We start from the raw sequence: 57,671 nt of genomic DNA, 5'->3' as shown, positions 1-57,671 counted from the left end.
AGTACAGCCGATTGAGCCAGCGGCCGTCCGGCAACTGTGTCTGGATCAGGTTGCCCAGTTCGTCGTAATGATGCTGCAGGCTGCCTGCCGCGCTCTGCTCCTCCAGCAACTGGCCAAGGGCGTCGTAGGCGAACCCCAGTTTCTGCTCGTTGCCTTCGTTGTCGGTAAAAGCGACCGCCGTCAGTTGATCCAGCGCGTCGTAGCTGTACTCGGTACGACCGTCGTCAGTGATTTTCGCCGTCAGGCGTCCAGCGGCGTCACGTTCGAGGTGATGGACAATCGGTGCGACCGGCGTTACCGGGACCTGCGCCAAGCCACTGCCATGAGGAGCGGGCAGGGTGTCGATGCGGGTGACGTCGTTCCTGGCGTTGTAGGTGTAACGGCGGGCGCTGCCATCCAGGTCCTGCTGCTCGACCAGGCGGTCGCCGGCATCCCAGGCGAAGCGATAGCTTTCGCCGTTCTCATTGGTCAGCGCCTGCAAGCGGCCATAGGCGTCGTAGCTGAACCGCACCTGCCGCCCGCTGGTATCGATGCGCTGGCGCACCTGGCCGCGCCGGTCGTAGTGGTAGGCGGTGGTCTGTCCGGCGGGGTCGGTGTAACCGATCAACTGGCCGTCGGCATTGCGCTGGTACTGGTGTGTACGGCCGTCCGGCAAATGGCTGTTCAGCAGGCGGCCCTGGACGTCGTAGTCGTACTGCGTGCGTTCACCCAGGGCGTCGGTGACCGTTTGCAACAGGCCACGCTCGTCATAGCTCAGGCGTGTCGGAGAGCCGGAGCAGTCGACGTGTTCGAGTAACTGGCCCAGTGGGCTCCAGCGCAGGGTTTTGCTTTTGCCGCTGGCGTCGATGATCTCGACGGTCTGGCCCTGGGCATCGACGCGATAACGAGTGACATGGCCCTGCGGGTTGGTTTCCTGGATGCAGTTGCCGCGGCTATCGTAGCGGAACTGCCAGCTGTTGCCCGCCGCGTCGGTTTCCACCAGCGGCAAGGCCCAGTGTTCCAGCCACAGGGTCGATTCGCTGCGGCCCAGCGGGTCCTGGGTACCGCACAGGTTGCCGGACTCGTCGTAGCTGAACTGGTATTGACCGCCCTGGGGATCGATGGCGCCGAGCAACTGGCGCTCGTCGTTCCACTGGAACTGCCAGGTCTGACCGAGGTTGTCGGTATACGCGGTGATCTGCTGTTGCGGATTCCAACAACGCAGACTGCTGCGCTTGAGGTTGTCGGTGACGCGGGTGGTCCCGGCATCCAGGTCATAGTCGAAGGCATATTCATCGCCCTCGTCGGTCCAGTGCCGCACCACCCGCCATTCGCGACCCTCGACCCGTGCCCACTGGTAGAAGCAGCGCAGGCCGACGGACAATTGGTGCTCCACCAGCCGTTGGCCGTCGTCATAGGCGAAGCGCCGTTGCACATGGCCGGTGGCGTCCATTACCTGGGCCAGATTGCCACGCGGGTCGTAGGCGTAGCTGACCAGCAGTTCGTTCGGACGATCCGGGTACAGGCGCTCGATCCGGCTGACCCGATTCGGCCATGGGTCGCTGTAGCTCAGTTGGGCCTGGACGAGGTCGAAGGTGTCGCGTAGTCGTGCCAGACGCCCTGACGCGTCGTAGTCGAGATAGATTCGGTTGTCGTTACGGTCGCCCAGTTGCGTCAGACGCAAGTGGTTGGGCTCGCCTGAAAGGGCTTCGAAGAGGCGATAGAGGCCGTCGTCGCTTTCGATCAATAATTGACCATTGCCATGCCGACGCACACTCAAGCCTTCACCGGCACTGAACACCGCGCCGCCCAAGGGTATCGAACCCATGTCGATGCTTCGGGCCTGTTCGTCGATATAGATCAGCCGTTCGCCGCCGTCCGGGTGCGCTTCGATCCGCACGCTGACTTCGTAAGGCACGCTCCAACCCGCGCCGAACATCCCTTTGCGGCGCTCGTCACGGCTGTTGTAGAAGCGTTGCCAGTCCAGGCGCAGCAGCCCCGGCAGGGCGAAATCCAGCTCATCCAGGCCGCCGAGTACCTTGGCGCCGGTGGCGGCGTGCACCGGGTTCGGCGAGCCGGCGATGGCATTGGTCAGCGCGCCGATGGCCTGGCTGGTGACAAAGGAGTTGACCCCGGCCATCAGCATGCACGGCAGGTTGCTGAGGAACTTGCCCTTGCTGCCCTTGAGCATCATCAGCGCGCTGATGGCCAAGCCGACGCCCGGAGTCTTGCCGCTGCGGATCTCGCGTACCACCACCGAGCCGCCGCCGATGGTGACATTGGGTGAGATCAGCCCGGAGGAAACGACGGTGGCATCGCAGGTGCTGCGATCGCCGCTGCGCACGGCGGGTTGGCCGTTGATGCTGACCTTTTTCGAACCTTCGGCGAGAAACTGCGGCGGCATCGGTGGATGCTTGGTGCAGCTCACCAGGTCCAGCGGTTTGGGCACGGCGCCGGGGGCGGGCGTGGCTACCGTGGGGCGCCACATCTGGGCAAAGAAGCCCTTGGCGATATCCAGGTAGCTGGCTTCCTGGGGCGGCTCGCTGTCCGGCGTGCCGGCGGCTTCGACATGGGATGGCACGGCGCCGGCGGCGCGGGCGGCGGGAATCGAGTTGATCAGGGTATTGCTGGAGCCGGTGAGGATATTGGCCTGCACCGTGGGCGGAAAGAGTGCGTTGCCGAGGCCTTCGCACATCTTGCTCAGGCCCTTGTCGGCGCCGGTCTTGCTCATCGCAACGCCGACGACCACGCCGATCACCGCGCCCAGTACGCAGGCCCCGAGCCCGCCCGTGGCGACCGTGATGCCGGTGGCGGCGACCACGGCGGCGGTGGCCAGTGCGGTGATTGCCACGTTGGCCGCGACCTCGAGTACGCCGCCGAGAATATCGGCCATCATCGAGGTATGGGACAACGCGTCGCCCAGGCGGGCAGCCCAGAGCGGGTCAGACATGGAGAGTCAGCAAGACAGGTGGTCCATCATCAGGTCAAGAGCGGTGCGGAGTATGAATGATCTGATGTTGGCGGGGAATTATTCCCACTGCGATTGCGGAGGTGGATCACAGTTGTCGAGCAAATAGCGGGCGCGCGCGCTTAAACACGACATCGAACCCTGTAGGAACCAGCTTGCTGGCGATGAGGCCTGGGAGTCTTGCATCGTCTATTCGGCCGCCATCGCCAGCAAGCTGGCTCCTACAAGGAGTTGTATTTCAGCTCGCGATCATCTGAGGCAGTTGCAACGGTGCGTGCCTTTCGCCGGCCTCCTTGAGCAGCCCGTCGGCCTTCTTCAGCGCCGTCAGCAAGCTCCCCACGCTGCGGGCATTGAGCCGCACGCCATCGGTGAAAGCCTTGTTGATCGACACCATGACACTGGAAACGCTCTCGTCCGCCTGAGCCTCCAGCAAATTGTCCCGCAGGTGGGTAATCAGCTCCTTGAAATGTGGATCGTCCAGGGAAAGGGGGGCTCCCAGATCGTGTTTCTTCAGGGTGCTGATCAGCAACCCCAAAGCCACGCTGGCCCGCATCAACGCTCTTTCTCGTGCATCCATTCGCTGTCTCCTGTGTCGAGGTCCGGCTCTAGTGACGCCTGAAGGATAGACCACGGTGGGGATGGTGCTTTTGACGGGGGATGGTGAGCGACGACTGGCTCGCTAGTAGCACTCTGGGCCAGAGCGTTTCATTGTTTTTCCGATGGGGTCGGACGAGGTGTTGATCACTTAGGATAGCGGCTTGGATTTTGAAAAGTATCTGATGCTCATAAAGGACGTTTCCCCCATGTTTGAAAAGCTGAACGCTAAAGTAGCGACCTCGACTCGGCTATTATCCGCATGCCATGAAAAAATCAAGGATGAGAGCGATTTCAAAGATCGAATGGTGTTGATTGATGAACTTTACTCACATGCCGACAGTGAGGGTCATGAAGCTGCACGTTGTGCCGAGTTAGTGGTTGATCGTGTGTATGAGTATGAGGCTGAGACGGTTTTGATTCCTTACTCTTCGCAATCTCAAGCGTTGGCATTTTTGATGGAAGAACGAGGGGTCAAGCAAGCGGAACTCTCTGCTATTGCGAATCAAACTGTAGCGCCTGAAATTTTGAATGGCAAAAGAAAAATGACCGTTGCACAGATGAAAAAGTTTTCCGATTTTTTCAGAGTTCCTGTCGGATTTTTTATGCTTATGGGTGGGAAAGAAAAGTCCGATGATGAGTAAAGTTTTCTGACCGCAGGCCCCGTTCTAATGCGGCAATATGCAGGTCCAGATCAACTGTCAGTATCAGCCCTGAGTCTGCTGGGAGTTCGAGTATGCCTGCGTCAGTCAAGCCGAGCTTGAGAAAATGGGGGGATTTGGCTGTCGTGACTGACTCAGGTCGGTGCTCAGTCGCTGAGGCTATGAAAGTTGCCAGCAGGTGGCGAATATTATGCTTATGAGGTTCAGATGTGTACCACAGCAGGTTGCTGGCTTCGGTTAACACGCTTGTAGTGACAACGACCTCGTGGTCATCAATAAACAACATGAGGATTTCAAAATCCTCTGGGCTGTAGTCGCCAAGCCTTCTATGGTTTGGAATGTATTGTGGGTCGTAGAGCCCAACGATTAGCAAGACCAAAAGATTGGTGTCTATGATTATCTTTTGCTTCATTTTTTCTCTAGCATTCGATCTTTTATCCACAAGGCATCACCGCTTTCCTTGTCGATACAAACGACTTTATAGGCGCGCTGAGTCGCCATCAGTGCTGCAATACCCGCCCCCAAAGCTGCTCTGCCTTTGTTGAGGTTGGGGCGTTCAAATCCGACCGTAATCAAATAGTTTTCATTTGAATCACGGGCAACCTCTTCAAGTAGAACATTAGAGATGTCTTGAACTGAAAAAAGTTCGATGACGTTGTCAATCGCTATTTGGACGGCTTCTTTAATTTTGATACTCATTTCATCAGCTCCAATGCACTCAGCCAAAATGATGCATTACTAACCAGCATAAAGCTACTCGGAGCCGTGATCCCGGTAACGGTCTGAAAAAAAAGCAGCTTGATCGTTACCGGAGTTTTCAGGGGATGCGGATCAGGTTCTGATTACCCGAGCCTCCTCATGTCCAGGCGCTACAAGGGCGATGCAGGATGAGGCCCGGACGACCCTTCCAGCAACGCATCCACCACCGCCCGAGCCACTTCCACCGAATGCAGCATGCCCCAGAACAGCGCCCGTTCGACCGGATTGGTATGCAGGCTGATTTCGTCGCCATTGAGTTCAGCCGTTTCGAGCAGTCGCGACACGTAGGTCAGCGCATCCTGGGCATTGATGCCTGGTTGGATGGCAAACAGCGTGGGCTTGCAGGGATCTTCGGGGATGACGGGTTTGGAGGCGGTGAGCGCGAGGGTATCGAGCAGCCGAGGTGTACCTGAAAGTGCCGATTCGGCCTTGTCTAAAGGACCATTCGGAATTTTGCACAGGTACGTCTCTTTATCAGCGGTGCTAGGGGCCTTGCGAGTGGTCGGCGGATCGGGGGTGATCTTCTTACTAGTCATGGAGACTCTCCTATTCAAGATAAGGGATTCATCCACTCTCGCTGCGACACAAGGGTGGCGAACTGCACGCAGGTTCGCAGACCGGTGAATAGGAACCGGCAGGGCTAGGCCTCCTGCGCACAGCTCGCCATAACGCGAGTACAAAAATACCGCTTTCGCGGCGCTGTGCGCCTATTCACTAGCGGGCTGCGAAACCCGTATCGCTGAATTTGCAGCGATAACCAAACTCTAGCCCTCACTGCGGGCGCACACAATATTCTCCCACGTCTGAAGTGCGTAGGAAATACGAGATTTTTTGGCGGGATATTTCTTTTGTTGGTGGTTGGAGGCGTGAGCTGAGTGTCGGATTAATAAAACCGCACTGTAATTTCTGCTTATTTTATTCAAAAAATGAAGTGTTATACGATTCGCAGGGCGAGCCACCGCCTGTCCCGCGGAGGCGCTGTGGTCATTTGGCTTTATTGAGGAAATGGCACCATGGTACGTAGGATAAGTGTGCTGAGGATGTGGAGCAGAAAATAGAAAGACTTTGCATGAAGATCGATGGATTGACGGGTTATGTGGTGGGTGAGAATATGCAGCGGTGAATAGGATGAGTGATTATGGCGCTTCACAAAGCTCTGGGTATAGCAAATTGGTTTATAGCGAAGTGTGCTGAATCGGGCGATCTCATTACTCATTTAAAAGTTCAGAAGCTACTTTATTATGCGGAAGCCTGGACTCAGACGCTGATTGGTAAAGAGCTTTTCCCTGAGCAGATTCAGGCTTGGGCTCATGGACCGGTTGTTCCTGAGGTGTTTCAGGAGTTTAAGAAGTATGGGTGGAACCCACTGCCAGCTCCCGAAGATGAAAAAATTCCAGCCGTTTGCGCTGAGGCCGAAGACATATTGATTCAGGTTTTTGAGGCTTACGCTGACCTGCCTGCAAAAACACTTGAGAACATGACTCACAAAGATGCGCCATGGGTTAAAGCTCGAGGTAGTTTGAGTCCGGAGGAGCGCTGCGAGGTCATTATGCCAAAATCTGAAATTTGCGAATTTTTCAGAACGAAGTATGCGGCGTAAATTTATGGCTAGCAGGTTGCCAAAAATACAGTGAGTGATGGAGTAGAAATTGGGAAAAAGGCGTTTCTTGAGGAACGTAGAAATGAGCGGCGCCCTTTGGCAGGACATTGGCGTGCTGAATGTTAGTTGATGTAGTGGCCTATTCTTCGTCTAGATCTTCTTCGTGGATCAGCCCTTGAATGAAACGAGTAAAATTTGAGCAGACCTGCTTTTCAGCGCTGGCCTGATTTTCGTCGGGGTTAAGATCACTATCAAAGCTATCGGTCATGAAGTAGCTGATCGCTCCTGAGTCAAGATTCAGGCAAAAGAAGTTGCCACCCCAATCGTTCGCAAAAGGAAGCAGATGCGCGGGAATAACCTGCTTCTTCAGCATGGATTGATAAGTGGAGAGCAGGGTAGCGGGCGCATTGGCAAGAGGTTTGAAGGCGGCAACCTCCAAGGGCTCGTCAAAGGCTTCACTGAGCCAATAGGTCCGCTCCGGAACGCCGCCGTTGTACCTGAGATAGTGGGTTCGAAAGGAGGCAGGCAGCTTCTTCCCGACTACGGATTCCAGATTGTCGAGATCTGTCGCGCTAATGGCCATTTCATCGTTCGAGAATGTGTTTTCAAGCATCGTCAATCTCAGGTCAAGTGCGGAGGGCGCCTGAAGCAAGGCCTCAGCTTTATTTCCTGCTGTTCATCACCGGATCGGCGAGGTTTTCATCACCATCATTCATCCGCTGCAAGAGCTTCACTGCTCGGGAGAATCCTTGAGCTGCTGAGCGTTCCAGCCACTGCCTGGCTTGTTCAAGATCCTGCTCGACTATCCACCCATCAATGTACATTTTCGCCAAGTCGTATTGACCGTGGGCTTCACCGGATTCGGCTCGGGGAAAGTGAAATTTCACCGTTTGGGAGGCTGTATCAATCTCCCAGTAATCGCGTTTGTTTACCTGGAATAGCCGAACGGTTTGATCGTTTACCCACTCAACAGGACCTAGCAGCGACTCAAAAAGACCCAGCGAGATGCCGATGCGCGTGGCTGGAAAAAATGCTTCAGGCATGTTTTTGGAGCCCTGCACCAAGATGCCGATGTTGATGTATTGATCCGTGCGCCAGGCAGCCGTTGCGGTGAGCGTTTTGGATGGGTTTTTTTGTGAGCGCCCCGCAGTGCCTGCGAACCGATAGTCACGCTTGATGATTTCAGCATGGAGCTTATCTATCGGGTCTGTTTCCCAGCCTTTGAGCGCAGCCAGCGACAAAAGCGCTTCGTTAATGTCCTCGATCAGCGACTGGCGAATGGCGCTATCCGCAGCATCCTCAGGTAGGTTATCGAGGTGGGTGAATGGATGAGAGTAAGTGCAAACATCCATGAGCGTTTGCTCTGCTTCGACTGGCGCTTGCTGAAGAATTATCTTGGCAATACCGCCGGCAGGCAGCTTGCACTTGGTAGCAAGGAGATAAACATAGAGTACGGCAGCCTCTCGAATGCTGTGAGCTTGGAGGCGCTCCGTAGGGGAGGCGATTTCGAGTGTCAATAAATATTTGCTCATCAGAATTCTATCTCGTTGCGTTTGGCAATACGTTACCGACAGGATTAATCCAACCTTGACCCGGCAAATGCTGTAGTGCTCCCCAGTCTTCCGGTCCAGGTTCTGACCCTGGAACCGCAGGGTCTATTCCGCGATATAGTACGGTTCGCGTATCTCCTCAAGGGTATTGCCTCAGACTCGATAGCGGGCCTGTTACACCGTGGCACCGTCCGCTTCCGTCAGTTGCTCGGGCAGGCCGCTCAGGTCGTTGTGGTAGTAATGGACCTTCTGCGACTCACCGCTGCCATCGACACATGTCAGCGACGCAAGCAATATATAATTTTTTGTAGGCATTTTCGTATTTGGCACACGGAGTATTTTTTCGAATCTTGTGCGTTGAATGATTATTTCGGGTCTGTCAAAAGGGAGATAAGCAGCTTTGAATATTCCGGCCCCTCGATGGTCTCAAGATTTTTAGTGTTGAAAATAGCTCCCCGTTGAGTTGAAAAATTTTTCAGGCGCCGTTTTAATAGTGTATTGATTGAGCTGTCAGGCTGTGTCTCCATATAGGAAAGTGCTTTTTTTGCCCGTTCCGACAAATCTCTGAAGTAAATGTGTTGAGTGTCAGTCGGTGGAACGACTTCTTCAAGGTTACAGTTTTTAAAAGTTACATATTCTAGCTTGCATTCCCCAAAGTCGACCTTCAGCAGGGTGTTCGGTTGTTCTGAGATAAAATTTACTTCTTGTAGCTTTCCAACTAATTTGCAGTTTTGGATTTTTTTTGCATTGAATGTATTATCAATGATTTTGCAATTATTAAATGTGCAATTATTAAATGTGCAATCGTTGAAAGCTGTTTGACGGAAGTCACATTTTATGAAAGTACAGCCATTGAATACGCTGTCATTCAGCCCCGTGCTGCGAAAGTCGACGTTTTTGAAGTCGCACAGGTTCAACATGGTCATATTGAAGAAGCGAGAGTTGGAAAAATTACTGCTCTCGAATACGCAGTTTTCCAGAAGGCAGCCATCGAAAATTGGATAGGAAAGTTTGGAGTTTTTCAGTTTACATGCCTGAATTGACTCGCTTTTGAAAAGCGTCTTCTCAGAGAGAACCAAACCATCCTGTTCAAGACCCGATAATGTTTTAGACTCAATACGGTTACTCACCATGTCACTCCTTCATAACCATTTCCCCAGTCGCCATAGCGCCGCTGATGTGTGCCTCTGGCCCAGTCTGCCTTGGTTGTCAGATCCCACCAGGCTTTGCTTTTTGGATCATACACATCCGGTAGACGTTGACCTGATTTCGATACATTCAAGTGCGCAAGTGATGGATCAGCCAGCACTCTGCGTTTGAACTCGGCATCGATCCGCTGGCCGACATAGCGACGGTAGCGGGAGTGTGCCTGACCTAAGTCACCTCTATCGTAGGCTCGCTTTACCGCCGCCCTTTGTTTCATCGTCAATGAGCGCTGCGGGTTGCGGTACACGGCTTTTTTAGCTGCATTAGCATGAGCCTGAAGTTTTTTGGTTGTAGTACTGCATGGGGCCCATCCCCATGGATCCAGCCACCCAAACGGGTTCGGCGCATATTGGTAGAGGTTTAACCCTCCCGCCAATCCAATCGGATCCGGCGTCGTAAACCGCCCCACATCCGGATCATAAAACCGGAACGTGTTGTAGTGCAGCCCAGTCTCCCGGTCCAGGTACTGGCCCTGGAAGCGCAGGTTCTGTTCCTCGATGTAATAGGGTTCGCGTATCTCTTCAAGGGTGTTGCCCCAGACCCGATAGCGGGCCTGCCACACTGTGGCACCATCGGCTTCGGTCAGTTGCTCGGGCAGGCCGCTCAGGTCGTTATGGTAATAACGGACTTTCTGCAACGCACCACTGCCATCTACCCGAGCCAGCGGTTCATAGCCGTCATCGGCATACAGATACAGGCTGGTCTGGCTATTGCGATGCTCCTGCAACAAGCGCAGTCCATCCCAGGTAAAGCGCGTTTCGCCCAACCGATAGCCATGGTTGTCGTGCTCGGTCTTGCCGATACGTCGCCCCAACGGATCGTAGCTCATGCGCACAATCGTTTCCCGCGCACCGTCCTGGTTGCGCACCTCGATCAACCGGTGCTCGGCGTCATAGGCAAAGCGCTGCAGCCGATGACTGCCGCTGCGTTTCTCGACCATCCGCCCAAAGGCATCGTAGCGATAACGCTTGTCCTGATAGGTCAGCAGCTTGTTGTGCACCACCAGCCCGGCACTGGCTGACGGGCCGTCCAGCAGGTTGGCGGCGGCGTCGTAGGCGAAGGTTTCGCTTTGGCCCTGGACGCTGTCCTGGCTGGCGATAATCCGTCCCGTGGCGTCGTAATGCAGCAACTGACGTTGGTCGCGGCGTGGCTGGCGGTCGAGGCGGCCGATCAGGTTGTCGCTGGGGTCGTAGTCGAAATACTTTTGCGCGGGTGCCGGCAGTGCCGGCGGTTGGCTGGAGGGGCGGCGCAAACGCGAGCGCAGACGTCCAACACGGTCGTACTCACTGCGGGTGCTGAGCTGACCCTGGGTGCGCGATACCTCACGGTGCAGGCGGTCGCGCTCGAAGTCGCTGATGACCCGGCCATCCAGGTTGATCTGGTGCAGATGCCCGCTGCCGTAGTACAGCCGGTTGAGCCAACGCCCGTCCGGCAACTGCGTCTGGAGCAGATTGCCCAGCTCATCGTAGTGATGCCGCAGGCTGCCCGCCGCGCTCTGTTCTTCCAGCAACTGACCCAGGGCGTCATAGGCAAAGCCGAGCTTTTGTTCGTTACCGTCGTTGTCGGTAAAGGTGATGGTGGTGAGTTGGTCCAGCGCGTCGTAGGCGTACTCGGTACGCCCATCGTCGGTGACCTTGGCAATCAGCCGACCCGCCTTGTCGCGTTCCAACTGATGAACGATGGGCGCTACCGGTTGAGCCGGCACCAGCGCCAGCCCATTGCCAAACGGTGCTGGAACGTATTCCACGCGGATTGCGTTATCCAGCACGTCATAGCCATAACACCGGGCGCTGCCGTCGAGATCGCGTTGTTCGGTAAGGCGGTCGCCGGCATCCCAGGCAAAGCGATAGCTCTCGCCATTCTCGTTGGTCAGCGTCTGTAAACGCCCATAGGCGTCGTAGCCGAATTGCACCTGCCGGCCATGGGCATCGATGCGCTGGCGCACCTGGCCGCGCCGGTCGTACTGATAGCCGGTGCTGTGCCCGGCCGGGTCGACATAGCCGGTGAGTTGGCCGCTGCCGTCACGCAGGTACTGTTCGACGCGACCATCCGGTAACTGGCTCTGCAACAGGCGACCCTGGGCATCGTGCTGATAGGTCACGCGTTCGCCGAGGGCATCGGTGACCACCTGCAGATGACCGCGCCGGTCGTAGCTGAAGGTAGTCGGCGAGCCCGAGCAGTCGATATGACGAATCAACTGCCCGAGGTCGTTCCACTGCAAGGTTTTGCTTTTACCGGTGGCGTCGATGATCTCGACCACCTGGCCCTGGGCATCGAAACGGTATTGAGTGACCTGTCCCAGCGGATCGGTCTCGTGGGTGCAGTTGCCGCGCGGGTCATAGCGGTACTGCCAACTGCTGCCCGCCGCGTCGGTTTCCACCAATGGCAAAGACCAATGTTCCAGCCACAAGGTCGACTCACTGCGCCCCAGCGGGTCGACGCTGGCACTGAGGTTGCCCGCTTCGTCGTAGCTGAACTGGTGCCGCCCGCCCTGGGGATCGGTGGCACCAAGCAGTTGGCGCTCGTCGTTCCACTCGAATTTCCAGGTCTGACCGAGATTGTCGGTATATTCGGTAATCTGCTGCTGCCGGCTCCAACGGCGGTGACTCATGCGCTTCAATCCGTCGGTGATACGGGTGGTGCCGCTGCTCAGGTCGTAGTCGAATAGATACTCATCGCCATCATCGGTCCAGTGCCGTACTACCCGCCACTCAAGGTTCTCGATCAGCGCCCACTGATAGAAACAGCGCAGCCCGGTGGGCAGTTGGTGCTCGACCATCCGCCGCCCGTTATCGTAGGCGAAGCGTCGTTGCACCTGTCCCAGGCTGTCGCGAACTTCGGCCAGGTCGCCGCTGCGGTCGTAGGCGTAGCTGACCAGTACCTCACGCTGTTGATCGGGGTACAACCGCTCGATCTGGCTGACCCGCCGGGGCCACTGGGCGCTGTAGATCAGCTCCACCTGCAGCAGATCGAAGGTGTCGCGCAGCCGAACCAAGCGCCCCGACTCGTCGTAGTCGAGGTGGATCCGGTTGTCATTGCGGTCGCCTAACTGGCTCAGGCGCAAGGCCGAAGGATCGGCGAGGGTCGGCTCGAACAAGCGATATACGCCGTCATCGCTCTCGATCAACAGTTGTCCGTTGCCATTGCGCCGCACGGCCAGACCTTCCCCCGGACTGAACACCGCGCCGCCCAACGGGATCGAGCCCATATCGATACGCCGCGCCTGTTCATCGGTATAGATCAGCCGCTCGCCGCCTTCGGGATGCGCCTCGATGCGCACACCGATTTCATAGGGCAGGCTCCAACCCGTGCCGAGCAACGTGTCGCGACGCTCATCGCGACTGTTGTAGAAACGCTGCCAGTCGATGGGCAGGATGCCGGGCAGGACAAAATCCAGCTCGTCTTCACCGCCCAGCACCTTGGCACCCGTGGCGGCATGTACCGGGTTCGGCGAGCCGGCGATGGCGTTGGTCAGTGCGCCGATGGCCTGGCTGGTGACGAAGGAGTTGACCCCCGCCAGCAGCATGCACGGCAGGTTGCTGAGGAACTTGCCCTTGCTGCCCTTGAGCATCAGCAGCGCGGTGATCGCCAGACCAACGCCCGGAGTCTTGCCGCTGCGGATCTCGCGCACCACCACCGAACCGCCGCCAATGGTCACGTTGGGTGAGATCAGTCCGGCCGAAACCACGCTGGCATCACAGGTACTGCGGTCGCCACTGCGCACGGCGGGCTGACCGTTGATACTGACTTTTTCCGAGCCCTCGGCAAGAAACTGCGGTGGCATCGGCGGATGCTTCATGCAGGTCACCAGGTCCAGCGGCTTGGGCACCGCGCCGGGTGCCGGAGTCGCCACCGTGGGCCGCCACATCTGCGAGAAAAAGCCCTTGGCCATGTCGAGGAAGCCCGGCTCCTCGGCCTTGTCGCCCTCGGCGGGAGCGGCCTCTTCGCTCTCGGGCGTACCCGCCGGGGCGACATGGGACGGCACCGCACCGGCAGCGCGGGCAGCGGGAATCGAGTTGATCAGGGTATTGGTGGAGCCGCTGAGGATATTGGCCTGCACCGTGGGCGGAAAAAGGCTGTTGCCGATGTCCTCGCACATCTTGCTCAGGCCCTTGTCGGCACCGGTCTTGCTCATCGCCACGCCGACAATGACCCCGACCACCGCGCCCAGCACACAGGCGCCCAGCCCGCCGGTGGCGACCGTGATCCCGGTGGCGGCAACCACGGCGGCGGTGGCCAGGGCGGTAATCGCCACATTGGCCGCCACCTCCAGTACGCCGCCGAGGATATCGGCCATCATCGAGGTATGGGACAGTCCATCGCCCAGCCGGGCGGCCCACAGTGCGTCAGACATGCATGGCGCTCGTTACGATACCCGGTCGAATTGCAGGGACTGCTTGATGGTTGCCCAATGCGCGGCTTCGGCATCTCCCAGCTTGTCGGCCTTGACGTAGCTCAGGGCGAGCATCTTGCGGGTGCCCGGCAGCACCAGCGCGAGCTGGTACTGAAAGACCTTCTCCGCGCCCTTGCTGAACTGGCTGCGCAGTTCGATGCCGTCCACCGACTGATCGGCGCCCAGGCGCACGGCCTGGCCCGGCTGGTAGCGCAGTTCCTGGACCTGTTGCTCCAGGCGCTTGAGCTGGGCGTCGAAGTTGCTCTGCAGGGTCTCGCCCTCGGCCAGCTGGCTGCGGCTGACGATCAGCGAGGTGCCCAGCTCCGGGAACTTGAGGATATTGATCGAGGCGTCCAGCAGCTCGCTCTCGGGCAGGGTGAACTGGAATTCATTGAGGCGGTAGGTCATGGCTCGCGGGTCTCGTTATTTGGGCTTGGGGAACATTGCCTCGACGCTGGCGTCGATGCTGCCTTTGACGCCCTGGCCTTCGGGCGCTGCGCCGGGGCCGCCGCCGTTGTTCAGGTGCAGGGTGCCGCCGGTGTTGAATTCGGCATCGCCCGAGGCATGGAAGCTGATCTGCACGCCGCTGAGGTTGATCTGGCCGCTGGCATTCAACTCCAGCACGCTTTCACCGCAGACCAGGCGCAGGTTTTCGCCGACCTCGATGACGTAGCTCTGGCTGATGCTGTCGGTCTTCTTGCGGCCGACCACCAGGATGTCGTCATCCTTGACCGCGCGCAGGCGCACCGAACCGATGGTCACCGTCTCGTCGTGGCCGACGCTTTTGTTGCGGTCGTGGCCCACCGAATGGCTCTCGTCGACCTCGACCACGATGTCCTGGTTGCGCTCGGCATGGATGTACAGCTGCTCGGCGCCTTTCTTGTCTTCCATGCGGATTTCGTTGAAGTTGGCTGGCGTGCCGCCCTTGCTCGAGCGGCTTTTCATGCCGCTCTGGGTCGCATTCGCGGGCAGGTCGTAAGGCACCGTCTGTTCGGCGTTGTAGACCCGACCGGTGATGATCGGCCGGTCGGGGTCGCCCTCGAGGAAGCTGACGATGACCTCCTGGCCGATCCGCGGAATCTGCATCGAGCCCCAGTTCTTGCCGGCCCAGGCTTGTGACACGCGAATCCAGCAGGAGCTGTTTTCGTTGGACTGGTCGTGACGGTCCCAGTGGAAGTGCACCTTGACCCGCCCGAACTGGTCGGTCCAGATTTCCTCGCCGGCCGGGCCCACCACCACGGCGGTCTGCGGGCCCTTGACGGTGGGCCGCGCGGTGTTCGCCAGCGGGCGGAAGCTCTGTTGCGCGTCAATGCAACTCAGGCTGCTTTCGAACTGCGCGCCGGCTGCGGTGGCACCGGTTTCCAGGCTTTCCTGGGCGATATAGTAACGCGCGCCGACAATCAGGTATTCGCGGTTCTGGTCCTGGCGGCCGAAACCGGTGAGGCTGAACAGGTGCCCGGAGCCCAGGCCGCGGGCGTTACCGTTGAGCTCGACGCGTTCATGCTGGCTCTGGATGGCTTCGATGCGGGTGCGCGCGTAATGCTCGCCGTCCTGGCTCTGCACATAGGTGCCGGGGTAGTCGTACAGCGGATAGTCGCCGGCGGTGTGCGGCCGTGGCATGGCCGAGCGCACGTCGATCCGTGCGCTGGGACGCTGGAAGTCGTAGTCGTTGAGTTCCAGGGAGCCGGGCTGGACTTCCTGGGCCAGGTGCCAGCCGTTGAGGTGGTCGCGCTCGCGATGCTGGCCGTCCGGCGGGTAGTAGGGCAGCGACTCGTAGCCCGGGGCGCTGTGGTGAGCGCCGTAGGCATCGGCCAGGACCAGCACGTGGCGGTCCTTCTCGTGGCGGAAGTAGTAGTAGATGCCTTCCTGTTCCATCAGCCGGCTGACGAAGTCGAAGCTGCTTTCGCGGTACTGGACGCAGTATTCCCACTCGCGGTAGGGCTGACTGAGGGCGTCTTCGAAGTCGGAGAAACCGAGGTCGCGGAACACCTGCTTGATGATCTGCGGGATGCTCTGGTGCTGGAAGATCCGGCAGTCGGAGGTGCGGGTCAGCAGCCAGAGCCAGGGCCGCAGGGTCACCGAGTAGCTGGCGAACTGGCCCTGGCTGACGTTCTGGCTGCAGCGCGCGACGATGCCGTGGAAGTGGCGCAGGCCGCCCTGGACCTGCAACGACAGGCTCATGGGCTTGCCCAGCAACTGGTTGAGGTCCAGGGCGCCGTCGTTGGAGGTCAGGTGCAATTCGTAGTCGAACAGCCGCCCGAGCTCCTCGCCGCCGCCGAAATCCTTGAGCAACAGGACATCCGGCCCGAGAGGGCTGTTGATCTGGGCCAGGCGGGTGGCTTGGGTGAATAGCATGGCTTATCTCTGGATATTGTGGTGGCCGGGCGGGCCTCTGTGGCGAGCGGGCTTGCCCGCGCTGGGGTGCGAAGCACCCCTGAAACCAGCGAATTCGGTGTATCAGGTAGACCGAAGTGACCGGTTTTTCGACTGCTTCGCAGTCGAGAGCGGCGGTGCGGCGTTCCGACAAGCCCGCTCGCCACAATTCGCTATAGACTCAGGCGCCCGCGTCGCTGAACTGGTAATGCAATTCGTTATCCCGCTCACTGATCCGCACCCCCGCCAGCGCCTTGCCCTCGAGCATGCGGGTGAGGAATTCGCGGCTCATGTCCGGTAGCAGGCTGTTGGTCAGGATGGTGTCGATCATCCGGCCGCCGCTTTCGGTCTCGGTACAGCGCGAGACGATCAGGTCGACCACCGCGTCGTCGAAATCGAAGGCCACCTTGTGGGTGCTTTCCACGCGCTTCTTGATCCGCCCCAACTGCAAGCGGGTGATCGCCTTGAGCATGCTGTCGCTCAGCGGGTAGTACGGAATGGTCACCAGGCGCCCGAGCAACGCCGGCGGGAAAATCTCCAGCAGCGGCTGGCGCAGGGCCTTGGCGATCTCCTCCGGGTCGGGCACGTTGTCGGCGTCCTTGCACAGGTGCGAAATCAGTTCGGTGCCGGCGTTGGTGGTGAGCAGGATCAGGGTGTTCTTGAAGTCGATCACCCGGCCTTCGCCGTCCTCCATCACGCCCTTGTCGAAGACCTGGAAGAAGATCTCGTGCACGTCCGGGTGAGCCTTTTCTACCTCGTCCAGCAGCACCACGCTGTAGGGCTTGCGTCGTACCGCTTCGGTCAGCACGCCGCCTTCGCCGTAGCCGACGTAGCCGGGCGGGGCACCTTTGAGTGTCGAGACGGTATGGGCTTCCTGGAATTCGCTCATGTTGATGGTGATGACGTTCTGCTCACCGCCATACATGGCTTCGGCCAGGGCCAGGGCGGTTTCGGTCTTGCCCACGCCCGAGGTGCCGGCGAGCATGAACACGCCGATCGGCTTGCTCGGGTTGTCGAGGCCGGCGCGGGAGGTCTGGATGCGCTTGGCGATCATCCGCAGCGCATGGTCCTGGCCGATGATGCGTTTTTGCAGGTGCTGGTCGAGGTTGAGCACGGTTTCCAGTTCGTTGCGAGCCATGCGGCCCACCGGAATGCCGGTCCAGTCGGCGACCACCGAGGCCACCGCCTGGTAGTCCACGGTCGGCAGGATCAGCGGGCTTTCGCCTTGCAGGGCGCTGAGGCGCCGTTGCAGGTCGACCAGTTTTTCCCGCAGGACGTGGCTCTGTTCAGTGCCAGCCTCGCGGTCCACCACACCGGCGCTTTCGCGCAGTTCGGCGCGGGTGGCGAGCAGTTCGTCGACCAGGGCTTTCTCGTCGGCCCAGCGTACTTCCAGCTCGGCCAGGCGTTCGCGCTCGGCGTTCAGTAGGTTCTCGCTGTTGCTACGGCGCGCGGCGGTATCGACGCCGATGGCATGCTCGCGGGCAATGATCTGCAACTCGATTTCCAGCGCTTCGATACGCCGGCGGCTGTCGTCGACTTCGGCGGGCACCGCGTGCAGGCTGATGGCGACCCGGGCGCAGGCGGTATCCAGCAGGCTGACGGATTTGTCCGGCAACTGGCGCGCCGGGATATAGCGGTGCGACAGCTTCACCGAAGCCTCCAGCGCCTCGTCGAGGATCTGCACCTGGTGGTGTTTCTCCATGGTCGAGGCGACGCCGCGCATCATCAACAGGGCCTTGTCTTCCGACGGCTCGGCGACCTGCACCACCTGGAAGCGGCGGGTCAGGGCCGGGTCTTTTTCAATGTGCTTCTTGTACTCGGCCCAGGTGGTCGCGGCCACGGTGCGCAGGGTGCCACGGGCCAGGGCGGGTTTCAGCAGGTTGGCCGCGTCACCGGTACCGGCGGCGCCACCGGCACCGACCAGGGTGTGGGCTTCGTCGATAAACAGGATGATCGGCTTGGGCGAGGCCTGGACGTCTTCGATGACCTGGCGCAGGCGTTGTTCGAACTCGCCTTTCATGCTCGCACCGGCTTGCAGCAGGCCGACATCAAGGCTGCGCAGTTCCACATCCTTGAGGGCCGGCGGCACGTCGCCAGCGACGATGCGCAAGGCGAAGCCTTCGACCACGGCGGTCTTGCCGACGCCGGCTTCACCAGTGAGGATCGGGTTGTTCTGGCGCCGACGCATGAGGATATCGACCAACTGGCGGATCTCTTCGTCACGGCCGACGATGGGGTCGAGCTTGCCGCTGCGGGCCTGTTCGGTCAGGTCGACGGTGAAACGCTTGAGCGCTTCCTGCTTGCCCATGGCGCTGGGGGCCATGGCGCCGCTGGCTTCGCCCGGTACCGCGGCGGCGGTGAAGCCGTCGCTGGCGCCCAGGTGGTTTTCCGGCGAATCACCGACGTACTCGTCGAAACGCTCGCTCAAGGCCTCGACCTTGATCTTGTCGAACTCCGCCGACAGCGCCAGCAGGGCATGGCGCAGGCTCGGGGTCTTGAGGATGCCGAGTATCAGGTAGCCGGTGCGTACCTGGCTTTCACCGAACATCAGGCTGCCGTAGACCCAGCCGCGTTCCACGGCTTCTTCGACGTGGGACGACAGGTCGGTGATCGAGGTCGAGCCGCGCGGCAGGCGGTCCAGTGCGTCGGTCAGGTCGCGGGCCAGGCGCGCCGGCTCGAGATTGAACTGGCGGATCAGGCGGTGCAGGTCCGAGTCCTGCAATTGCAGCAACTGATGCAGCCAGTGGCTCAGTTCCACATAGGGGTTGCCCCGCAGCTTGCAGAACACCGTGGCGGCTTCGATGGCCTTGTAGGCGACGCTGTTGAGTTTGCCGAATAACGCGGCGCGGCTGATTTCACCCATGGTCCGGGCTCCTTGAATGGTGGGCCGAGGTGGCCTGATCGGCGTAGTGCCGGGCCAGGATCAGGTCTTCGGCATCTTCTTGGGGTTGGCCGAGCCAGGTATTGAAACCCAGGCGGAACTGGCCGTTGAGTTGCAGCTTGGGCACTTGTGGCCGTTCCAGGACCAGGTTCAGGTCCCAGTCCAGTTCGTGCCCCAGGTATTCGGCGACCCAGGCCACCAGGTGGCGGAAGGGTTCACCGTCGGGCAGCAGGCCCATGTAGTCGACCAGCTTGAGCGGGCCGATGCGGATGCGGAATTTGTGCTGGCGGTCCCAGACATGCCGGCCCAGGCAGAAGTCGACGCCCAACTGGTTGGCGCTGACGCCGAGGCGACTGCGCTCCGGCAGGTGCAGCCATTGGCCGACGTATTCCTCGATCCGTACCGGCAGCCCGAAATACTCTTCGAGGATGGCGCGCAGGCCGTCCGGGTAGCGGGTCTGGGCGGCGAGGTGGCCGCTGAAATGCAACTTGGCGGTGTCCGGGATCAGGCCCTGGTTGAGCAGGCTGGGCATGCCCCGGCCACTCAGGGCGGCCAGGCGCGCGGACCAGTAGTCATCGTCCGGGCGGTCGTGGCTGACGGTCGGCCGTGCTTCGGCCCAGGCCCGGTAGAACAGGCTCAACAGGCGATGGTGGAAGATATCGAGGAAGCGTTTGCTGGTGCTGTCGGCATTGTTGCGCTGGCGTTCGCGCATGTACTCGGTCAGGTGCAGCGGCAACGGGCCGTTGGGCCCGCCGAGGCCGAAGAAGAACTGCTCGAGCCGGGCCGGCGTGGTGTCGCCGGCCGGGGTCATGGACGCCAGGGTGGCCGGGGCGAAGGCGCAGTCGAGCTGCTGGCCGAGGCGCAACGGGTCGTCGGCCAGGCGCTGGGAATGGCCGAAGCGCGGCAGGTGCGGCGATTCGCACTCGATACGCCGCAATGCCTGGAAGAAATCGTATTCCCAGGGTTCGGCCTGCATCGCCGTGAGCGTGCTCACAGGGTCGGACGGCGTCCGGGCTTGGCTTTCCATCGCATGATCTCGCCGCGTTCGGTGGTACGGATCACCGTCTCGGTAAAACTGTTGATCGACACGTAGCGTGCCAGGAAGCGTTCGAACACCGCGCCGAGGAGGAACACCCCGGTGCCGCGAAACGCGTTTTCATCGAATTCCAGGGTGATCTCCAGGCCGCGTCCAAAGACGATCGGCCCGGGCATCGGCAGGCGCCGGGTGCAGGGTTTGCTGCTGACCTCGCGCAGGCCCTCGATCTGCAGTTGCAGGGCGGCGTCGTTGCTCTCGCCGTACAGGCGCAGCAGTTCGCGCAAGGCGGCGGCGCCCTGGCCGGCTTCGCTCAGCGACAGGTAGTTCAGAGACAACTGGCTGATCAGGCGCCAGGCCTGGTTGTCGTGGGCATGGCTGGCCCGTGGCCGGCTGGGCCCGGCCAGGCAACGGATCGCCGAGACCGGGGCGCTGTCGGCCAGGGTGAAGTCGCTTTTGCCGCTGCCGACATTCATGAACAGCGGCAGGTCGCGGTTGGTACACAGGGCGCTGACGCCCAGCTGGCGCAAATCGTGACGGTAGGGCGCCTGGCGGCTGTCCACCAGGCTGATGAAGGTTTCGCTGCCGATGTAGGTCGAGCGGGTGCCTTTGCGCCGTTGTTCGCTGGACAGCACCCGCGGTTCGCGGCGCAGGGTGTAGTAGGCCTGGTCGCGGCCGTAGCGGGACGGATCGCGCACCGCATAGAACGGCAGGAACGGCTGGTCGGGGCCGGTGCCGTGGCCGGTGACGCCGGTCAATGAGTGGATTTCGACGTCCATGGGCCGGGTGCGATCGGCGATCACGTGGTGTTCGTTGACCCGTTCGGACAGGTGGATACGGTCCACCCGGCGCGGGAACAGGTTGATCGCCGGGGTGCAGAAGGGCACGAACTGCGCGGCGCCGACGCTGCTTTCCAGGCTCGGGTCGAAGCGCTCGAACAGCACGATCAGTTCCAGCTCCTGGCCGGCGCAGCGCTTGACCGCGCGGCCCAGCTCGGCGAATTCGACGAACAGGTAGCGCTGGGGCAGGGCGAAGTATTCCTGCAGTAACCGATAGCCCTGGAAGGCTTGTGGCACCACCGGCATCGCCGCTTCGCGGTCGTCGAAGCCGCAGGCGCGCAAGGCATCAACGGGCAGGCGTTCGACCCAATCGCCAGCGGGGGCCCGGGCGAACACCGCGCAGGCATTGCCCAGCAATTGCTCATACAGGCGAAACGGCTGTTCGTCGGCACCGTTGAGGTACAGCGGCAGGCTGTCCAGGTCGAGCTGGTTGAACGGCAATTCGGCACCGCTGCGCAAGGTCAGGCGCAGGCCGGCCTTGGCTTTTGGCTCGCTGGCGGCCAGGCGTCCGAGCACTGCCGATGGGTTGCCGAAGTATTCGGCCTGGCTGACTTGCAACGGCCATAGTGTCACCGCGTGGGCAGTGCGGTATTCGCAGGAAGTCTGGGTGTCCTTGCCCAGGGTGGCGCGCAACACGCTGTCGCGGGGCAGGGTGAAACCGCCGGCCAGGGAGCCTTCGTTCGGGTCGGTCTGCAGTTGCACCACGGTCATCGATGGCGTCGGCGCCAGGTAATGCGGGTAGGCGATTTCCAGCAGGTTGTGGGTGAAGGTCGGGTACTCGGCGTTGAGCTTGAGCTGGACCCTGGCGGTGAGGTAGGCGAACCCTTCCAGCAGGCGCTCGACGTAAGGGTCGGCGCAGTCGAGCCCGGACAGCGTCAGGCGCCCGGCGATCTTCGGGTACTCCTTGGCGAACTCGGCGGCGCTTTCGCGCACGTGTTGCAGTTCCTGGTTGTACAGGTCGAGCAGGCGCGGGTTCATGAACGTCTCCGTTGCTCGGCGGGAACCACGCGCACATGGCCGGATTCCAGGTCGAGGTCGGTGCGCAGCAGCAGCGGCAGCGACGCCGGCAGCGCCCAGAGGTCGCCTTCGATTTCGAAGCTCAGGGCGTTGTGGTTCATCTCGCCATAGGCGACCTGGGCCCGGACCCGCAGCGTATGGCTGAGGATGCGCGGTTCGAAAGTGGCGATGGCGGTGTGGATTAGGCGTTCGAGGGCGGCCACGTCGATACTCGACGCACTGTTGCCCGCCAGTGCTGGCAGGCCGTAGTTGATGACCGAGGTGCCGGCCGGGGTGTGCAACGTGGCATCGGCGTCGAGCAGGCTGGTGCTGTTGAGCAGCCAGGTCAGGTCACGCAGCACCGAGGCCTTGAGCTGGCTCAGGGACAGGACGCGCTTGTCGCTGCCTTCCTGGAGATTGCCGGGTTCATCGTCGGTCAAACGGTCGAGCAACGACGGTTGCAGGCGTTCGCGCAGGGTGAGATCGCTCGGCACGTTGCTCATCGCGCGACGTCACAGGGGCTGGACACTGCGCAACGGCGGCGCCACTGAACGGGAAACGAAGGCTTGGCCATGCTCGGACACCGGGAATGAATCGAATTCGGGGTAATGCCGGACGCCCCCCCGACGCTGAGCGTCGGGGGGGCGTGGGGATCAGCGCTTGGTGTTCGAGCGGATGTTCCAGCCAAACTTGACCGGGCCGCCTTGTTTGGAACCGTCGGCCTTCTGTTCCTGATACTCGACCATGACCTGGGCGAAGTTCAGGGTCACGTTCTCGGTCAGGCGATCGTCGGTACCCGAACCGCCGGTGCTCAGGGAAGTGACCAGCACTTCTTCCAGGTCGATCTTCATGTACTCGACCTGGCTTTCGCCGCCGGCCTTGCGTACCACCAGGGTGACCTTGTCGATGTGCTTGCCGCTGGCGCAGTGCATCATCAGGTTCGGCGAAGCCTTGTCGACGTACTTGGTCAACGACAGGTCCTGGATATTGACCTTGCCGGCGCCGCCGCCACCGCCCATGTGCATGTTGCCGGACTGGGACATGCCCCAGCTCCAGTTGAGGACGTCGATTTCCTCTTTGTGAGCCTTGTCCTGGGACTCGCCCTTGATGTCGCCGATCTTGATGAAGATATCAACAGCCATGTTTTCTCCAGTGTGGTCTTCACCACGATGTTGTTAGCCAGCACTCGCCGCGGTTGGCGGCGGGTTCGCTGTTGTGACGGATAACGCGGTCCTTTGTAGGAGCCGAGCTTGCTCGCGATCGGCCGCGAAGCGGTCGTAAATCCTGAGTCCCCGGTCTTTCAGGAAGACCGCGTCCGCTGGTTTTGCGAGTGCTGCGCACTCGATCGCGAGCAAGCTCGGCTCCTACAAGGAATGGCGTTGCCCGCCAGGGTTGGGGGTTACGCCCCTTTCGCCGACGGCAGCTTGGATACCAGGCGCAACGAAACCGTCAGGCCTTCCAACTGGTAGTGCGGCCGCAGGAAGAACTTGGAGGTGTAGTAACCCGGGTTGCCCTCGACGTCCTCGACCACCACTTCCGCCGCGGCCAGTGGGTGCTGGGCCTTGGTGGTTTCGGTGGAGTGGGCCGGATCGCCGTCCACGTAGTTGAGGATCCAGTCCTGCAACCAGCGCTGCATCTCGTCTTTCTCTTTGAACGAGCCGATCTTGTCGCGCACGATGCACTTGAGGTAATGCGCAAAGCGGCAGGTGGCGAACAGGTACGGCAGGCGCGCGGCCAGGTTGGCGTTGGCGGTGGCGTCCGGGTCGTCGTACTCGGCCGGTTTCTGCAGCGACTGGGCGCCGATGAATGCGGCGAAGTCGGTGTTCTTCTTGTGCAGCAGCGGCATGAAGCCGTTCTTCGCCAGCTCGGCTTCGCGACGGTCGGAAATCGCGATTTCGGTCGGGCACTTCATGTCCACGCCACCGTCGTCGGTGGGGAAGGTGTGCGCCGGCAGGTTCTGCACTTCGCCGCCGGATTCGACACCGCGAATCCGCGAGCACCAGCCATAGTGCTTGAACGAACGGTTGATGTTCACCGCCATGGCGTAGGCCGCGTTGGCCCAGGTGTACTTGGCGCTGTCGGCGCCGTCGGTGTCTTCTTCGAAGGCGAAGGCTTCCACCGGGTCGGTCTTGGCGCCATAGGGCAGGCGCGCCAGGAAGCGCGGCATGGTCAGGCCGATGTAGCGCGAGTCTTCCGACTCACGCAGCGAGCGCCAGCCGGCGTATTCCGGGGTGGTGAAGATCTTGGTCAGGTCGCGCGGGTTCGACAGTTCCTGCCACGAGCCCATGCCCATCACGGTCGGCGAGGCGGCGGCAATGAACGGCGCGTGCATCGCCGCGCAGACCTTGGACAGTTCGCCCAGCAGTTCGACATCCGGCGGCGACTGGTCGAAGTAGTAGTCGCCCACCAGGCAGCCGTAGGGTTCGCCACCGAACTGGCCGTATTCCTCTTCGTACATCTTCTTGAAGATCGGGCTCTGGTCCCAGGCCGTGCCCTTGAATTTCTTCAGGGTCTTGTGCAGTTCCGGCTTGGCGATGTTCAGCACGCGGATCTTCAGCTGCTCATCGCTCTCGGTGTTGTTGACCAGGTAGTGCAGGCCGCGCCAGGCGCTTTCCAGCTGCTGGAACTCCGGGTGATGGATCACCTGGTTGATCTGCGCGGTCAGCTTGGCGTCGATGGCGGCGATGATCGATTCGATGGACTTGATGGCGTCGTTGGACACCAGGTCGGTCTGCGCCAGGGCCTGTTCGGCCAGGGTGCGCACGGCGCCCTCGACGGCTTCGCGGGCACGCTCGGTCTTGGGCTTGAATTCCTGCATCAGCAGGTTGGCGAATTCGCTGGGCTCGGTGGTGGTGCCGGGCAACGCCTGATTGTCTTGCTGCAACTGGGTCATGATCGTTCGTCCTGATTAAGCGCTGGGCTCGGAGTCCTGGGGCTTTGGCGCACTCGCCAGGGCCTGGAGCAACGCCGGATCCTTGATGGCCTTCATGATGATTTCTTCGGCGCCGGTCTTGCCGTCCATGTAGGTCAGCAGGTTGGCCAGCTGGGTACGGGCTTCGAGCAGCTTGTTCAGGGCATCGACCTTGCGCGCGACGTTGGCCGGACTGAAGTCGTCCAGGCTCTCGAAGGTGATGTCCAGGCTCAGGTTGCCTTCGCCGGTCAGTTCGTTCGGTACGTTGAACGCCACGCGTGGTTGCATGGCCTTGAGGCGCGAGTCGAAGTTGTCGACGTCGATTTCCAGGAACTTGCGGTCCGCGACCGGCGCCAGGGGTTCGGCGGGTTTGCCAGCGAGGTCGGCCATCACGCCCATGACGAAGGGCAACTGGACCTTTTTCTCGGCACCGTAGAGCTCTACGTCGTACTCGATCTGGACCCGTGGCGCGCGGTTGCGCGCAATGAATTTCTGAGAGCTGGTGTTCGCCACGTTGTTGCTCCTGGTCGCTCAAGCGACGGTGTTGGCGTTATCGGTGGTTGCCGTTAACTAAGCGGCGGGGTCCCGACGGGCTTATTCGCCCTCGGGGCCCCGCAGGTTTTCAAATTGGGACAGGCCATCGGGAATCAGGTTGCGGACAATAGTCGCGAAGTCGGCGTGCACCAGGTTCTTGGCCCGGGTCAACAGCACCGGCAGCGGGCTGGAGGGCTCGTGCCGGGAGTAGTAATTCAGCAGCCGATCGAGACTGCGCAGGACGTCATCGCGGTTACCGATCTCGCCCGGCGGTACGCCGCGGCTGGCTGCCGGAGCCGCGGCGAGGTGGTCGTGTCCAGCGGGTGCCAGCTCGGATTGATTCTCGGTTGATTCGCCGGCGTCAGTGTCGGCGTCAGTGCCGGGCGCGTATTGCGCGAGGATCTGCAAGGCCAGCTTGAGTGGCTGGCGCAGGGCGCTGAGATCGACCCCCTGGGCCGAGCCGACCTGGTCGCTGACGAAGCGTTCGATGCTGTCGACGGCGTCGCGGGCTTCATTGAGCGCGCCACGCACGGTGGCCAGTTGCTCGGGGTCGCTGTCGCGCAGGGCGCCGGCCAGTTCGTCGGGGTTCAGGCTTTCGTCGGAGAAACCTTGCAGGCCGCTGGCATTCAGCGCCGCGCGCAGGGTCACGCTGCCGAAGGCCCGGGAGCGGGTCAGCAGGCTTTCGCGCAGCAGGCGGATATTGGTGTCGCAGGCCAGGCCCGAGAGCGCGTTGATCCGCACCGTGGGGTCGTTGTCATCATCGGCATCGAGCAGCGGATAGAGTTCATCCCAGTACTGCTGGAGCATCTGGCTGACCAGGGTCAGGGCTTTGGCGAGACCCGGCAGGCCGTCGAGGGCCAGGGCGCTTTGGACGAGAAAATGGGTGATGCGCAGGTCTTTGCTGCGTTGCAGGAGCGCCGTGCTCGACTGCTCGATGGCGCGCCACGCCGGAGGTTCGGCCGCTTGCACCGAGTCGCCCATGATGCGCTCGGGTTTGCCTTGGGCGTCACGCTCCAACTGTAAGAATTGCGCGTCATATTCCAGGTCCTCGCCACAGGGCGAGTTCGCTGAAACAGCGGCGAGCAACAACGGCACATCCACCAAAATCGATCTCCTTATCGGCCTGCTGGATAGTCAGGCGTTTGTTGCGAAAGTTCCTTCAGAAAACTCTCATATTTCTTGTTGATATATACAGAGTGGCATCATTTGGCCATCATCTATAAGCAAGAAGTTGTGCATTTTTGGTGTAGTAGTTATGGCTTGTCAAGGTAAGCTATCGGCCCTTTGTTACCGTTGTGACACACTCGTCAAGGCTGTCGACCACTGAGTCAGACGGTGTGCGTTTTTAAGAGTTTTGTAGGTAGAATCCACAAGGTTCGGCGAACTGGCTGAAATAAATAGGCTTTTTCCAGGATTCTCATGACCCTGGCGGGACCCGGCACAAGGCGTTTGTGCTGGGTGGCTCGTGCGTGGAAGTACAGCAAGGAGGCGCAATGTCGCTGTGTTTGACTATCACTAGTTATCACAAGATCACCCCTGGTCAATGTCCGGAGAAATCCATGGATACGGGGATGATGGCAATTGGCCGTAGTTCCGAGAATGATTGGGTGCTTCCCGATCCGGAGCGGCTGGTTTCCTCGAAACATTGCGTTATTCAATACAAGGATGGTCGTTACTATCTGACCGATAACAGTACCAATGGTGTGGAATTGGTTCATGCCGGTATCCGCTTGCGCAGAGGTAACAGCGAGCCGTTGCAGGACGGCGAGGTCATCCGCATCGGTGAGTACGAGATCAGTGCGCGTATCGATTTCAATCTGCAACTGGCCCACGAGAGTCTGTCGGGTGGCGATTCGTCCAACAGCTTCGAAGCGTTGATGGGGCGGGCCGCCGCCGCACCCGTAGCGTCGCCGGTGAATACCCCGGCCGCGCATTTCCAGGGCGCTTCGGCGCTGGACACGCTGCCGGATTTGTTCGATTTCCTGGCGCCGTCGAGTATTCCTCCGGCGACCCAGCCGGACCATGTACCCGCCCAGCAACATGACTTTCGTCCGCCGACGCCAGTGGCCGGCCCGGCACCCGTGGTGATACCGAAAGCGCCAGGCGCGGGGGTGATTCCCGAAGACTGGGATCTGTTCGGCGATACGCCCAAGGCGCCGCTCAGCGCGCCGATACCTGTTGCCGTGGCGATTGCCGAGGCTATCGTCGAGCCGACACCGACACCGACACCGACACCGACACCGACACCGACATCCACGCCCACGGTGGCCCCGCTCGGTCAGCCGACCCCCGTGCTGGCGGCGTCCGGTGCTGCCCAGGCCGATTTGTTGCAAGCCTTCCTGCGCGGGGCCGGTCTCGACCAGTTGCGTATCGACACCGCCCAGGTGGAAGCGCAGATGGAAGCCATTGGCCGCAGCTACCGGTTGATGGTCGAAGGTCTGATCGATGTGCTGCGGGCCCGCAGCAGTCTCAAGGGTGAGTTCCGCATGCAGCAGACGCTGATTCGCCCGGTGGAAAACAACCCGTTGAAATTCGCCCCGAATGCCGATGAAGCGCTGCTCCTGCTGCTGCGTCACGGCAACCAGGCGTTCATGGCGCCGGATCAGGCGGTCAGCGACAGTTTCGATGACCTGCGGGCGCACCAGATGGCGGTGATGGCCGGAGTGGAAGCGGCGATCAAGCACCTGCTCAAGCGTTTCGAGCCGTCGGAGCTGGAGACCCGCATGGGTAAGCCTGGCGGTTTGTCGACCTTGTTCAGCGGTTCGCGCCAGGCCCAGTACTGGCAGCAGTTCACCGAGCTGTACACGAATATTTCCCGCGAGGCCGAAGAGGATTTCCAGGACCTGTTCGGTCGGGAGTTCAGTCGGGCGTATGAGGAACACAGTGCGCGGTTGCGCAAGGGATAAGGCATTGAGAACGCCACGGACCTGTAGGAGCAGGCGCCGCGAAGCTTTTAGCGATCTCGAGGGCCTCTTCGCGGACAGGCTCCGCTCCCACAATAGAACGAGTCGTATGCAGGTTTTGTGTACGGCGCAAAACCTGTGGGAGCGCAGCTTGCCCGCGAAGAGGCCAGCATAGGCACCACAGTTCCAAGGCTTGGTCGCAAAACAGGATTTAACGGAAAGTTCATAACGTCATTGAGGACGCAGGATGATTTACCGAGTTTTACTGGCCGCAGCCCTCACGCTGTTGCTCGGCGCATGTGCCAAGGACGCGGTTGCTCCACCACCCGCCGAGGCGCCCGTTGCCGATAGCGCCAGCGCTTCCCTGCATTTCCACGCCATTGCCGGTCTCAATCCCGGTGCCGACGGCGTGCCCGCCCCCGTGCGCGTGCGGATTTTCGAGCTGAAGAACAGCGCCAACTTCAATCGTGCCGACTACTTCGCCCTGGCCGAACGTGCCCAGGCGACCCTCGGTGCCGACCTGATCGACCAGGACGAAGTCCTGGTCCAGCCTGGCGAGCAGATGAGTCTCGAGCGGGCACTCAACCCGGCGACCCGTCAGGTCGGCCTGGTGGTGGGCTATCGCGAGATCGACCAAGCGCTCTGGCGCACGCTGCTGACCATCGCCCCCAAGCAGCTCAACGACTATCAGATCAGCCTCGATGTGCGTGCCGTGCGCAGCGCCGTCGTCGTGACCCCAACCCGCACCGCCCCCTAGGCAAACGGAGAAGCCATGTCCTGGAACAATCGAGTGGTCTGGTCGGAAGGCATGTTCATTGGAACGCAGCACTTCCAGCAGCATGACCGTTATCTGGAAAACCTGATCGATGCCCGCAGCCGCCCATTGGCCGTCGGCGCCTGGGGTTTTTCCGAGCTGCTGATCGACCAGGGCCTGCTGGCCCAGGGCAAGCTGGCCATCGTCTCGGCCCGGGGCCTGTTGCCGGACGGCACGCCGTTCAACATTCCCGTTGATGACCTGGCACCGAGCCCGCTGACCATCGCAGACCATCTGCGCGATGGCCTGGTCTATCTGGCCTTGCCGCTCAAGCGCGCGGGCTCGCGGGACACCGTCGACGAAGGCGAGGAACTGGGCGGCGCACGCTACCTGAGCCAGGTCCGCGAAGTACGTGACGATAACGCGCCGTTCGAGAACCGTGCGCCGGTGGCCCTGGGTTCGCGGGCCTTGCGCTTGTTGACCGGCGAGGATGGCCTGGGCGACTACGCCGCCATTGGGCTGGTACGGGTCAAGGAAAAACGTGCCGACCGCGCCCTGGTCCTCGACGACAGCTATGTGCCGCCGGTACTCGACGTCGCGGCGAGTAAGCCGCTGATGGCGTTTCGCAGTGAACTGCTGGGTCTGCTGCACCAGCGTGGCGAGGCCCTGGCCGGGCGGGTGGTGGCTTCGGGCGCCGGTGGTGCCTCGGAGATCGCCGATTTCATGCTGCTGCAACTGGTCAACCGCGCCCAACCATTGATCAGCCATCTGAACCAGATCAGCCCCTTGCACCCGGAGCGCCTGTACAGCGAGCTGGTGAGCCTGGCTGGTGAGTTTTCCACGTTCGCCAGCAGCGGTCGGCGTCCCGCCGCGTTCCCGGCGTATCAGCACGATGACCTGGCGTTGAGCTTCGCTCCGGTCATGCAAGCCTTGCGCGAAGCCCTGTCGATGCTGATCGACAGCAAGGCGACGCCGATTCCGATTGTCGAGAAAGCCTATGGCATCCATGTGGCGATGCTGGCCGACCGCAGCCTGATCGACAACGCCAGCTTCATCCTCGTGGTGCGCGCCGATATCCCCAGCGAAACCCTGCGCGGACGTTTCGCCCAGCAGAGCAAGGTCGGTTCGGTGGAGCACATCCGCGACCTGGTCAACTTGCAACTGCCGGGTATCGGCCTGCTGCCGCTGCCGGTGGCGCCGCGGCAGATTCCGTTCCATGCCGGGTCGACCTACTACGAACTCGACCGGGGCAGCGAGCATTGGAAGCAGCTGCAGAACTCCGGTGGCTTTGCGTTCCATGTCGCCGGCGATTTTCCCGGTTTGAACCTGGCCTTCTGGGCCATCCGAGGGTAAGCGGCGATGAGTGCCAACGATGATCCGTCGGGCCAATCGGTGCCCGCCAACGACCGTACCCAGTTCATGCCGCGCCCCGGTGGCCGGGCGCCGGAGCCCGCCCGGGCTGAACCTGCGGCAGCGCTGTCGGTGCCGGCCGCGCCGCTGCCGGTCGGCCAGTCGCAAGGCCTGAACCCGCTGGAGAGCGCCGCCGGGCCCTTGCTGGCTCTGCTGACGCGGCTGCGCAACACCATTGCCCATCCAGCGCCGGCCAGCTTGCGGGCGCAGTTGCTGGCCTATCTGCGGCAGTTCGAGGAACGCGCCGAAGGCGCCGGTATTGCGCGCAACGACGTGTTGCTGGCGCGCTATGCGCTGTGCACCGCTCTCGACGAGGCAGTGCTGAGCACGCCTTGGGGCAGTGGCGGCGACTGGGGCAAGCAGAGCCTGCTGATCACCGTGCACAATGAAGCCTGGGGGGGCGAGAAAGTCTTCCAGTTGCTCGACCATTGCCTGCAAAGCCCGCGCGAGCGCCTGTACCTGTTGGAGCTGTTGTACTTGTGCATCTGCCTGGGCTTCGAAGGCCGTTACCGGGTGATGATCGATGGGCGCAGCCAGCTCGATGCCCTGCGCGAACGCACCAGCGCGGCGATTCGCAGTGCCCGTGGCGAATACGAGCGCGAGCTGTCGCCGCACTGGCGCGGCCTGACAGTGGCGCGTGACCGGTTGAGCCAGTTCATGCCGCCCTGGGTCGGCATCGCCATCGGCCTGGCATTGCTGTTGGCGCTGTTGTTCGGCCTGCGCCTGAAGCTGGCCGCCGATGCCGAGCCGGTGTTTCGCAATATCCACGCGCTGGGCGAGATCCCGGTGCAGACCATCGACCGTCCGGTGGTCCAGCCCAAGGTGGTGGAGCGGCCACGCCTGGCCGGTTTCCTCGCCGATGACATCAAGGCCGGCAAGGTTGCGGTGGAAGACAAGGTCGACCGCTCGGTGGTCACCATTCGCGGCGACGAACTCTTTGCCTCGGCCAGTTCCAGCATTGTCGACGACTACCAGCCGTTGATGCTGCGTATCGCCGATGCCATTGGCAAAGTGAAGGGCCAGGTGCGGGTCACCGGTCACAGCGACAACCGGCCCATCGCGACCCTGCGCTTCCCGTCCAACTGGGCGCTGTCCCAGGCCCGCGCCGAGCAGGTGTTGCAGATCCTCGCGGCGAAGACTGGCACGCCTGCGCGCTTCAGCGCCGAAGGGCGCAGCGACACCGAACCGCTGGCCTCGAACGCCACGGCCGAGGGTCGGGCGAAGAATCGTCGGGTGGAAATCACAGTCTTGGCGGAGGGAGTCGAGTGAAGGCGTTTTTTGGTTTTGTCGTTCGCTGGGTGATCCCGTTGCTGGGGCTGATCGCCTTGAGCCTGATCATCTGGTTCGTCGGCCCATTGCTGGAAGTGTTGGTGCCGGAGGGGCGGCGTTGGGCACTGATCGTGCTGATTTTCGCGGTGTGGATCGCCTACCGCGTGTTCCGCCTGATCCAGGCCCGGCGCCAGGCGGCCAAGGTCATGCAGAGCCTGGCCGCGGAAACCCCGCCGGATCCCGCCAGTGTCGCCACCGCCGAGGAACTGGCGACCCTGCGCCAGCGCATGGCCGAGGCCCTGGCGCTGCTCAAGAAAGCCAAGCTCGGCGGTGACGAGCGTCGCAACCTGTATGAGCTGCCGTGGTATGTGATCATCGGCCCGCCGGGTTCGGGCAAGACCACCGCGCTGGTCAACTCCGGGCTGCATTTCCCATTGGCCGCGCAGTTCGGCGCCGGGGCGATCCGCGGTGTCGGCGGTACACGCAACTGCGACTGGTGGTTCACCGACGAAGCGGTGCTGCTGGACACCGCCGGGCGCTACACCACCCAGGACAGCCATGCCCAGGTGGACAAGGCGGCCTGGCTGGGTTTCCTCGACCTGTTGAAGACCCAGCGTTCACGGCGGCCCATCGACGGTGCCTTTATCGCCATCAGTCTGTCGGACCTGCTGCTCGGCACCGACGCCGAGCGCGCCGCCCATGCCACGGCGATCCGCGCGCGGATCCAGGAGTTGTATACCCAGCTCGGCGTGCGTTTCCCGATCTACCTGATGCTGACCAAGCTCGACCTGGTGCCAGGGTTCATGGAGTTTTTCGACGCCCTGAGCAAGGAAGAGCGGGCCCAGGTCTGGGGCATGACCTTTGACCTGGACGACGGCAAGCACGCCGAAGGGCCGCTGGTGCGGTTCCGCGAAGAATTTGCCGGCCTTGAGCAGCGCCTCAATGCGCGGCTGGTGGAGCGTCTGCAACAGGAGCGCGACCCGGCACGGCGCGACCTGATCTACGGTTTCCCGCAGCAGTTCGGCGCATTGAAGACCTGCCTGCAGGATTTCCTCGACGGTGTGTTCAAGCCCAATGCCTATGAAGATCGTGCCTTGCTGCGCGGCGTGTACTTCACCAGTGGCACCCAGGAAGGCAGCCCCATCGACCGCCTGATCGGCGCCATGGCCCAGAGCATGAACCTGGACCGCCAGCAGTTGGCGCGCCAGACGGGCAGCGGGCGCAGCTACTTCATCGAGAAGCTGTTCACCGCCGTGGCCTTCGCCGAGCGTGGTCTGGTGGGGGTCAACCCCAAGGTCGAACAACGCCGTAAATGGCTGGCACGCGGGGTGCTGGCGGCCACGGTCGCGGTGGTGTTGGTGGTCGGTACGCTCTGGTGGGTGAGTTTCCGCGCCAACGAGGCGTACATCGCCCAGGTCGACCAGAAGGTCGCGCCCCTGGGTCAGAGCGTGCAGAACCTCAGCTCGGCGCAACGCGATGTGCTGGCGGTGTTGCCGTTGCTCAATGCGGTCAAGTACCTGGCCGGCGACGCGCCGGGCTGGGCCGAAGGCCTGGGCCTGTACCAGGGCGACATGCTCGAAGCCGAATCCGCCAGCGTCTATCGCAAGTTGCTGATCGCGGTGTTCGCGCCACGCTTGCTGACCCGTGTCGAGGAGCAACTGCACAGCGGCGGCAATTCGGACTTCCTTTACGAGGGCCTGAAAGCCTACTTGATGCTGGCCGACAACGAGCATTACGACCCGCAGTTCATCAAGGCCTGGATCGCCCTCGACTGGGACCGCAGCCTGCCGCGGGATTTGCCGCCGGAGCAGCGCGCCGCCCTCGGCGAACATCTGCAAGCGCTGTTCGAGCGTCGTCCACCGAATGCCCGGCTGGACGAGCGGCTGATCGACGACTTGCGCCGGCAACTGCAGCAACTGCCGGTGGCGCAACGGGTCTATGACCGGGTCAAACGCCAGAAACTGCCGGAAGGCGTGCCGGACTTTCGCCTGAACGAGGCCGCCGGACGGGATGCGGCGTTGGTGTTCAGTCGCAAGAGCGGCAAGCCCCTGGGCGATCCCCTGAGCGGCTTCTTCACCGTCAAGGGTTATCGACAGGCCTTCCTGCTGACCAGCCTGAACCAAGCCAATACCCTGGCCGAAGAGCAGTGGGTGTTGGGTCGCGACCCGGCCGAACAGCAGAATGTCGCCAGCCTGGCGGCGGATGTGCGGCGCCTGTATTTCCAGGACTACCTGCGCCAGTGGGACGCCTTGCTCGCCGATATCGACTTCGTGCCGATCACCAGCGTGGCCCAGGCCTCCGACGTGCTGCGGGTGATTTCCGGTCCGACCTCGCCGCTGAAGAAACTGTTGCTGGCGGTGGCCAAGGAAACCGATCTGCAACAGGAAGAACGGCTGCTGGCGGCCCAGGGCAAGCCGGTCGCGGGTAATGTCGACCAGCTCAAGCAACGCCTGGGCTCCCTGCTCGGTCAGGAACAGGCGGCGGGCAACAGCGCGCCAGTGGACAGCCAGGACCCGGTGAGCGCGCACTTCGCCGAGCTCAATGCCCTGGTCAACAAGGGCGAAGGCGAGCCGGCGGCCATCGACGCCTTGCTGGCGGACCTGAATGCGCTCTATGTGCAGGTCAGCGCCATGTCCGGTGCCAGCGGCGATGCCCTGCTCGGCGAGGCGAAGAACCAGGCCTCGGCCGCCGCGACGCGGGTCAGCCTGACCGCCGAACGCCAGCCACCGCTGGTCCAGGGGCTGGTCAAATCGGTGGTCAGCTCGACTACCAATAGCATGATGGGGGGCGTGCGCAGCCAACTGAACGCGGCCTGGACCAGTGAAGTGGTGAACGTCTACCGGCAATCCCTCAGTGGCCGTTATCCGCTGGCGCCTGGCAGTGCCCGGGATGCGACGCTGGAGGACTTCGGCCTGTTCTTCGGGGTCGGTGGGGTGATGGACAACTACTTCCGCAAGTACCTGCAACCCTACGTCGACACTTCGACGACGCCTTGGCGCTGGCAGCCGGGAGCGGCGCAGAAACTGGGCATCTCGCCCGGGGTGTTGCAGACCTTCCAGCGTGCCGCGGCGATTCGCGATGCGTTCTTCCGCTCCGGCGGCACCCAGCCGACCGTGCGTTTTGAGCTCAAACCGGTGGCGATGGACGCTTCCATCAGCCAGTTCCAGCTTGAGCTCGACGGCCAGCAGGTCGGCTATGACCACGGTCCGAGTCGGCCGGTGGCGATGCAATGGCCGAACCCCGGCAGCGTCGGCGTGGTTCGCCTGTCGATCTCGCCGCCGTCGGCCAGCGGGCGCTCCGGGATCACCCTGGACGGGCCCTGGGCCTGGTTCCGCCTGCTGGAGCAATCGGACCTGGTGGCGGGTAACTCACCGGATCGTTTCAACCTGCGGCTGCGGGTGGACGGCGCGAGCATTTCCTACGAACTGCGCGCGAGCAGTGCCTTCAACCCGTTCAAGAGCCGCGTGCTCAGCGGCTTCAGCCTGCCGGAGCGGCTATGACGACAGCAGGTTTCTACGGCAAGCTGGCCAGTCGCGGCGACTTTGTCAGCCGCGGCCTGCCGCAGAGCTTTATCCAGCCCTGGGATGCCTGGTTGGCCTCGGGGTTGCTCGCCAGCCAGCAGCAATTGGGGGCTGATTGGCTGAACGTGTACCTGGTCAGTCCGCTCTGGCGTTTTGTGCTGGCCGCGGGTGTCTGCGGGCCGGATGCGCTGGCTGGGGTGTTGATGCCAAGCATCGATCGGGTCGGGCGCTACTTTCCGCTGACCGTGGCCCAGCCCCTCGATCCCGGACACGCCTTGACGGCGGTGCTCGGCGGCGCGGACAGCTGGTTCGAGCAGGTCGAAACCCTGTTGCTGGCGACCCTGGAAGAGGGCGCTGGCTTCGAGGTGTTCGATCAGGGCGTCGAGGACCTGGGCGGCTTGCCGTTCGCCAACAAGGTGCCCTCCAGCGACTTCGTCGGATTGCAGCGCCTGGCCGCGCTCGACGCGCCGAGCCGTGTCAGCGCCCTGGCCGAACAGGCCTGCGTCGGCAGCAGCCTCTGGTGGGGGCGTGGCTCGCAGCGGATCGAGGCGGGACTGATGCGTTGCGCGGGCCTGCCGGCGACCGCCGATTTCGGCAGTTTTCTTCTGGGCAAGGGGGCATCGATCTAGATGGCTCACGCACCTGCAATCACTTACCAGTCGGCCAGCTACAGCCATGTTGGCATGGTCCGACAGATCAACGAGGACGCCTTCCTGGAACTGCCCGGCGCCGGGCTCTGGGTGGTGGCCGACGGCATGGGCGGACACGCGGCGGGGGACTATGTCAGCAGCCTGATCGTCGACACCCTGCGCCGCGTTCCACCCTCGGACGCCCTGGCGATCTACACCACGGCCCTGCGCACGCGGTTGGCCGAGGTCAATGCCGCGGTGCGCGAGGAAACCGCCAACCGTGGCGTGGCCATGATGGGCAGCACCGTGGTGCTGTTGGCGGTACGCGGCGCCGAGGGCGTCTGCCTGTGGGCCGGCGACAGTCGCCTGTATCGCCTGCGCGACGGCCAGTTGGAGAGCATTTCGCGCGATCACAGCTACGTCCAGGACCTGCAGGACAGCGGCCTGCTCAGCGAGGCCGAGGCGCGGGTGCACCCGCGGGCGAACATCGTCACCCGGGCCATCGGCGTGGAGGCGCAACTGGAGTTGTCGATGGTGCCGTTCCAGGTGTTGCCCGGAGACACCTACCTACTGTGCAGCGACGGCCTGAACAAGACCGCCGAGGACGCCGAGATCCGCGATGTGCTGGTGCACGCCGACCCCTATGACGTGGTTCGCAGCCTGGTGCACCTGGGCCTGACCCGGGGCGCCCCCGACAACATTACGGCGATTGTCGTCAAAGCCACCTGAAGACCCCCGACACCATGGATATTCTGATTCCCGGATTCGATATAGGCGAGGAGATTGGCGAAGGCGCCATGGCGACCGTCTACCTGGCGACCCAACGGTCGCTGGAGCGCAAGGTGGCGCTGAAAGTGATGGCGGCCGCGCTGGCCGCCGACCCGACCTTCTGCGAGCGTTTTCTGCGCGAAGGTCGGACCCTGGCGCGACTGTCGCATCCGAATACGGTGACGATCCACGACATCGGCAATGTCGGCGAGCTGTATTACATGGCGATGGAGTACCTGCCCAATGGCACGCTCAAGGAGCGGATCGCGGCGGGGCTGAGCCCGGAGCAAGGATTGGCGTATGTCCGCCAGATCGCTTCGGCCCTGGGTTATGCCCATGCCCAGGGGTTGGTGCACCGCGATGTAAAGCCGGCCAACATCCTGTTCCGCGCCGACGGCACGGCGGTGCTCTCGGACTTTGGCATCGCCAAGTCGCTGGACGATCGGACCCAGTTCACCCAGGCCGGGTTTGCCGTGGGCACGCCCAGCTATATGAGCCCGGAGCAGGCCCGTGGCCAGGACCTCGACGGCCGCGCCGATCTGTATGCCCTGGGCGTGGTGCTCTATGAAATCCTCGTCGGCAAGTTGCCCTACACCGGCCCCGATGCGTTGTCCACGGCGCTGGCGCACCTGACCGAGCCGCTGCCGGAACTGCCGCTCCAGCATGGCCGCTACCAGGCGATCCTGCGCCAACTGCTGGCCAAGGACCCGGCGGAACGTTTTCCGGATGCGGCAGCCTTGCTGCGGGCGCTGGATAACCTGCCGCCCGAGCCGCTGGAGTCGACTCTGATCCAGCCTCTGGCGCTCCCGACGGCCTCGTCCGAGAAGCCCGCGGCGGCTGATCTGGGCGGCCTGACGCCGGTATCGATTGAAATCCCCAGCCACGCCCCGGCGCAACCGGCGCCGCCGTCCCGACCCACCCCTCAGCCGGTGCGGCAGAGCGGTACCGACTCCCCGCAACGTCGAGGTCCGGTGCTGGCGTTACTGAGCGTCGCAGTCGCGGCCGCACTGGGCATCGCGGGGGCCGGTTACTGGTGGCTCGGCGCGGATACGCCGGTAAGAACAGCGGCAGCCACCCCATCGACGGTCAATGGCACGCCACTTTCGAGCACGACCGCGGTGTCGCCTCCGCCATCGTCAACCACGCCGGCCGCGACGAGCACTGCGACGGCGAGTACCACGCCGACCTTGCTGCCGACGCTTGGCGACCCTGTGCCGGGCGAAGCCGATGGCGGCAATCGACCCTTGCTGATGGTGGGCAAGAAGACCCTGTTCCAGCGTGTCCTGAGCCAGCCCGGCGCACAGTTGTTCAGCTCGCCGGGCGGGCGCTCCGACAAGGTCTTGCCGGCGTTCTCGGTGCTTTATGTTTATCAACGCAAGGTTGTCGATGGGGCCGATTGGTTGCGTGTGGGCGCGGCCAGTGACGGGCGTAGCGAGGGCTGGTTGCCCGGTTCGAAAGTCAGTGAGTGGAAACAGAGCCTGGTGCTGAAATTCACCGAGCGCTCCGGGCGGGCACCGGTGATGTTCCTGCGTGATGCCACGGATATCGACAAGCTGCTGGCCAACCCGTCGGCGGCGAAAAACCTGCTGCTCAATGCGCAGAAAAACCCGCAGGACAATCAGCGTGTGTTGGCCCTGGAGCCGGCTGCCAGCGCGGTGCCGCAGAACCAGTTCTACCTGCTGCCGATTTTTGATTCGCGGGAAAGCCTGGATGAGAACGGGCAGCCGGTACAGTTGCTGAAAGTCGCCTCCATCGACCCCGGCAGCACGCCGAAAGCACTCGGCAATGGCGCCGCGCCGGCGGTCGCCGCCGATACTTTCCGCACGGCCATCGTGCTGGTAGTGGACACCACGGAATCGATGCAACCGTATATCGATCAGGTCCGCGACGTGGTCCACGAGCTGCAAAGCCAGATCGCCCAGCGCGGCGAGCTGGACAGCGTGAGCTTCGGTCTGATCGGTTTTCGCAACAATGTCCAGAAAACCCCGGGCCTGGAGTACTTGACCAAGACCCTCGTAACCCTCGACCAGGGCCGCGATCCCGAGCGCTTCCTGGAACTGGCGCGGCAGGTGAAGGCGTCGACGATCTCGAGTCATTCGTTCAACGAGGACTCCTTCGCCGGGGTCATGCAGGCGGTCGATGGCATGGACTGGTCGGGTTATGGCGGGCGGTTGATCCTGCTGGTCACCGATGCCGGTTCGCTACGCAAGAACGATCCCTACAGCAGCACCCGGATGAATGAGGCGGAGATTCGCCAGGCCGCGCTGGGCAAGCAGATCAAGATCTACGCGTTGCACCTGCGCAGCGATGCCGGGAAGAAGAACCATGCTTTCGCCGAGCAGCAGTACCGGACCCTGACCGCCGACGCCAACCCGCGGATCGGCGACCTGTATATCCCGGTCCAGGGCGGCGACGTGCACAAGCTCGGCGAGCGGGTCGGCGAGATCGGCTCGGTGTTCGCCAATCTGGTGCATCAGGTCCGCAGCAACCAGACCCAGGCCGTGCCGCTGCTGGCCGCCTCGCCGAGCCTGGCGGACAAGTCGGCGGCCATCGGTTATGCGATGCACATGGATTTCCTCGGCCACAAGGCGGCCAGCCAGGCACCGCAACTGGTCAGCGCCTGGACCGCCGATCGCGACTTGACCAACCCGGCGCTGCCGGCATTCCAGGTCTGCGTGATGTTGACCAAGCTGCAACTCAACGAGCTGCAACAGTCGCTGAAACTGATCGTCGACGCCGCGCGCAAGACCCAGACTTCGCCCAAGGACTTCTTCCAGGAAATCGCCAGCGCCAGTGCCTACATGAGCCGCGACCCGCAGGCCCTGCGCAAGGGCGGCAACCTGGCCGACGGCGGCATCCTCGGCGAGTACCTGGAGGGCCTGCCGTACCGCAGCAAGTCGCTGAACATGACCCAGGACCTCTGGCTGTCGCTGAGCGTGGCCGAGCAGGAAGACTTTATCGACGAACTGGATTCGAAGATCCGCCTCTACGAAACCTTCCACAACGATGTGGCCAATTGGGTCCGGTTCGGCGATGCCGAGCCGGGTGATGCGCTGTACCGCGTGCCGTTGTCGACGCTGCCGTGATGATCAGTCTGCGCGAGGTGCGCAAGACGCGGGGCGAGGGCGCCCAGCGCTACAGCCTGGAGGTGCCGCGCCTGAGCCTGGCGCCCGGCGCGCAATGGGCGGTGGTCGGGCCCAGCGGTTGTGGCAAGAGCACCTTGCTCGATCTGCTGGCGCTGGTCTTGTCGCCGGACCGGGCGGGCCTGTTTGTCTTCGATGACCCGGCCGGTGCGCTGGATATCGCCGCGCTCTGGCGCGAGGGCCGGCATGATCGTCTGGCGGCCCTGCGCAGTCGGCGGCTCGGCTATGTGCTGCAGACTGGCGGCCTGCTGGGTTTTCTCGATGTGCGCGGGAATATCGCCTTGTCGCGCCAATTGCTGGGCATGAAGGATGACGGCAGCGTCCAGCGTCTTGCCGAGCAGTTGGAAATCGCCGATCAGTTGGACAAGAGACCCCAGGCGCTTTCCGTGGGCCAGCGCCAGCGGGTCAGTTGTGCCCGGGCCCTGGCCCATGGGCCACGGCTGCTGTTGGCCGATGAACCGACCGCCGCGCTTGATCCGCTGAATGCCGGACGGGTCATGCAATTACTGCTGAACCAGGCCCGGGAGCGGGGCGCCTGTTGCGTTATCGCGACCCATGACGAAGCCCTGGTGCGCGAACTTGGTGTGCCGGTGCTGCGGATTGCCTGTCGGCGCGATGGCGATGGCGGTGTCACCGCGACCCTGGAGGTGACGCCATGAGCCGCGCCGTCCTGGTCGCCGGGCTGGCCTGGCAGGATTATCGCGTCGACTGGCGGCTGTCGGCCTGTGCGGTGTTGGCGCTGGTCGCGGTGATCGCGCCGTTGCTGGTGTTGTTCGGCCTCAAGTTCGGCCTGGTCAGCAGCCTCACCGAGCGCCTGGAGCGCGACCCGACGGTGCGCGAGATCATTCCCTTGGGCGGGGGACGTTTCAGTGCGGCGTTCATCGCCGGGCTGGGGCAGCGTGAAGAGGTTGCCTTTGCCTTGCCGCGCACCCGGCAGATCGCGGCGACCGCCGACCTGTCGAGCAGTGCCCAGGGCCCGGTGGTCACCGTGGAAATGTTACCCACCGCCGATGGCGATCCATTGCTCGGTGGCATGCCCGCGCCGGTCGGCCTGGCGGCGATGCTGCTCAGCCGGACGGCGGCGGAGAAACTCGGCGTGAAGGCCGGCGATTGGTTGCAGGTGTCTTTCGGCCGGCAGGTGGCCGGTCGCCTGGAAAGCCGCCAGACGCAGATTCAGGTGCAGGCGGTGCTGCCACTGGAAGCCTTCGAGCGTGATGCGCTGTTCGCTCCACTGGGCTTGCTGGAAGCCGCCGAGGATTATCGCGACGGCCGCGGCGTGCCGGTGTTCGGTTGGGCCGGCGAGCCGGCGGGCAATGCCGCGCAGCGGGTCTATCCGGGGTTTCGCCTGTATGCCCGGGCGCTGACCGATGTCGAGCCGCTGCGCCGGTATTTCGCCGAGCGCAACCTGCTGGTCTCGACCCAGGCCCAGACCATTGCCCAGGTGCAGTCCCTGAGTCGTAACCTGGCCATTGTATTCTGGCTCATCGCCAGCTTGGCGCTGGGCGGTGCCTTCGCGGCGATCTTCGCCGGCGCCCTGGCGGCGGTCGAGCGCAAGCGCCGCGAGTTGTCGGTGCTGCGCCTGCTGGGTCTCGGCACTGCCGCGTTGTTGCTGTTCGTGGTCTTGCAAGCGCTGTACACCGGCGTGCTGGCGGCGTGCTTGAGTGGCGTGCTCTACGCGATGGCGGAGTGGGGACTGAACCGACTGTTCGTCCAGGCGGTCGGCGAGTACGCCAGCCATCTGCTGTTGCCGCATTACCTGCTGGCACTTTTTGCCGTGTTGGCGGTCTGTGCTCTGGCTGCCGCCCTGGGGGGCTGGCGCGTGGCGCGGATAGAAGCTTCGGAAGGGATCAGAGATGTGTAAGTTGCGCAGCGCGACCCTGGCGGTTCTCGTCGCTTCCCTGTGCCTGGGTTCCTGGGCGCGGGCCGATGAGGACAGTGAGAAACTCGACAATCCCAAGCCCCTGGCCGATGACATCAGTCTGCCGCTGCCGTGCGACGGCGAAATGGTCTTTCGCGCGGTCTATGTGCTTGCGCGTGGCACCCTGGACGACCGCGAGATCAGCCTCGGCTACCCCTTCAGCGAGGACGAGCCGGGCTACAAGCAGTCGTTCATTTCCGGTTATCGGCGGGATTTCATCAACGGCCAGTTCACCCTCAAGGACCTGCCCGGCGCCTGGCAGAAATCGATTGCCCCGACCTTGCCGAAGACCGACGCTGACTCGCCGCTCAAGCCGATGTTCTATTTCATCGGCAAGTACCCGGTGACAGCCCGTCAGTACGCCCTGGTGATGGCTCAGGCACAAGCCCTGGCCAGCGGCGAGCCGGCGCCGGCTTGTGATGCTCCCAGCGGCGTGGCCGGACGCCTGCCCAAGGTCAAGGTATCGCGTTTCGACGCCGAGCGTTTTTCGGCGGTCTACAGCGCCTGGCTGATGAAGTACCACCGTGATCTGCTGCCGGTCAGCGGCCGTGGCTCGGCGGCCGAGGATGGCGGCCTGGGTTTTGTCCGCCTGCCCACCGAAGTCGAGTGGGAGTTCGCTGCCCGTGGCGCCCAGGCGGTCAGTCGCCAGGACCTGGAAGCGCGCTTGTTTCCCCGGCGGGCGCCGGGTAGCGACAGCGATGGGCCGTTGTCCGACTACGCGGTGTTCAACCAGGTGGCCGGCGGCACCGGCCAGGCAGCGCGGTTGATGCCGATCGGCACCAAGCTGCCCAACCCCATCGGGATGTTCGACGTGATCGGCAACGCCGCGCAGATGGTCCAGGAGTCGTTCCAGCTGGTGCATGCCGGGCGGCGCCAGGGTACCTACGGCGGTTTCGTGGTCAAGGGCGGCAACTACCTGGAAGGCGAGGGCACGCTGTTTACCGGCATGCGCCGCGAATATCCGCTGTTCGCCGCCGATGGCACCGAGCAGAGCAACGAAACCACCGGTTTCCGCGTGGCCGTCGGCGCACTCTCGGCACCGCGCTCGCGCTACAAGGAGTTGTTCAGCCAATGGCAGCAGGAAGGTCGGCTGGCTTCCCTGACCGACGCCATCGATGATGCCCAGGATCCGACCAAGCGCCTGGACGGGATCATTTCCGCCAGCACCGACCCCAAGCTGCAAGCCGAACTGGGACTGGTCAACGAAGAGCTCAAGCGCAACGTCTCGCTGATCGCTCGCCAGCGTGAAGAGGCCGCCGGCAACCTGATCCAATCGGCAGCCCTGGTGGCCGAGACCGTCAACAACTACAACATTCGCCTGACCAATCTGAAGAAGAGCCAGCAGCAGGCCGTTGAGGCCAAGGATGAGGCCGCCGCGAAGCTGTTCGCCGTCGCCATCGAGAACGGCAGCAGCGCGCTGGACGGCGCGGTGGCGATTTATATCGACAACCTGGCAACGGCCACGCGCTACACCGATGCGGTGATCCAGGCGCAGTTCCAGCGGGTCAAGGAAGAACTCAATCGCAAACCCGTGCTCGGCAACAGCCTGGTCGCACGGGCCACCTTGTTCGTTCGTCATGTCGGGGATTACCGCAAGCAACAGCGGGCCGATCCGGCGGCGATCTTGAAAGCGTTGCTCGCGTCGACCGCCCAGAAGTCATGAGCGGTCGGTATCCGGCGAGCGTAGAGGGGACTCGGACGGCAGGGTGCCGTACCGGGCAAGACAAACCAAAAAAGGGAACATGAACATGATTTTCTCCAGCAAACCCCTTGTTTCGACCTCCAAGTGCCGTGCCGCGTTGTGGGTTGCCGCCGGATTCAGCACCGTGCTGATGGGTGGCTGCGCCACTTCGCCGACCTCGAAAGTCGGCGCGACCACCAAGGTCGAGTACTACCCGACCTGTTACGAGCCGGTGCAGCACTTGCGCGCGACTGACTCGGACATGACCAAGTCTGTCGCTACTGGCGCTGTGCTCGGTGCATTGGGTGGTGCCGCGCTTGGCGCGTTGACCGGCGATGACTCCAGCAAGCGTGGGCGCAATGCCGCCATCGGTGCGGCCGGCGGTGCCCTGGTGGGTGGTGCGGCGGGTTACTACACCGAGAAGCAGAAGCAGATCACCGATGACAACCAGCGCATCGGTTCTTATGCCCAGGACATCAACAAACGCGCCACCGACATGGATCGCAACACCGCCTATGCGAAGGCGTCGCAGAGCTGCTACCAGCGTGAGTTCGCCAACCTTGTCTCGGCCCGCAAGGCCAAGACCGTCGGTGACGCCGAAGGTCGCAAGCGCCTGGCGGAAATCGTCGCCGGCCTGAAAGAGTCCAATGACCTGATCGTCGCGGTGAACGGGCGTGCCGCCGAAGACCTGAACAACTACACCCAGGCCTATGAGAAGGACCTGCAGCAGGTCGGCGTACAGCGGACCGACGTGGTCACCGTGGCGACCGCCGATACCAACCCGGTTGTCGCGCCGACCACTGGCAAGGGCAAGAAAGTGAAAGTGGCGAAGAAACCGGTGCTGCCAACTGTGCCTAAGGAAGCGGTAGCCACCGAGAAGACGCTGCAGGACGCCAACGCCAAGAAAGCCGCGAGCCAGGACGTGGCCACCAGCGGCCAGTCGCAGGTCAACAGCATGTGCAAGAACCCGGACCTGGGTGACTGGGCACCGGTTCCTTGCCCGAATGCGTGAGTGACGGATCGTCGGACAATTTGTTGGTATAAGCGTTAAACGCCAGCCGATCTCCTGGGTAAAGCGGGAGATCGGTGGCGTTCTTCAGGTAAAGCGCTACACTGCGTCGGCCGTTAATTTTTTCTGCCGAGGCTGTGTGCATGAAATTTCGCTTTCTTCTCTGGGCAATGGGCCTGTTGATGGCCCGGGCCAGCCGCAATAATCCCGCCTTCCAGCAGCAACTGGCCGACAAGGCCCTGGTGTTCCAACTGCAGACCCTGGACGGCAAGGTGGCTCGTCACTTTATCGTCAAGGATCAGCGCATCAGCAGCCAGTCCGGGACTTATCCGGAGCCGGCGTTTGCCATTGCCTTCAAGGATGCCGCCTATGGCTTCGCCACGTTGCAGGCGAAGAACAAGCAACTGGCGTTCATGACGGGAATCCAGGACAAGTCGATCCAGATCAAGGGCAATCCGGCGCTGGTGATGTGGTTCCAGGGCTTGATGAAGTACCTCAAGCCGCGGAAAAAGAAAGCCTGAAGTTTTATATTGTAGGGTTTGCCGCGGGGGCATTTGTGGCGAGCGGGCTCGCCCGCGTTCGGCTGCGCGCAGCCGCAAAACCATGATCCCCGTTATTTCTGATACACCGCGATTGCAGGGTTTGGGGCGCTTCGCGCCCCAGCGCAGGCAAGCCCGCTCGCCACAGGGGGCGTTCTGTCCACCGGGGGGGGCTTAGCCCTGGCTGAACTGCGAAGCCAGTTCGCGCAGCAGCACTTCGGCTTCCAGGACCTTGTTCACCACATCGTCGGCCTTGTCGCGGCTCAGCCCCAGGCGTTCGAGCAGGGCGTCCGGAATCTCTTCATCCGGGCCCGAGCCGATATTGCGACTGCGCAGCAGCCGCACCGCCAGGCACACCAGGTTCGGATAGGCGGCATAGTCACCGTCGTAGCTTGGGTCATGCTGGAAGCGCAGCGCGGTGGACAGCTCGTCCGGCATGTCCCAATAACGCATCAGCCAGGCACCGATCTGCTCGCGGCTGATGCCCAGCAGGTGCTGCTCGACGTAGCTGTGGCACAGGTGCGGATTGACCTCCAGGTGCCGGCAGATCAGCGAGAAATGCGGCGGGAAGACGTGGGCCAGGAGCAGGTAGCCGAAGTTGTGCAGCAAGCCGGCGAGGTAGGTCAGGCCGGCTTCCGGGCGCTGGGCCCGCGGCATGGCGCGGGTCAGGCCTTCAATCACGGCGGCGGTGTAGATCGATTGCTGCCAGTAAGGCGTGCTGTGTTGCGGCTGGTCCTTGGGCAGGCTCAAGGTCTTGCCCAGGGCCAGGCCCAGCGCCAGGTTGATCACCAGGTCGAAACCCAGCACGCGGACAATGGCATCTTCCACCGAGCGAATCTTGCCCGGCGAGGCGTAGTAGGGCGACGCCGCCCAACTCACGACCTGGGCCGCCAGCGCCGGGTCGGTTTCGACCACGCCGGTGATGTCGTCGATGGTTGCGTCAGGGTCGACCCGCAGCTTGATGATTTTTTGTGCGGTCTCCGCCAGTGGCGGAATCTCGATGGTCGCCTCCAGGCGCTGCTGGATCCGCCGCGCGGTGAAGGCTTGTACCGCCTGGGTGATTTCCTCGCGGTCATCGTGCGGGCGGTCGAGGTTGGGACGGATATCGGCCACCGCTTCGCCGAAACTGGCGGCGCTGGCCTTGCTCAGCATGCTCTTGAAGTCATCGCTGGAAATTTCCAGCAGCAGGCCGGCTTCGCCGGAGTTGATCAGCAGGCTCGGTTCGCGCAGCAACTGCTCTTCGTACAGGCACGGTGAGCTGGTCAGCCCGGGCAAGCCCGGCAGCAGGTGCAGGCTGTGTTTGCCGAGCATGCGCTCCATGCGTTCGGTGGGCACGGCCGTCAGGCGTCGGCCGGTCAGTTCGGTCAGGCGATTGAGGTCGAGCAGTTGGCTCTGGGGAAACAGCACCATGAGTGCACCGACTGCATCCTCGAGTAGCACGGCCTGGACTTTGCGCGCGGTCGGCAGACCAGGCTGGTCCAAGACCTCGCTATAGCGGATGGCGAGCTTGTCGAGCAGCAGCCGGACCACAGACGGGGTGTGCGGGGTTGCATCGATGAGGGCAACTTCTGTCATGGTCTGTATCCGGGTTCCTACAATTTCCCCAGTATAACCAGCTTGACCGCCCTAATGGTCCATAAACTGTGCGGTCTATCACACTTGGCCGTATTGCTGGCCATGGCGCAGCCAGCGCTCCAGCAACGGGCTGACGTGCTGCGGCCAGCGAGCCAACAGGGCTTGCGCGGCATCGCGCACCGCTGGCAGCAGGTCGGCGTCGCGCATCAGGTCGGCGACCTTGAATTGCAGGAGTCCGGTCTGGCGGGTACCGAGCATTTCCCCGGGACCGCGCAGTTCCAGGTCTTTTTCGGCAATGATAAAACCATCGTTGGTCTCGCGCATGATGCCCAGGCGTTGCCGCCCGATCTGTGACAACGGTGGATGGTAGAGCAGCACGCAGTGACTGGCGGCGCTGCCCCGACCGACCCGGCCGCGCAATTGGTGCAGTTGCGCCAGCCCCAGGCGCTCGGGGTTCTCGATGATCATCAGGCTGGCGTTGGGCACGTCGACGCCGACTTCGATCACCGTGGTCGCCACCAGTAGCTGCAGGGCGCCGGCCTTGAATTCGGCCATCACGGCAGCCTTTTCCGCCGGCTTCATGCGGCCGTGGATCAGCCCGACGCGCAGTTCGCCGAGGGCGGCGGTGAGTTCTTCGAAGGTGGTTTCGGCGGCCTGGCAGGTGAGCTCTTCGGATTCTTCGATCAGCGTGCAGACCCAATAGGCCTGGCGACCTTCGGCACAGGCGGCGCGCACTCGCTCCACCACTTCGAAGCGCCGGCTGTCGGCCACCAGCACGGTATTTACCGGTGTGCGCCCCGGCGGCAGTTCGTCGAGGATCGAGGTGTCGAGGTCGGCGTAGGCGCTCATGGCCAGGGTCCGTGGGATCGGCGTGGCGGTCATGATCAACTGGTGCGGGCACATCCGCCCGCCAACACCTTTCTGGCGTAGGGCCAGGCGTTGCTGGACGCCGAAGCGGTGCTGTTCGTCGATGATCACCAGCGCCAGGTTACGGAACTGCACTTCGTCCTGGAACAGCGCATGGGTGCCGACCACCATCGGCGTGCCGCCCGCGATCTGCTCCAGGGCGGCGGCGCGGGCCTTGCCCTTGAGCTTGCCGGCCAACCAGGCGGTTTCGATGCCCAGCGGTTGCAGCCAGCGCTGGAAATTGAGGAAGTGTTGTTCGGCGAGGATCTCGGTCGGCGCCATCAGCGCCACCTGGTAACCGGCTTCCAGGGCTTGCAGGGCGGCCAGCGCGGCGACCACGGTCTTGCCGGCGCCGACATCGCCCTGGATCAGGCGCAGCATCGGCTCCGGCTGGCTGAGGTCGTAGGCGACCTCGTTGCCGACCCGTTGCTGGGCACCGGTCGGCGGGAAGCCCAGGTTGGCGAGGAACTGCCCGGGCAGCTTTTGCGCCTTCGGCAGGACCGGCGCGCGCAGGGCTCGCAAGCTTTCCCGCAGGCGTTGCTGGGACAACTGGTGGGTGAGCAGTTCCTCGAAGGCCAGGCGGTGCTGGGCCCAGTGATGGCCGAGGGCAAGTTCGTCGACATCGGCATCGGCGGGAGGCTGGTGCAGGTAGCGGATGGCTTCGTCCAGCGGCCCGAGCTGGTAGTCGCGGGCCAGTTCCTGCGGCAGCCAGTCCGGCAGGCTGCGTGGACCGAGCATCGCCAGGCTTTGCTGGCAGAGCAGGCGCAGGCGTTGTTGGGTCAGGCCTTCGGTCAGTGGATAGATCGGTGTCAGGGTGGTGTCCACCGGCGGTGGCTCGTCACCGCTGATGGCGCGGTATTCCGGGTGGTAGATTTCCAGGCCGGAAGCACCGGGGCGGGCTTCGCCGTAGCAACGTACATGAGTGCCACGCTTGAGGCCGTCCTTTTGCGCGGTGCTGAAATGGTAGAAGCGCAGGCTCAGGCTGCCGGTGCCATCATTGAGACGCACCAATAGGCTGCGGCGCTTGCCCATGACCACGTCGGCGCCACTGACCACACCTTCGATCACCGCATCCTGGCCCGGACGCAGGGCACCGATGGGCACTACGCGAGTGCGGTCCTGGTAGCGCAGGGGCAGGTGGAACAGCACGTCCTGGATATTCTCCAGGCCGACCTTGGCCAGCTTCTCGGCCATGGCCGCGCCGACCCCCTTGAGTGCCGTGACCGACACTTGCGACAGTTCAGCCACGTCGATCAGCTCGCCGCGGGAGGTTTGGCCACCGAGCACAGGCGGATCGAATCGGCGAGGATTTCAATCGCCTTGGGCCGTGGGAAGCTGGCGCGCCAGGCGATGGCCACGGTGCGGAACGGCACGGGCGGCGTCAGCGGACGGACTTCGATCACGCCAGGGGCGTAGTGATGGCTGTCCACCGCCGACAGCGGCAGGACCGAAATGCCCAGGCCGGAGGCGACCATGTGGCGGATGGTTTCCAACGAGCTGGATTCGACCGTGGTGTGCTTGGCCGTGTCGCCACCCTTGAGCAGGGTCGGGCAGGCTTCGAGGACCTGGTCGCGGAAGCAGTGGCCTTCGCCCAGCAACAGCAGGCTCTTGTCGTTGAGCAGCGCGCTGTCGATGGTTTCTTTCTGGGTCCACGGGTGCGAGGCCGGCATCAGCACGTAGAACGGTTCGTCGTAGAGCGGCAGGGTCAGCACGTCGGCTTCGTTGAACGGCAGGGCGATGATCACCGCATCCAGTTCGCCGTTGCGCAGCTTGTCGCGCAGCACGTGGGTGAAGTTTTCCTCGATGTACAACGGCATCTGCGGGGCGACCCGGTGCAGTTGCGGGATCAGGTGCGGGAACAGGTAGGGGCCGACGGTGTAGATCGCCCCGACTTTCAGCGGCGCGGTCAGCTGGTTTTTTCCGGCCTGGGCCAGTTCGCGGATGCCCTGGGCCTGTTCGAGAACCTTCTGCGCCTGGGCGACGATGCTTTCGCCGACGGGGGTCAGGCGCACGGCGCTCTTGCTGCGCTCGAAAATCAGCACACCGAGTTCGTCCTCCAGCTTTTTCACGCCTACCGACAGGGTCGGCTGGCTGACGTGACAACGCTCGGCCGCATGGCCGAAGTGTTGTTCCTGGGCGAGAGTGACGATATAGCGTAATTCTGTAAGAGTCATAGCGAGCGTCCATGAGGTTGCCGGGCCAAGCATAACGGCTACCATCGATAGACGCACGTTATCAGACGCAGTCTGAACGACGATTGTCGTACATGTCGGTTTTAGTGGTTTCTTGTTCGGGCGCTACAACGCGAGCTTGTGGGGAGGGCGGCGCTTTTGTGGGAGCGGAGCTTGTCGCTTCGCCGCACCGCCGCGAAGCTTTTAGCGGCCTCAAGGGCCTGTTCGCGGGCGAGCTCCGCTTCCACGGGTGTCTAGCGGTTGCGCCTGTCGATGGAGTACACGAACGGCGCGACAATCTCGATGCTGCCGTTGCTCAGCATTTCGGCTGGTGGCTTGGGCAGCGGTTGGGCGCGGCGGATCATTTCCAGGGTGGCGCGGTCCAGATCGGCGTTGCCCGAGCGGCCCACCAGCTCATACGAGAGTACCTTGCCTTCGCCGTCCACCACGAAGCGCAGACGGTTCAAGCCTTCCTTGCCACGCGCTTGCGCGGCTTGCGGATACTGCTTGTACTTGCCCAGGTGTGCCAGCAAGGCGCCTTCCCAACTGGCTTTCGCGGCGAGCTGTTGGGGCGACGGACCTGGTGCTGGAGCGGCGGTTTTTTCCGCTGGCGCGTGGGGCGGTGGTGTATCGGCAGGAGGCTCTTGCGTGGGCTTTTCCTTCACCGGCTCCGGCTTCACTGGTGGCTTGGGCGGTTGCGGCCTGGGTTTCGGCTTGACCGGCTTGGGCACCGCGATCGTCGGCTTCGGCGCTTCGGCGAGCTTGGGCAACGGCAGTTCTTCCACTGGCGCGGGCGGCTGTGGCGGGGTGATCGCCTTGGGCGGGGCCGGTGGCGGTAGGGCCGGTGGCAGCGGTGCCAGTTCGACCATCATCGCCTGTGGCGGCAGCTCGACGGGTTTGGACACCGACCAGTTCATGGCAATCACGATCGCCACCGTATGAATGCCCAGCACCAGGCCCAGGCTGGCGCCATAGCGCATCAGCTTTTGGCGCGTATTGATCATTGCTTGGCTGCCGTCTCGAGTCCCACCAGGCCGACTTTCAGGTAACCGGCGGCGCGCAGGGCATCCATCACGCGCATCAGGTCGCCGTAGTCCACGCCTTTATCGGCCTGGAAGAAAATCGTCGTATCCTTTTTGCCATGGGTGCGGGCGTCGAGGCTGGCGCCCAGGGCGTCGGCCTTGACCTCGTCTTCACCGAGGAACAGGCGCTGGTCGGCCTTGACGCTGAGGAACACCGGCTTTTCCGGCCGCGGCGCCGGTTTGGCGCTGGAGGCGGGCAGGTCGACCTTGATGTCCACGGTGGCCAGGGGCGCGGCCACCATGAAGATGATCAGCAGTACCAGCATCACGTCGATAAACGGTGTGACGTTGATTTCGTGGTTTTCGGCGAGATCGTCGCCGCCTTCGTTCAAATGCAGGCCCATGGCTGATTACCCCACTTTCACCATATGCGGCGTTTGCGTGGCGCGCTCGGGCGGCAGGTGGTCGAGGTCGCGGCTGACCAGCAGCAGCACCTGGGCCGAAGCGTCGGCCACCTGGGCCCTGTAGCCGGCGATGGAGCGGGCGAAGACGTTGTAGATCACCACGGCCGGGATCGCCGCGACCAGGCCAAGGGCCGTGGCCAGCAGGGCTTCGGCGATACCCGGGGCGACCACGGCGAGGTTGGTGGTCTGGGTCTTGGCGATGCCGATGAAGCTGTTCATGATGCCCCATACGGTACCGAACAGGCCGACGAAGGGCGCGGTGGAGCCGATGGTGGCGAGCACGCCGGTGCCGTTGCTCATGTTGCGACCACAGGCGGCGACCAGGCGTTCGAGACGGAAGCTCACACGCTCCTTGATGCCTTCTTTTTCGCGGCTGTTGACCGAAAGGTGCATTTCTTCCAAGGCGTCATGCACCAGCAGGTGGGCGAGGCTGCCCTGCTGGTTGGCGGTATCGCTGGCCTCCTTGAGGGTGCGGGCCTTTTTCAGGGCGAGCATTTCACGGCGCAGGCGGCGCTTGGCGCCGAGCAACTCGAAGCCCTTGGCAATCCAGATGGTCCAGGTGATGATCGAGGCGATGGCCAGGCCGATCATCACGATCTTGACGATGATGTCGGCGTTCTTGTACATGCCCCAGGGCGACAGGTCGTGGGCCATGCCCAGGCTGTTGTCTTCGACTGGCCGCGCGTCGGCATTCATGGCTTCGAGCGGTCCGGCATTCTCGGTCTGGATCGGGCTGCCAACGGCCGGTGTCGCGACGGCGGTGACATGATCGGCTGGGGCCGGGGCAGCAGTGGCCGCCGCGGCATGGGCGGGCGCTTCGTCGGCGAACGTCAGCGTCGGTGCCAGCAACAGGCTGAACAGCAACACCGCTACCGAGCGCCAGGCGCGCGATGAGCTATGGGGCTGAGTTGACGAATCGGGGCGTTGATAGCGTGTCATGCTGGTCGGACCTGAGAGAAGATAGAAAAGGGTCTGTCCTTCCAGGCCTCGTGGGGCCGAGAACATTTGGTCGTGCATTATTGCAAATACTTCTTGTTAACAAAAGCAATAGATTCTCTTTTTTTCTTCCATTGCTAAGCGTTGATCAATTTTCAGCACCAGGTGCTGGCTTTTTTCGTGGAGATCCGTGATGTCTGCTCCTTCTGTTCTGATTGCCGGTTGCGGCGATGTCGGTGGTCGCCTGGCGACGCAATTGCTCGGCCAGGGTTGGCGGGTGCAGGGTCTGCGCCGCTCGATTTCGCGTTTGCCACAAGGCGTTGTGGGGGTGGCGGGCGATCTGTTCGCCGAGCAACGTCCCGACACCTGGCCGAGTGGCCCGCTGGATTATCTGGTGTATTGCGCCGCCGCGACCGAGCACGACGAGGCCGGTTATCGCGCAGCCTACGTCGAAGGGCTGCGGCATGTATTGAGCTGGCTCAGGCAATCGGGCCAGCAGCCTCGGCGCCTGCTGTTCGTGTCCAGCAGCAGCGTCTATGTCCAGCAGACGGGCGAATGGGTCGACGAAGCTTCGCCGACCGAAGCCGAGGGCTATTCCGGGCGGTTGATGCTGGAGGCCGAGCAGGTGGCGCTGGACAGCGGCATTCCGGCAACCCGGGTACGCCTGACGGGTATCTACGGTCCGGGTCGCGAGTGGCTGTTGACCCAGGTCCGGCGTGGTTATCGGGTGGCGGTGGAACCGCCTTTATATGGCAATCGGATTCATGTCGATGACGCGGCCGGCCTGTTGGCGTTTCTGCTCGAGGCTGATCGTGCCGGCAAGGTGCTGGAGGATTGCTATATCGGTGTCGATGATGCGCCGGCGCCGTTGGCCGAGGTGGTGGGCTGGTTGCGCGAATACCTGGGGGTGACCGAGTGGGCGGAAGATGCCAGCGTTCGTCGCACTGGCAGCAAGCGTTGCAGCAATGCCAGGGCACGGGCCCTGGGCTGGGCGCCACGATATCCGAGTTTCCGCGAGGGCTATGCGGCGATTCTTGAAGGTCGCTGAGAAGCGTTCATGGAGGCCTCGCCCCTCTGCGGCGTCCCGACAAGCCCGCTCGCCACGGGGGGAGCTCCGCGAAGATCGTGGATCTTCCCTTACTTCTCCAGCAGCCACTGGCGGGCACCGGGGTTGAGCTGCGGCTGCTCATCGGGCTGGGCCGAGTTCAGCGCCTGGAAGATCTCCAGTTGCTTGCCCTTGCGCACGAAAATCCAGGCATTGCCCTTGTTGCCTTGCTGCAACCAGATGCTGTCGTTCCGGCCGCTCATGGAGGCGCAATCGCCGGCCAGGCACAGTGCGTAGCGATCGTTGCCGGGCAAGCCTTCCAGGCGTCCGTCCGGCAGGAACTTGACCTGACCGCCCGCGCCTGGGCCGCTGCTGATCTTCCAGTCGCCACCCATGTAGGCTGAGTACAAGGCCTGCTCGAAGCTGGCACCGACCGGCGCATTGGCTGGCAGTTCGGTTTCGGCGCGGACGAAAGGCTGTTCCGGTTCTGAATCGCTGGCGCCCTGGATCAGTTCCTTGCCGTCGCGCACCAGCGAGGTGCCGGTGCTGCCATAGAAGTCAACGTGCCACTTCTGCTTGCCGTCCGCGCGCACATGGCCCTCGGGGCGTTCGAAGCCGTTGCTGTACTTGACCTGGCCGTTACGGGTGTCGATGTTCCATTCCAGATTCGGCCCGTAGGTCTCCAGCGCTTCGCGCAGGCTGCCTTTCTTGACGGCGGCATCGATGGCGGCCTGGTTGATCCAGGTGCCGCTGATGTCATATTTGGCGGGGTCGCTGGCGCAGCCGCCGAGCAGGAGGGCAAACACCGGGAAGGCAAGCGCTTTGCGCATGGTGGAATCCTTTGCAGACGAAGCTGGCGCGGCGACGAAGGCCGCGCCAGGCAGTGCGGGGTTGTTCGAGGGCGCTGTGGCTGGTCGTTACTCGAGGACCAGGACTGCGTCCATTTCGACCTGCGAACCGCGTGGCAGCGCGGCGACGCCGATGGCGGCGCGGGCTGGGTAAGGCTGCTGGAAGTATTGGCCCATGATCTCGTTGACCTTGGCGAAGTGGCTCAGGTCGGTGAGGAAGATGTTCAGCTTGACGATGTCCTTGAACGAACCGCCAGCGGCTTCGGCCACGGCCTTGAGGTTTTCGAAGACTTGTACGGTCTGGGCTTCGAAGCCTTCCACCAGTTCCATGGTTTTCGGGTCCAGGGGGATCTGGCCGGACATGTAGACGGTGTTGCCGGCCTTGATTGCCTGGGAGTAGGTGCCGATGGCGGCCGGGGCCTTGTCGCTGCTGATAACGGTCTTGCTCATGAACGGGTTCCTTGTAATGGGCGGCTACGTAGGGGGGAGCTTATGCGCGCATGCGGGTAATGCGGATCACGCCGGTCAGGGCGCGCAGTTTCTTGATCACGCGGGCCAGGTGCACGCGGTCGTGCACGCTGACCACCAGTTGGACCACGCTGATGCGACCATCGCGTTCGTCCATGCTGATTTTCTCGATGTTGCCGTCGGCGGCATTGACGCTGCTGGCCAGCAGGGCGATCAGGCCGCGCTGGTGTTCCAGCTCGACGCGCAGCTCGACGTTGAATTCGCCGGTGACATCCTTGGCCCAGGAGAGCTGGATGCATTTTTCCGGGTTGTGGCGGATTTCGCTGATATTGCGGCAGTTGTCCAGGTGCACCACCATGCCCTTGCCGGCGGAGAGGTGGCCGACAATCGGGTCGCCCGGAATCGGCGTGCAGCACTTGGCGTAGCTGAGCACCAGGCCTTCGGTGCCGCGGATCGCCAGTGGGCCTTCGGGACTGGGCAGTTGTTCGCCTTCGCCGAGCAGGCGGCGGGCGACCACATAGGCCATGCGGTTGCCCAAACCGATGTCTTCGAGCAGGTCTTCGATCAGTTCCAGGCGGTATTCGTGGAGCATGGCCTGCACGCGTTCGCCCGGAATCTTGTCCAGGGCGCTGTCGAAACCGTTGAGTACCTTGTTCAGCAGGCGTTCGCCGAGGCTGATGGATTCGGAGCGGCGTTGCAGTTTCAGGGCGTGGCGGATATGCGTGCGCGCCTTGCCGGTGACCACGAAGTTGAGCCACGCCGGGTTCGGCCGCGCGCCCGGGGCGCTGACGATCTCGACCGTGGAGCCGCTTTGCAGCGGCTCGGACAGCGGTGCAAGACGGCGATTGATCCGACAGGCAATGCAACTGTTGCCGACATCGGTGTGTACCGCGTAGGCAAAGTCCACCGCCGTGGAGCCTTTCGGCAGCTCCATGATCCGACCCTTGGGCGTGAACACGTAGACCTCGTCCGGGAACAGGTCGATCTTCACGCTTTCGATGAATTCCAGGGAGTTGCCGGCCCGTTGCTGCATTTCCAGCACGCCCTTGACCCACTGGCGGGCCCGGGCGTGGGTGCCCTTGGGCTGTTCGTCGCCAGTGGACTTGTACAGCCAGTGGGCGGCGATGCCGTTGTTGGCCATCTCTTCCATTTCGCGGGTGCGGATCTGGATCTCGATCGGTACGCCGTGCATGCCGAACAGGGTGGTGTGCAGCGACTGGTAGCCGTTGGCCTTGGGAATCGCGATGTAGTCCTTGAAGCGTCCGGGTAAAGGTTTGTACAAATTATGTACAGCGCCGAGGACCCGATAGCAGGTGTCGACCTTGTCGACGATGATCCGGAACGCATAGACGTCCATGATCTCGTTGAAGGCCCGGCGTTTGCCGCGCATCTTGGTGTAGATGCCGTACAGGTGCTTCTGGCGCCCGCTGACTTCGCCCTCGATGCCGTCGACAGCCAGGCAGTGGCTCAGCGATTCCTCGATCTTGTTGACGATTTCCTTGCGGTTGCCCCGGGCGCGCTTGACCGCCTGGTAGATCCGCGCGGAGCGCATCGGGTGCATGGCCTTGAAGCCGAGGTCTTCGAATTCGATGCGGATCGAATGCATGCCCAACCGGTTGGCGATGGGTGCATAGATCTCGAGGGTTTCCTTGGCGATGCGCCGGCGCTTTTCGCCGGACAGCACTTCGAGGGTGCGCATGTTGTGCAGGCGGTCGGCCAGCTTGACCAGGATCACGCGAATGTCGCGAGCCATGGCCATGGCCATTTTCTGGAAGTTTTCCGCCTGGGCTTCGGCCTTGGTCTCGAAATTCATCTGGGTCAGTTTGCTGACCCCGTCGACCAGCTCGGCCACGGTCTCGCCGAACTGCGCCTGCAGCGCTTCCTTGGCGATTCCGGTGTCTTCGATCACGTCATGGAGCATGGCGGCCATCAGGCTCTGATGGTCCATGTGCATGTCGGCAAGAATATTGGCCACCGCCAGCGGATGCGTGACGTAGGCTTCGCCGCTACGACGGCGTTGGCCGTCATGGGCCTGTTCGGCGTAGAAGTACGCCCGGCGGACCAGGTTGACCTGGTCGGCGCCGAGGTAGGTCGATAAGCGATCGGCGAGGGCGTCTATGCTCGGCATGAGGTTTCCCCCGGCCGAAGCCTTGTACCCTGCGCCGTGCTACGTCGACCAGGCATAGGCTTAGACGGCCTCGTTGGACTCGTCCTCGAAAGCCGCGAAGACTGGGTCTTCATGGACGATGTCCTGTTCAGCGATGAACGCATCCGTCACATAGCCCTCGGCGATTTCCCGCAGGGCCATTACGGTTGGTTTGTCATTTTCCCACGCCAGCTTCGGCTCTTTGCCGCCGGTCGCCAGTTGACGAGCACGCTTGGTGGAGAGCATGACCAGCTCAAAACGGTTAGCCACATGTTCTAGGCAGTCTTCAACGGTTACGCGGGCCATGGTGTTCCTCGTAGCAAATGCGGTAATCACGCTACCCGGATGGGCGAGCGGACTCAACAGTTTAAAAAATCACCAGCGTTTAGGGAAGCGCTGATTTCTCCAGTCGGTTCACCCATGCGCCACGAGTACCAATGTAAAGCCCTCGCGGCGCTTTTGGGAAGTGTTGCTTATGCCAGTAATTCACTCAACAGCTGAGTGAAATGTTGCTGCTGCGGACGCTGTTGCAGTCGATTGGCGCGGAAAATCGCCTTCAGGTCGTCCAGCGCGTGGGCAAAATCGTCGTTGATGATCAGGAAATCGTATTCGACGTAGTGGCTCATTTCGCTGACCGCCTCGCGCATCCGCCCTTCGATAATCGCGTCGCTGTCCTGGCCGCGGTTGGTCAGGCGTTGGCGCAGGGCCTGCTGGCTTGGCGGCAGGATGAAGATGGAGCGGGCCGCGGGCATCTGCCGGCGCACTTGTTCGGCACCCTGCCAGTCGATTTCCAGGATCAGGTCGTGGCCTTCGTCCAGGGTCTGCTGCAGGTGGCTCTGGGACGTACCGTAGAGGTTGCCGAAGACTTCGGCCTGTTCGAGGAAATCACCATGCTCGACCATCCGCACGAACTCGGCGCGGTCGACGAAGTGGTAGTTCACGCCGTTGGCCTCGCCCGGGCGCATGGCGCGGGTGGTGTGCGAGACCGAGACGCGGATCTGCGGCTCGGCATCGATCAGGGCCTTGACCAGGCTGGTCTTGCCTGCGCCCGACGGTGCGGAAATGATGTAGAGGGTGCCAGTGCTGTGGGTCATGTCGGGTTAGCCTTACTCGATGTTCTGTACTTGTTCGCGCATTTGTTCGATCAACACTTTGAGGTTGACCGCCGCCTGGGTGCTGCGCGGGTCGAAGGCCTTGGAGCCGAGGGTGTTGGCTTCGCGGTTGAGTTCCTGCATCAGGAAGTCCAGGCGTCGCCCGGCCGCGCCGCC

At 62.7% G+C, this 57,671-nt stretch carries 47 protein-coding genes and 1 pseudogene (2 of these 48 only partly in view); 16 read left to right on the top strand and 32 right to left on the bottom strand.

Going from position 1 to position 57,671, the window contains the following annotated elements; genetic code table 11:
- Both PFEN_RS30255 and PFEN_RS30250 read right to left on the bottom strand, forming a co-directional pair.
- A protein-coding gene (locus PFEN_RS30255) for an RHS repeat-associated core domain-containing protein (RefSeq protein ID WP_191490219.1) crosses the window boundary here: on the bottom strand, window positions 1-2,929 show its 5' portion. It extends 1,490 nt beyond the left edge of the window; the window shows 2,929 of its 4,419 coding nt (coding positions 1-2,929); it begins with the start codon at window positions 2,927-2,929; its stop codon lies off the left edge, out of view.
- 256 nt (window positions 2,930-3,185) lie between these two features.
- Entirely contained in the window at window positions 3,186-3,524 is a 339-nt protein-coding gene (locus tag PFEN_RS30250) for a hypothetical protein (RefSeq protein ID WP_224771091.1), read from the bottom strand.
- Window positions 3,525-3,705: 181 nt separating this feature from the next.
- Between PFEN_RS30250 and PFEN_RS30245 the strand changes: the two genes are divergently transcribed.
- Window positions 3,706-4,185 carry a helix-turn-helix domain-containing protein gene (locus tag PFEN_RS30245; protein ID WP_224771090.1) on the top strand — a complete coding sequence of 160 codons (480 nt, stop codon included), beginning with the start codon at window positions 3,706-3,708 and terminating at the stop codon, window positions 4,183-4,185.
- Here the strand turns inward: PFEN_RS30245 and PFEN_RS30240 are convergent.
- From PFEN_RS30240 to PFEN_RS30230, 3 genes are all read right to left on the bottom strand, one after another.
- The gene (locus tag PFEN_RS30240) at window positions 4,151-4,615 is read right to left on the bottom strand and encodes a PIN domain-containing protein (RefSeq protein ID WP_191490218.1); all 465 of its coding nucleotides are present in this window, start codon (window positions 4,613-4,615) and stop codon (window positions 4,151-4,153) included. The genes PFEN_RS30245 and PFEN_RS30240 overlap by 35 nt on opposite strands.
- A complete protein-coding gene (locus PFEN_RS30235) occupies window positions 4,612-4,902 on the bottom strand; it encodes a hypothetical protein (protein ID WP_191490217.1) in 291 nt (96 codons plus the stop codon). Before PFEN_RS30235 ends, PFEN_RS30240 begins: the two co-directional genes overlap by 4 nt.
- Before the next feature lie 170 nt (window positions 4,903-5,072).
- A complete protein-coding gene (locus PFEN_RS30230; RefSeq protein WP_191490216.1) occupies window positions 5,073-5,498 on the bottom strand; it encodes a hypothetical protein in 426 nt (141 codons plus the stop codon).
- A gap of 602 nt (window positions 5,499-6,100) precedes the next feature.
- Between PFEN_RS30230 and PFEN_RS30225 the strand changes: the two genes are divergently transcribed.
- Window positions 6,101-6,562 (top strand): Panacea domain-containing protein, encoded by a 462-nt coding sequence (locus tag PFEN_RS30225; RefSeq protein ID WP_191490215.1) that lies wholly within the window; start codon window positions 6,101-6,103, stop codon window positions 6,560-6,562.
- A gap of 139 nt (window positions 6,563-6,701) precedes the next feature.
- Here the strand turns inward: PFEN_RS30225 and PFEN_RS30220 are convergent, their stop codons facing one another.
- The 15 genes and pseudogenes from PFEN_RS30220 to tssA all read right to left on the bottom strand — a co-directional run bounded on the left by PFEN_RS30220 (window position 6,702) and on the right by tssA (window position 26,379).
- Entirely contained in the window at window positions 6,702-7,175 is a 474-nt protein-coding gene (locus tag PFEN_RS30220; RefSeq protein ID WP_191490214.1) for an SMI1/KNR4 family protein, read from the bottom strand.
- A gap of 49 nt (window positions 7,176-7,224) precedes the next feature.
- Window positions 7,225-8,094 carry a tetratricopeptide repeat protein gene (locus PFEN_RS30215; RefSeq protein ID WP_191490213.1) on the bottom strand — a complete coding sequence of 290 codons (870 nt, stop codon included), beginning with the start codon at window positions 8,092-8,094 and terminating at the stop codon, window positions 7,225-7,227.
- Window positions 8,095-8,154: 60 nt separating this feature from the next.
- Window positions 8,155-8,394, bottom strand: a pseudogene (locus tag PFEN_RS31730) (RHS domain-containing protein); the annotation flags it as partial.
- An 83-nt stretch (window positions 8,395-8,477) separates the two neighbouring features.
- Entirely contained in the window at window positions 8,478-9,242 is a 765-nt protein-coding gene (locus PFEN_RS30205) for a pentapeptide repeat-containing protein (RefSeq protein ID WP_191490211.1), read from the bottom strand.
- On the bottom strand, window positions 9,239-13,672 hold the full coding sequence (locus PFEN_RS30200; RefSeq protein WP_191490210.1) for an RHS repeat-associated core domain-containing protein: 4,434 nt from the start codon (window positions 13,670-13,672) through the stop codon (window positions 9,239-9,241). The genes PFEN_RS30205 and PFEN_RS30200 overlap by 4 nt, the downstream gene beginning before the upstream one ends.
- Before the next feature lie 12 nt (window positions 13,673-13,684).
- Window positions 13,685-14,119 (bottom strand): DcrB-related protein, encoded by a 435-nt coding sequence (locus PFEN_RS30195; RefSeq protein WP_191490209.1) that lies wholly within the window; start codon window positions 14,117-14,119, stop codon window positions 13,685-13,687.
- A 15-nt stretch (window positions 14,120-14,134) separates the two neighbouring features.
- Complete coding sequence (gene tssI / locus PFEN_RS30190; protein WP_191490208.1) at window positions 14,135-16,066, bottom strand: type VI secretion system tip protein TssI/VgrG; 1,932 nt, start codon at window positions 16,064-16,066, stop codon at window positions 14,135-14,137.
- Between the two features lie 199 nt (window positions 16,067-16,265).
- The gene (gene tssH, locus PFEN_RS30185; protein ID WP_191490207.1) at window positions 16,266-18,947 is read right to left on the bottom strand and encodes a type VI secretion system ATPase TssH; all 2,682 of its coding nucleotides are present in this window, start codon (window positions 18,945-18,947) and stop codon (window positions 16,266-16,268) included.
- The gene (tssG, locus tag PFEN_RS30180) at window positions 18,940-19,992 is read right to left on the bottom strand and encodes a type VI secretion system baseplate subunit TssG (RefSeq protein ID WP_191490206.1); all 1,053 of its coding nucleotides are present in this window, start codon (window positions 19,990-19,992) and stop codon (window positions 18,940-18,942) included. Before tssG ends, tssH begins: the two co-directional genes overlap by 8 nt.
- Window positions 19,956-21,815: a type VI secretion system baseplate subunit TssF gene (gene tssF, locus PFEN_RS30175; protein ID WP_191490205.1), complete on the bottom strand. Its 1,860-nt coding sequence runs from the start codon at window positions 21,813-21,815 to the stop codon at window positions 19,956-19,958. The genes tssG and tssF overlap by 37 nt, the downstream gene beginning before the upstream one ends.
- Entirely contained in the window at window positions 21,812-22,336 is a 525-nt protein-coding gene (gene tssE, locus PFEN_RS30170; RefSeq protein ID WP_412071486.1) for a type VI secretion system baseplate subunit TssE, read from the bottom strand. Before tssE ends, tssF begins: the two co-directional genes overlap by 4 nt.
- A 150-nt stretch (window positions 22,337-22,486) precedes the next feature.
- Complete coding sequence (locus PFEN_RS30165; protein ID WP_191490204.1) at window positions 22,487-22,975, bottom strand: Hcp family type VI secretion system effector; 489 nt, start codon at window positions 22,973-22,975, stop codon at window positions 22,487-22,489.
- 257 nt (window positions 22,976-23,232) lie between these two features.
- Window positions 23,233-24,726, bottom strand: a complete 1,494-nt coding sequence (gene tssC, locus PFEN_RS30160) for a type VI secretion system contractile sheath large subunit (protein WP_191490203.1) — start codon at window positions 24,724-24,726, stop codon at window positions 23,233-23,235.
- Between the two features lie 15 nt (window positions 24,727-24,741).
- A complete protein-coding gene (gene tssB / locus PFEN_RS30155) occupies window positions 24,742-25,257 on the bottom strand; it encodes a type VI secretion system contractile sheath small subunit (RefSeq protein ID WP_191490202.1) in 516 nt (171 codons plus the stop codon).
- Between the two features lie 81 nt (window positions 25,258-25,338).
- A complete protein-coding gene (gene tssA / locus PFEN_RS30150; protein WP_191490201.1) occupies window positions 25,339-26,379 on the bottom strand; it encodes a type VI secretion system protein TssA in 1,041 nt (346 codons plus the stop codon).
- A 392-nt stretch (window positions 26,380-26,771) separates the two neighbouring features.
- Here tssA and tagH point away from each other — a divergent pair, with 392 nt between their 5' ends.
- The 13 genes from tagH (at window position 26,772) to PFEN_RS30085 (ending at window position 44,804) form a co-directional block, all read left to right on the top strand.
- Entirely contained in the window at window positions 26,772-28,184 is a 1,413-nt protein-coding gene (gene tagH / locus PFEN_RS30145) for a type VI secretion system-associated FHA domain protein TagH (protein ID WP_191490200.1), read from the top strand.
- A 244-nt stretch (window positions 28,185-28,428) separates the two neighbouring features.
- Window positions 28,429-28,938, top strand: coding sequence for a type VI secretion system lipoprotein TssJ (gene tssJ, locus PFEN_RS30140; protein ID WP_191490199.1), 510 nt, complete (start codon window positions 28,429-28,431; stop codon window positions 28,936-28,938).
- A gap of 15 nt (window positions 28,939-28,953) precedes the next feature.
- Entirely contained in the window at window positions 28,954-30,288 is a 1,335-nt protein-coding gene (gene tssK, locus PFEN_RS30135) for a type VI secretion system baseplate subunit TssK (RefSeq protein ID WP_191490198.1), read from the top strand.
- Between the two features lie 6 nt (window positions 30,289-30,294).
- Complete coding sequence (locus PFEN_RS30130) at window positions 30,295-31,614, top strand: DotU family type VI secretion system protein (RefSeq protein WP_191490197.1); 1,320 nt, start codon at window positions 30,295-30,297, stop codon at window positions 31,612-31,614.
- Window positions 31,611-35,114 (top strand): type VI secretion system membrane subunit TssM, encoded by a 3,504-nt coding sequence (gene tssM / locus PFEN_RS30125; protein WP_191490196.1) that lies wholly within the window; start codon window positions 31,611-31,613, stop codon window positions 35,112-35,114. The genes PFEN_RS30130 and tssM overlap by 4 nt, the downstream gene beginning before the upstream one ends.
- Window positions 35,111-35,764 (top strand): type VI secretion system-associated protein TagF, encoded by a 654-nt coding sequence (tagF, locus tag PFEN_RS30120; RefSeq protein WP_191490195.1) that lies wholly within the window; start codon window positions 35,111-35,113, stop codon window positions 35,762-35,764. Before tssM ends, tagF begins: the two co-directional genes overlap by 4 nt.
- The gene (locus PFEN_RS30115) at window positions 35,765-36,493 is read left to right on the top strand and encodes a PP2C family protein-serine/threonine phosphatase (RefSeq protein WP_191490194.1); all 729 of its coding nucleotides are present in this window, start codon (window positions 35,765-35,767) and stop codon (window positions 36,491-36,493) included.
- A 14-nt stretch (window positions 36,494-36,507) separates the two neighbouring features.
- On the top strand, window positions 36,508-39,618 hold the full coding sequence (locus tag PFEN_RS30110; RefSeq protein ID WP_191490193.1) for a serine/threonine-protein kinase: 3,111 nt from the start codon (window positions 36,508-36,510) through the stop codon (window positions 39,616-39,618).
- On the top strand, window positions 39,618-40,334 hold the full coding sequence (locus tag PFEN_RS30105; RefSeq protein ID WP_191490287.1) for an ABC transporter ATP-binding protein: 717 nt from the start codon (window positions 39,618-39,620) through the stop codon (window positions 40,332-40,334). Before PFEN_RS30110 ends, PFEN_RS30105 begins: the two co-directional genes overlap by 1 nt.
- A complete protein-coding gene (locus PFEN_RS30100; RefSeq protein ID WP_191490192.1) occupies window positions 40,331-41,536 on the top strand; it encodes an FtsX-like permease family protein in 1,206 nt (401 codons plus the stop codon). The genes PFEN_RS30105 and PFEN_RS30100 overlap by 4 nt, the downstream gene beginning before the upstream one ends.
- Complete coding sequence (locus PFEN_RS30095; protein WP_191490191.1) at window positions 41,529-43,256, top strand: formylglycine-generating enzyme family protein; 1,728 nt, start codon at window positions 41,529-41,531, stop codon at window positions 43,254-43,256. The genes PFEN_RS30100 and PFEN_RS30095 overlap by 8 nt, the downstream gene beginning before the upstream one ends.
- An 85-nt stretch (window positions 43,257-43,341) precedes the next feature.
- Window positions 43,342-44,286 carry a type VI secretion system-associated lipoprotein TagQ gene (gene tagQ, locus PFEN_RS30090; RefSeq protein WP_191490190.1) on the top strand — a complete coding sequence of 315 codons (945 nt, stop codon included), beginning with the start codon at window positions 43,342-43,344 and terminating at the stop codon, window positions 44,284-44,286.
- A 140-nt stretch (window positions 44,287-44,426) separates the two neighbouring features.
- The gene (locus PFEN_RS30085; RefSeq protein WP_191490189.1) at window positions 44,427-44,804 is read left to right on the top strand and encodes an SCP2 sterol-binding domain-containing protein; all 378 of its coding nucleotides are present in this window, start codon (window positions 44,427-44,429) and stop codon (window positions 44,802-44,804) included.
- A gap of 192 nt (window positions 44,805-44,996) precedes the next feature.
- Here the strand turns inward: PFEN_RS30085 and PFEN_RS30080 are convergent, their stop codons facing one another.
- The 6 genes from PFEN_RS30080 to exbB form a co-directional block, all read right to left on the bottom strand.
- Window positions 44,997-46,397: an aminoacyl-tRNA deacylase and HDOD domain-containing protein gene (locus PFEN_RS30080; RefSeq protein WP_191490188.1), complete on the bottom strand. Its 1,401-nt coding sequence runs from the start codon at window positions 46,395-46,397 to the stop codon at window positions 44,997-44,999.
- Between the two features lie 78 nt (window positions 46,398-46,475).
- Complete coding sequence (recG, locus tag PFEN_RS30075; protein ID WP_191490286.1) at window positions 46,476-48,551, bottom strand: ATP-dependent DNA helicase RecG; 2,076 nt, start codon at window positions 48,549-48,551, stop codon at window positions 46,476-46,478.
- A gap of 5 nt (window positions 48,552-48,556) precedes the next feature.
- Window positions 48,557-49,477: a hydrogen peroxide-inducible genes activator gene (locus PFEN_RS30070; RefSeq protein ID WP_191490187.1), complete on the bottom strand. Its 921-nt coding sequence runs from the start codon at window positions 49,475-49,477 to the stop codon at window positions 48,557-48,559.
- A gap of 251 nt (window positions 49,478-49,728) precedes the next feature.
- Entirely contained in the window at window positions 49,729-50,478 is a 750-nt protein-coding gene (locus PFEN_RS30065; protein ID WP_191490186.1) for an energy transducer TonB, read from the bottom strand.
- Window positions 50,475-50,900, bottom strand: a complete 426-nt coding sequence (gene exbD, locus PFEN_RS30060; RefSeq protein WP_191490185.1) for a TonB system transport protein ExbD — start codon at window positions 50,898-50,900, stop codon at window positions 50,475-50,477. Before exbD ends, PFEN_RS30065 begins: the two co-directional genes overlap by 4 nt.
- Before the next feature lie 6 nt (window positions 50,901-50,906).
- On the bottom strand, window positions 50,907-51,899 hold the full coding sequence (gene exbB, locus PFEN_RS30055) for a tonB-system energizer ExbB (RefSeq protein ID WP_191490184.1): 993 nt from the start codon (window positions 51,897-51,899) through the stop codon (window positions 50,907-50,909).
- A gap of 190 nt (window positions 51,900-52,089) precedes the next feature.
- Here exbB and PFEN_RS30050 point away from each other — a divergent pair, with 190 nt between their 5' ends.
- Window positions 52,090-52,944 (top strand): SDR family oxidoreductase, encoded by an 855-nt coding sequence (locus tag PFEN_RS30050; RefSeq protein WP_191490183.1) that lies wholly within the window; start codon window positions 52,090-52,092, stop codon window positions 52,942-52,944.
- Window positions 52,945-53,033: 89 nt separating this feature from the next.
- Here the strand turns inward: PFEN_RS30050 and PFEN_RS30045 are convergent, their stop codons facing one another.
- The 6 genes from PFEN_RS30045 to PFEN_RS30020 all read right to left on the bottom strand — a co-directional run.
- A complete protein-coding gene (locus PFEN_RS30045; RefSeq protein ID WP_191490182.1) occupies window positions 53,034-53,771 on the bottom strand; it encodes a hypothetical protein in 738 nt (245 codons plus the stop codon).
- Between the two features lie 87 nt (window positions 53,772-53,858).
- Window positions 53,859-54,239 (bottom strand): RidA family protein, encoded by a 381-nt coding sequence (locus PFEN_RS30040; protein ID WP_191490181.1) that lies wholly within the window; start codon window positions 54,237-54,239, stop codon window positions 53,859-53,861.
- Window positions 54,240-54,279: 40 nt separating this feature from the next.
- Window positions 54,280-56,385: a bifunctional GTP diphosphokinase/guanosine-3',5'-bis pyrophosphate 3'-pyrophosphohydrolase gene (spoT, locus tag PFEN_RS30035; RefSeq protein WP_191490180.1), complete on the bottom strand. Its 2,106-nt coding sequence runs from the start codon at window positions 56,383-56,385 to the stop codon at window positions 54,280-54,282.
- 60 nt (window positions 56,386-56,445) lie between these two features.
- The gene (gene rpoZ / locus PFEN_RS30030) at window positions 56,446-56,709 is read right to left on the bottom strand and encodes a DNA-directed RNA polymerase subunit omega (RefSeq protein WP_103499221.1); all 264 of its coding nucleotides are present in this window, start codon (window positions 56,707-56,709) and stop codon (window positions 56,446-56,448) included.
- Between the two features lie 167 nt (window positions 56,710-56,876).
- A complete protein-coding gene (gene gmk / locus PFEN_RS30025; protein WP_191490179.1) occupies window positions 56,877-57,497 on the bottom strand; it encodes a guanylate kinase in 621 nt (206 codons plus the stop codon).
- 12 nt (window positions 57,498-57,509) lie between these two features.
- A protein-coding gene (locus tag PFEN_RS30020) for a YicC/YloC family endoribonuclease (protein WP_191490178.1) crosses the window boundary here: on the bottom strand, window positions 57,510-57,671 show its final stretch. The gene runs 702 nt beyond the window's last position; the window shows 162 of its 864 coding nt (coding positions 703-864); its start codon lies beyond the right edge, outside the window; the stop codon is at window positions 57,510-57,512.

The organism is Pseudomonas sp. FEN (assembly GCF_904067045.1).
Taxonomy (GTDB): Bacteria; Pseudomonadota; Gammaproteobacteria; order Pseudomonadales; family Pseudomonadaceae; genus Aquipseudomonas.
The sequence above is the reverse complement of the archived record's forward strand: the minus strand, read 5'-3'. Positions and strand labels throughout refer to the sequence as shown.

What these genes read in the sequence shown, in the direction of transcription:
- spoT (WP_191490180.1), bottom strand. Translation starts at nt 56,385, where the DNA reads ATGCCGAGCATAGACGCCCTCGCCGATCGCTTATCGACCTACCTCGGC.
- PFEN_RS30200 (WP_191490210.1), bottom strand. Translation starts at nt 13,672, where the DNA reads ATGTCTGACGCACTGTGGGCCGCCCGGCTGGGCGATGGACTGTCCCAT.
- tagH (WP_191490200.1), top strand. Translation starts at nt 26,772, where the DNA reads ATGTCGCTGTGTTTGACTATCACTAGTTATCACAAGATCACCCCTGGT.
- PFEN_RS30240 (WP_191490218.1), bottom strand. Translation starts at nt 4,615, where the DNA reads ATGAAGCAAAAGATAATCATAGACACCAATCTTTTGGTCTTGCTAATC.
- PFEN_RS30045 (WP_191490182.1), bottom strand. Translation starts at nt 53,771, where the DNA reads ATGCGCAAAGCGCTTGCCTTCCCGGTGTTTGCCCTCCTGCTCGGCGGC.
- tssC (WP_191490203.1), bottom strand. Translation starts at nt 24,726, where the DNA reads ATGACCCAGTTGCAGCAAGACAATCAGGCGTTGCCCGGCACCACCACC.
- PFEN_RS30040 (WP_191490181.1), bottom strand. Translation starts at nt 54,239, where the DNA reads ATGAGCAAGACCGTTATCAGCAGCGACAAGGCCCCGGCCGCCATCGGC.
- PFEN_RS30110 (WP_191490193.1), top strand. Translation starts at nt 36,508, where the DNA reads ATGGATATTCTGATTCCCGGATTCGATATAGGCGAGGAGATTGGCGAA.
- PFEN_RS30230 (WP_191490216.1), bottom strand. Translation starts at nt 5,498, where the DNA reads ATGACTAGTAAGAAGATCACCCCCGATCCGCCGACCACTCGCAAGGCC.
- PFEN_RS30220 (WP_191490214.1), bottom strand. Translation starts at nt 7,175, where the DNA reads ATGCTTGAAAACACATTCTCGAACGATGAAATGGCCATTAGCGCGACA.
- PFEN_RS30235 (WP_191490217.1), bottom strand. Translation starts at nt 4,902, where the DNA reads ATGAGTATCAAAATTAAAGAAGCCGTCCAAATAGCGATTGACAACGTC.
- PFEN_RS30165 (WP_191490204.1), bottom strand. Translation starts at nt 22,975, where the DNA reads ATGGCTGTTGATATCTTCATCAAGATCGGCGACATCAAGGGCGAGTCC.
- tagF (WP_191490195.1), top strand. Translation starts at nt 35,111, where the DNA reads ATGACGACAGCAGGTTTCTACGGCAAGCTGGCCAGTCGCGGCGACTTT.
- PFEN_RS30250 (WP_224771091.1), bottom strand. Translation starts at nt 3,524, where the DNA reads ATGGATGCACGAGAAAGAGCGTTGATGCGGGCCAGCGTGGCTTTGGGG.
- tagQ (WP_191490190.1), top strand. Translation starts at nt 43,342, where the DNA reads ATGATTTTCTCCAGCAAACCCCTTGTTTCGACCTCCAAGTGCCGTGCC.
- PFEN_RS30085 (WP_191490189.1), top strand. Translation starts at nt 44,427, where the DNA reads ATGAAATTTCGCTTTCTTCTCTGGGCAATGGGCCTGTTGATGGCCCGG.
- tssJ (WP_191490199.1), top strand. Translation starts at nt 28,429, where the DNA reads ATGATTTACCGAGTTTTACTGGCCGCAGCCCTCACGCTGTTGCTCGGC.
- tssG (WP_191490206.1), bottom strand. Translation starts at nt 19,992, where the DNA reads ATGGAAAGCCAAGCCCGGACGCCGTCCGACCCTGTGAGCACGCTCACG.
- PFEN_RS30225 (WP_191490215.1), top strand. Translation starts at nt 6,101, where the DNA reads ATGGCGCTTCACAAAGCTCTGGGTATAGCAAATTGGTTTATAGCGAAG.
- tssK (WP_191490198.1), top strand. Translation starts at nt 28,954, where the DNA reads ATGTCCTGGAACAATCGAGTGGTCTGGTCGGAAGGCATGTTCATTGGA.
- PFEN_RS30215 (WP_191490213.1), bottom strand. Translation starts at nt 8,094, where the DNA reads ATGAGCAAATATTTATTGACACTCGAAATCGCCTCCCCTACGGAGCGC.
- tssH (WP_191490207.1), bottom strand. Translation starts at nt 18,947, where the DNA reads ATGGGTGAAATCAGCCGCGCCGCGTTATTCGGCAAACTCAACAGCGTC.
- PFEN_RS30105 (WP_191490287.1), top strand. Translation starts at nt 39,618, where the DNA reads ATGATCAGTCTGCGCGAGGTGCGCAAGACGCGGGGCGAGGGCGCCCAG.
- PFEN_RS30100 (WP_191490192.1), top strand. Translation starts at nt 40,331, where the DNA reads ATGAGCCGCGCCGTCCTGGTCGCCGGGCTGGCCTGGCAGGATTATCGC.
- PFEN_RS30080 (WP_191490188.1), bottom strand. Translation starts at nt 46,397, where the DNA reads ATGACAGAAGTTGCCCTCATCGATGCAACCCCGCACACCCCGTCTGTG.
- exbD (WP_191490185.1), bottom strand. Translation starts at nt 50,900, where the DNA reads ATGGGCCTGCATTTGAACGAAGGCGGCGACGATCTCGCCGAAAACCAC.
- tssI (WP_191490208.1), bottom strand. Translation starts at nt 16,066, where the DNA reads ATGCTATTCACCCAAGCCACCCGCCTGGCCCAGATCAACAGCCCTCTC.
- PFEN_RS30065 (WP_191490186.1), bottom strand. Translation starts at nt 50,478, where the DNA reads ATGATCAATACGCGCCAAAAGCTGATGCGCTATGGCGCCAGCCTGGGC.
- PFEN_RS30130 (WP_191490197.1), top strand. Translation starts at nt 30,295, where the DNA reads ATGAGTGCCAACGATGATCCGTCGGGCCAATCGGTGCCCGCCAACGAC.
- PFEN_RS30195 (WP_191490209.1), bottom strand. Translation starts at nt 14,119, where the DNA reads ATGACCTACCGCCTCAATGAATTCCAGTTCACCCTGCCCGAGAGCGAG.
- PFEN_RS30050 (WP_191490183.1), top strand. Translation starts at nt 52,090, where the DNA reads ATGTCTGCTCCTTCTGTTCTGATTGCCGGTTGCGGCGATGTCGGTGGT.
- PFEN_RS30115 (WP_191490194.1), top strand. Translation starts at nt 35,765, where the DNA reads ATGGCTCACGCACCTGCAATCACTTACCAGTCGGCCAGCTACAGCCAT.
- PFEN_RS30070 (WP_191490187.1), bottom strand. Translation starts at nt 49,477, where the DNA reads ATGACTCTTACAGAATTACGCTATATCGTCACTCTCGCCCAGGAACAA.
- tssE (WP_412071486.1), bottom strand. Translation starts at nt 22,336, where the DNA reads ATGAGCAACGTGCCGAGCGATCTCACCCTGCGCGAACGCCTGCAACCG.
- PFEN_RS30095 (WP_191490191.1), top strand. Translation starts at nt 41,529, where the DNA reads ATGTGTAAGTTGCGCAGCGCGACCCTGGCGGTTCTCGTCGCTTCCCTG.
- gmk (WP_191490179.1), bottom strand. Translation starts at nt 57,497, where the DNA reads ATGACCCACAGCACTGGCACCCTCTACATCATTTCCGCACCGTCGGGC.
- tssF (WP_191490205.1), bottom strand. Translation starts at nt 21,815, where the DNA reads ATGAACCCGCGCCTGCTCGACCTGTACAACCAGGAACTGCAACACGTG.
- exbB (WP_191490184.1), bottom strand. Translation starts at nt 51,899, where the DNA reads ATGACACGCTATCAACGCCCCGATTCGTCAACTCAGCCCCATAGCTCA.
- rpoZ (WP_103499221.1), bottom strand. Translation starts at nt 56,709, where the DNA reads ATGGCCCGCGTAACCGTTGAAGACTGCCTAGAACATGTGGCTAACCGT.